Here is a 57,671-nt window from a genome sequence, read left to right as displayed (position 1 = left end):
TTTTTTAAACAACGAACTGAATACGACTCCAATAAGTGCTCCGACAATCGCGGGTACAAGCCAACCAATCTGCTGTTCATAAAGCGGGAGATAGGCGAGAATATCATTGACTGGTTTAATATCTATCCCAGCACCTTTCAATCCATCGAAGATACTGACACCAGCGGTTGCGATTAACGCTAATATATAAACAATCGGCTTTCTACCGAATGATTTGTCGACGAATGACATGAGCATAAGAACAATAGCTAACGGGTAAATCATTAGCAAGACTGGAATTGAAATTGAAATCAGCTGTGTCAAGCCGAAGTTTGAGATAATCGTACTGAATCCCGCGAAAATGAAAACATAAGTTTTATAAGAATTACGCGGAAATGCCTGTTCAAAATACTGTGCACATGCTGAAACGAGGCCAATTGATGTTGTTAAACAGGCAAAAATGATTGTCAATGCGAGGACAGTTGTTCCAAAGGATCCGTACAAAATAGTCGATGCGAGAGCAAGAACCGCGCCTCCATTATTCTGTATCCCGACAACACTAACGCTAGTTGCACCGATAAACCCTAGTGAAATATAGACGACTGCAAGTCCGATTGCTGCAACAAGTCCTGCGAAAACCATCGCTTTCATAACGGCCTGTCTTGATGTTACACCTTCAGCTTTAAGTGCATTTATCACAACGATACCAAATACGAGAGCCGCGATGACATCCATCGTCAGATAACCTTCAACAAAGCTGCGGAAAAATGGATGAGATGCGTAATCGCCTTGCGGCTGCTTAATTTCACCCATAGGGGAAACAATACTTTTCACGGCAAGCGCACCAATGACTAAGAAGAGGATAGGCGTTAGCACTTTTCCGATACGATCGACAAGTTTTGCAGGATTCAATGCAAGCGACACAGTGATGGCAAAGAATACAATTGTAAACAAAGCGAGTGGCCACTGTGCATTTGAAATGCTATCGGGCAAAAATGGAACAATCCCGATTTCATAGGACACAGTTGCAGTTCTAGGAATACCGAAAAATGGACCAATCGCCATATAAACAATCATTGTGAAAGTGATTCCAAAGTATGGATGTACCCGGCTTGCAATGGTTTCTAAGCCGCCTCCAGCATTGGCGATTGCAAGAATTGCGATGAGCGGCAATCCGACTCCTGTAATTAGGAAACCAATCATTGCAATGAAAAGTTCATCGCCCGCCATTTGTCCGAGAAGAGGGGGGAAGATTATATTACCGGCGCCCAAAAACAATGCAAAAAGCATCAGGCCGATTACGAAATTCTTTTGTAGAGACAAGTAATTTGCAACTCCTTGATGAAATTATGTACATAGCTGACCGTCTAACATTATAGCTGAGAAATCGGACAATCGTCTATTAAATAGAACATTACACTAAAGTAAGCTATAGCTATATTTGAAAACGAGAGAATAACTATACTTCTAGAATGGATCCCGTAAATTGTCATGATACATGTTAAAAAACAGCCTTGATATTCTGGACATAACCAGATATCAAAGCTGTTTTTATATTAGCCTCTGCCGATTGGCCAATCGAATGGCGGTGATCCTGGTGGTGAATGTTTTAGAATATCGATGACTGGAATCGTATAAGCGAAAAGGATGAGTGCGATTGTAATCGCAATCCATAAATACCAGTTTTCAAGAATTTTTGGTGTAGGCTCCGCATTATCTTCTTCTACCGCAATCGGGAATTCTTCTACGCCGCGCGGTGCAAAGAAAGTAAGCTGGATGAAAATGTAGACCATCAAGAGGATACCGATGAAAAGAATCGTTCCGCCGACTGCCTGCGCAATTTGGTAATTAATCCAAGTTGCGACTTGTTCGCCACCTGCATATTCTGAGAAGTTTGAACGGCGAGGTCCGCCAAGTAATCCTTGAATATGCATAGCACCTGACATGATTGTCATACCAATTGTCCAGGTGAATGTTTGGATAATCCCAAGTTTGTTCAATCTAGGTGTAAGTCTTCTACCCGTTAAATGAGGGACAAGCCAATACGTAATTCCGAAAAACGTTAGGATGACTGTTGTCGCAGCAGTTAAATGGAAGTGACCTGTAATCCAAATCGTATTATGGACGAGTGCATTCATTTGGTGAGAAGCGTTAACGATACCGCCGGCTCCTCCTGGTATGAAAGCGGCCATCCCAATGAATGGCGCAAGGAAACGGACATCTTTCCAAGGTAACTTTTTGAACCAGCCGAATAGGCTCTTATGGCCTTTCTTCCTACCTGTAATTTCAAATGTAGCGAATATCGAGAAAGCTGTCATCAGTGATGGGATAACTACCATGTATGTAAGTACAACTTGAATGAATTTCCATGTAGGGTCAATACCTGGCTCTGTCAGCTGGTGATGGAAGCCTACTGGAATTGAAAACATGAGTAATAAGATGAAAGCAAGTCGTGCAAGGGAATCACTGAATAATTTTCCGCCGATAATTTTGGGAATGATGACATACCATGCCATGTAAGCAGGAAGCAACCAGAAATAAACGAGCGGGTGACCGAAATACCAGAACAAAGTACGGCTGAGCAATACGTTGATGGTTTCAGCGTAACCGAGTGACCAAGGTATGAACTGGATGATAACAGATGTTGCCACCCCGATTGTAGCGATGAACCACATAAGCATGTTGATGGTAACCATGAATGCAAGCAATGGTGATTTCTCGCCTTTATGCGCTTTTTTCCAGACATACAATTGACGGAAGTTGACGAATGCTGCAATCCAGCTGCCGATAATGACGAATGCAAGACCGAAATAGAACGCTGGATGGGCTCTGAGTGGTGCATAGAACGTATACAATACAGATGCTTCACCAACTAGAATCGTAATTGCTGTCACAACAGTCCCGATTAGCATTACCCAGAAAGAGAGCCATGCAAATTTCCTCTGCTTTTCCGAAAGTCCGACCGTTTTTCCCATTAGTGAGAATTGGAATCCGATGATGAAAAATGTAGTGAGGACGAGCCCAAGAATGACGCCATGGACGGTAAGGATTGTATAATAATCGATATTGAAAGGTAATTTATATTTACCTGATCGGGCGAGTGTTTGTAGCAATCCCATTAAACCGCCGACAAAAAGGGAAATATACGTCACGTACATGAATGCCATGTATAATCGAGAGTCTTTTTTAGAAAGTAGCAATTGATTGTTAGCCATTATTCATACACCTCCACAGTTCCGAACATCTGGTGGTGACCGATGCCGCAGTATTCGTTACAGACAACCGTGAATTCGCCTGTATTTTTCATAACCGTTTCATACCGGCTTATATGGCCAGGTTCAACCATCATATTGACATTCGTTCCGGCTACTTGGAAGCCATGGACAACGTCTTTTGTGGTAACTTGATAAAGGACCGTGGAACCTTTTGGTACGCGAATCGTTTTAATAGCGTTACCGTCTTTGTCTTTGCCAACATCGTAGTTGAATGCAGACGCAACAATATTAACGATATATTTTCCATCAGCAACTTCGCGAATACCAAGATTTTCAGGTTTGAATGCTTCGTGTGCTTCAACATTTTGTGGATCAATGGTTTCGATATGACTTTGCGGGTGCGTTCCTTTCCAGAATGCAGCAAAGCCGATAATAAGTAAGAATAGAACAAGTGAAGCCATTCCAAAAATGAGCCAAATCTTTTCATATTTATGCAAATGCATATGTAACCCTCCCAAATTAAGTAATTATCTAGACATAAATAGTGCATAAAACCCGAACCAGGCTACCAAAATGAAGATACCCAGCAACATGACTGCGATGAATGTACCTTTTAAACTAGTAGTGGATTGGTGAGTTGAGTTTCTTTTCCCCAATGGTGACACCTCCTTTTTCGGCGAAGTGAATTCGTCTTACCTTTATCATAGTCAAATCTACTAATAGCGGAATTAGGGAAAACCCTATGACTTTCGATATAGTTGCTATTTCACAAAGTCTTCACATTTCATTCATAAATGTGTCGTAATTCTCATATGAATTCATAAGCGGTAATGGCTAGATAAATGGTTTACTAGCTAATGTGTGAGGGTATAGAAAGCAGTCGACTTCATGAATTATTCATGTCATAAAAGTTGACCTAAATGTGTAAGGAAATTACAATTAAGCGTGGACTAAATCATAACGAAAGTTGGATGATCTATATGGAAAATTTAAAACTCATAAAAGTTGATAGTCCGGGACAGGGTGCGGAGCATGTCTTCAAGATTATTAAAGAGGAACTTGACAGTGGACGGTTAGCTGTTCTCGGTCTTGCTACAGGTAGCACGATGGTTCCTGTGTATGATAAATGGACGGAATCAGACCTTGATTTTACAGATGTGGTTTCTTTTAATTTGGATGAGTATATTGGTATCCCGGCATCTAGCCCTAATAGCTATGCTTATTTTATGAATGAACATCTTTTTAGTAAAAAGAAATTCAAAGAAACAAATATACCGAATGGAATGGCGGAGGACTTGGATAAAGAATCTGCAGACTACGAAGCTCTTTTTACAAAGTACCCGCTTGATATTCAATTGCTTGGCGTAGGGGAGAATGGCCATATTGCATTCAATGAACCCGGAACTTCTTCTGATTCGGTCACACATGTGGCACATTTAACTGAATCGACATTAGGCGTGAACAGCCAGTACTTTGAAAATGATGAAAAAATTCCTGAAACAGCATTGACGATGGGCATCAAATCAATTACAGACGCGAAAAAACTGATTTTGCTCGCTTTCGGCGAAAAGAAACGTGCTGCAATTGGCAAGTTGCTTGAAGGTAATAGAACATCTGAGTGGCCGATAACGGAACTTTTGAGTCATGATGATGTAATTGTTATAACTGATCTTGACATATAAGAGGAAAATTAAAAGGTGAGTCCCTACAGATAGTAGGTACTCACCTTTTTGTCTTTTTATTGTGAAAAGATGTTAAGGACGATCATGATCCAATGCGCCGAATGAAGCCCTAATCTCTTCAATTATCTCTGTACGGTTATCTTGTTCAGATAGCAAACGTTCGTCTTCTTCCATCTGGCTATCGTGTGGCTGTAAAGATGAAAACTTTATTCGTTCTTTGGGTATTTGTTCTACATTATCGGTGTGACGGTAACGACTATCATCTTGAAGAGGTTCGTAATCTCCAGCTGCGTGGTCTAAATAGGGATCGCGTATAAAGCTTCTGCCGGAGTTTTTCTTTTCAATATGATCATTATCCAACCAACCGTTTCCATTTTCATGTAAGGGGTGTTTAAGATTATCCGATAAGTCATCTTCATGTTTCATAGCGCTCGCCTCCTAAAGAATAGTGTTACTAATCTAAGTTCCCTCTTTATAAACCTATAAACACTAATAATAGGTTATTATGTTTCAATATTGTCCTATATTGCGATTTATGTAATATTGTTGTCACACAACTGTAATGTAAGCAGTGTTTAAAGCGTGGTAATCTTGTTCTAGAGAGTATTTTCAGATAAATTAATTCATTGGGGGAACATATGAATCTTATAGATACTATGAAAAAGACATTTTCAATCATTGCAATGTCATTACTGTTACTCGTCGCACCTTTCGTTGGACAAGCTGAAGCTTCATCTAAACCAGCTGCAATTTCAAAAACGGCTACAAGTCTTTTAGGAGTTAAGTACAGTTACGGCGGTACAACAACAAGAGGGTTTGACTGTTCGGGCTACGTTTCGTACGTTTTTAAGAAAAACAATATTAAACTTTCGCGTACTGCGGCTAGCATGCACGCATCAGGAACTACTGTTAAAAAAACAAATTTAGCTGCTGGAGACCTAGTGTTTTTTAATACGTCAGGTAAAGGGGTTTCACATGTAGGTATATACATAGGTAATGGTAAATTTTCACATGCTTCCAGTTCAAAAGGGGTACGTGTTGATAAGTTGAACGATCCTCATTACTGGGGAAAACGCTATGTTGGTGCAAAACGTATCAATGGCGTGAATTCAGTTGCTTCAGTTAAATAATATCTAAAAAGACAGCACCAAGCGACCTGAAAAGGGGACGCTTGGTGCTGTCTTTTTTGTTGTGAGTAAGGGGTGCGCATTTGATGCAAGTGAGAATGAATTAGAAATTCTGCTACTACCGCTTCAGCTACCACGAAGTCGCGCCTTCGCTATATGGTCTATATATAAGGAAAGAGCATTTTGTTATAGGGGATGAGATTTGCAATCTATAGTGCGATAAATCGAGTGAATGCATTTAACAACAGTATCAATAAATGGAATGAAACAGAAATCCTGCTAATACCGCTTCTGCGCTTTGTGGATGCCTCCCGCGATAAGCCGGAAAGAAGGGCGCTTTCAGTCTTATCGCTCCGGCTACCACGAAGTCGCGCCTTCGCTAGATGGTCTATTAGAAGGAACATGTCGTTATCGGGGAATAAATATGTAACCAGTAGTGCGTTTATCTTCAATGAAGTTAGTATCACATAGTAATTACATGATAATCTCAGTCTATTCATCTCAAAACTATATTTCTATTGATGATGAACATTCCAGCGAAGGCGCGGCATAGAGGTAGCCGAAGCCATGAGAGTGGATGCGAAGCGTTAATCCAGGCTCAGGGCAAGAGGCATCCCCAAAGCGCCAAGCGATCTACAATGTACACTCTAAATTTAAATCTCCCTCAATAATGCAACTTCAAAGCGCAAAGCGTTCTACAATCTGCACTCTGAAAAAGGAGGTTGAGTAAAAAATGCCAAAGAAAAAGCCGACATTTCGTTTGAAAATGAAATGTCGGCTTTAAAATTTTCTCACTGAATAACATCTAAGTGTCAGGCGCTCGGGGGCTACCTTACGCGTTTTGCTGTGGTACGCGAACTGTCCAGCGCGACAAATCGGGCTCGCCTTTTTGGATTAGTTCTTTTGGATAAATGAACGTCCATGGTTTTGAAGTGTTCGCTTTAACTGAGAGTGGGCCAAGTGCAAATGAACCGCTGGCAATCAAATCGCCAGTTGCATCAATTAATTCTAGTGGTAGTTTCTCAATGTTGATTTGCTTTGAGTGGCCATTACGAATAAATACGGATGCAGCAATACCGCCATCATCCTGTTGCTTCACTTGGAATCCACTAATATTCACTTCGCGTGGTTTCAGTTTTGGAAGCCCTTCAATGACTTTTGTAAGTCCGTCTTTTTGTTCTGCCGTTAAACCGTCTTCCCAAGCTTGTTCCAACTCTAGTTTATGAGGCACCATCGATTGAACATTGAATGCCAGTTTCCAGTTTTCACTAGGTGGAAGTTCTGTAAATGTATTGTCTTTTGTGAAGACAAACACCCATGGTCTTGCACTGCGTGCTGGAATGTCGCCGAGTTCCTTCAAATCGAATTCGTCCGAAGCGAGTGTTTTTCCTTCTTCATCAAGCAGCATTAATTCAACTGATCCGACAGCAATTTGCTGATCCAGGGAAGAACGGAAGAAGGCTTTAACGAGCCAGCTACCGTTAGCAGGTTCGACGTCGATGTCGATTCCTGATAGGGAGATCTGGTTCGGTTTGAGTGGTTCAAGTTCGTTCGATAGAAAACGGAATACGTATTCCTGCTCCTGTGGCACATTCCATTCAGGGTGAAGGGATAGCGTTGTTTCGACTAAATCTGTATTTACTGTTGCATTGACACCGTCAATGATTTCTTCGGATCCAATTGTGCTATCCTTACCCGTTTTTTCAGTTTTCTTGAAAAAAGTGAAAAGCTTCATTGTTGTGCCTCCTGTTCTTTAATGAGTTTCATAAAGCTAATAACTTCAGATGCAATGCTGCGACGTAGTTTCTGATAATGACGTCCGAAAAGCTCAAGACCTTCACGTTGGTAGATACGCATCGGGTCTTCTTGTCCGTATGAGCGAAGTCCGATACCTTCTTTTAAACGTATCATAACTTCCAAGTGTTTAACCCACATTGTGTCAATATGTGAAAGCATTACTTGCGGAATCATCTGATTGATTCGTTCATTATCTTCGAATGAATCGATGAAGCTGAGCAAGTCAGCTAGTGGCACTTCATAATGCTTCAGAATATCTGATGTTTTTTCAAGCTTACGTGGAATCGATACAGATTCCAATAATAGGCTGTCCATCGTACGTTCAATCCGCTCGTAATCCCAGTTGTTCGAAGTTTCTTGGTCTGGGCAACTATCCAAGACAACAAATTCTACAGTTTCTTTAAGCATCGTTTTCAATTGTTCTTGAATGTCTTTCCCTATCAGAACATTATGACGTAAGGTATAAACGACTTCACGTTGGTCATTAATGACATCGTCGAGTTTTAAGTTGTATTCACGCATTGAATAATGTGCGCCTTCCACGATGCGTTGTGTTCGCTCTGTCAATTCATTGACTTCAGAATTCTGTACAAGGCCATCAGCATCCGTTGTTACCTTCTTAGTAAACTTCTCAAGCTCTTCTTTTGCGAATCGCTTAAACATATCGTCTTCAAGAGATAGGAAGAAACGGCTTTCGCCATGGTCTCCTTGTCGCCCGGAACGACCGCGAAGCTGATTGTCGATACGACGGCTTTCATGCTTTTCTGTGCCTAGTACGAAAAGTCCGCCGATTTCTTCGACACCTTCGCCAAGTACGATATCAGTACCGCGACCTGCCATATTTGTCGCGACTGTAATTTGGTTGAGTTGGCCCGCTTTGGAAATGAGATCCACTTCCTGCTCAACACTTTTGGCGTTCAGTAAGTTGTATTTAAGTTTATATTCGTCCAAATATTGGACAACTTTTTCCGATTGTAAAATAGAAGTTGTACCTACGAGAACAGGTTGTCCTTTTTTATTGCGTTCGGATACTTCTTTTGCCATTGCTTTATATTTATGATCAATAGTTTCATATACTTGGTCAGGTGAATCAATACGTGCGCGCGGGCGGTTTGTCGGAATCTGAATGACGTCCATGCCGTACACTTCACGGAATTCTTTTTCTTGTGTTTTCGCTGTACCTGTCATGCCGCAAAGCTCTTTGTACATACGGAAATAGTTTTGAATTGTAATTTGGGCTTGTGCTTTATTTTCCTCAGTAACGGGCAGTCCTTCTTTCGCCTCGATTGCCTGATGAAGACCATCGGAAAGAGTCCGTCCTTCCATAATTCGCCCTGTGAACATATCAACAAGCTCAATTTTTTGATCCCGAACGATATAATCCACATCGCGATTGAAAATCACGCGTGCGCGTAATGCTTGAATCATATAATGATAAAGGGTTTGGTGCTCCAATTCGTATAAATTATCAACACCGAACGCTTTTTCAACTTTAGAGATTCCATCTTCAGTTAGGGAACTTGCTTTTGTTTCATCGTCAAAATCGAAGTCTACGCCTTTCTCAAAGCGTTTGGCAAGACGTGCCGCTATGTAATGAAGATCCGCATCAGCCTGCATTTTACCCGCAACAATAAGCGGTGTTTTGGCTTCATCGACAAGGATGCTGTCCACTTCGTCAATAATGGCGAAATGATATGGACGTTGAACTTGCTGTGCTACTTGCTGCGCCATATTATCACGTAGGTAATCAAAACCGAATTCAGTTCCGACACCATACGTGATGTCTGCGTTATAAGCTGCCTGTTTTGCAGGGCCTTGCATCATCGGGACATTGAGACCGACAGAAAGTCCTAGAAACCTATGAATTTGACCAATTTGATCGTAGTCACGTTTTGCAAGGTAATCATTCACTGTAATAACGTGAACGCCTTTTCCTTCAAGTGCGCGAACATACGATGGTAGGGAAGCGACAAGTGTTTTACCTTCGCCCGTTGGCATTTCTGCGATATTACCTTCAGTGAGTACAAGTCCTCCGATAAGCTGTACGTCGAAATGACGCATACCAAGAACCCGTTTCGATGCTTCACGGACAACAGCAAATGCATCCGGTATGATAGTAGGGATTTTCTCACCTGATTGGATACGTTCTTTGAATTTATCTGACATAGATGCCAGTTGTTCATCTGACATCGTTTCATATGTAGCTTCTAATTTATTTATTTGCTGGACAATTTTCCTGTATTTGCGAAGTTGTCGATCGTTCGTTTGATTTGAACGTTTAAATATTGATAGCATGAAATGAACGCTCCTTTATCTTGGTCCCTTTATAAGACCCATCCCTATTTTAACAAATAGAAAGGTAAATAACTACCTTAAGCTAAAATCTACATATATAAGGAAGAGAATCTTGGGATAGGCAAGGTTGAAAAGGGTATGATAAGTGAGAAACAGAAAGTGCAGAATGCAAAGAGTTCTCTAGGAAAGTGCTTTACTTATTTAAATATGCTATAATACTCTTGATTTGATAAACTATTGATTTACTTAGGGAGGAAGGACATGTTATTCCTTGCAATGGCTGCTGCTCTTATAGCATCCATCATACTTACTCCGCTCGTCATTAAATTGGCATTCCGTATCGGTGCAGTCGATCGCCCGAACTATCGCAAAGTACACGCATCCGTTATGCCGCGTATCGGCGGACTTGCGATATTTGGTGCCTTCTTAATTGGTTATGCCATATTGCTTCCAAAAGATGAACATGCCACCGGAATTCTTATTGGTGCCCTTATAATTATCGTGGTGGGATTTCTTGACGATATGCTTGAAATTACCGCGAAGGCAAAACTTGCGGGGCAACTGGCTGCGGCCATTGTTGTAGTCGCTTGGGGCGGTCTCCAAATTGAATTTGTCAATTTACCATTCATCGGCCAATTCGATTTTGGCTACTTGAGCATTCCGATTACAATTATATGGATCATAGGTATTACAAATGCCATTAACCTGATAGATGGATTGGACGGACTTGCAGCAGGCGTCTCAACCATTGCACTTATTGCAATTGCGGTTATGGCAATGATAATGGGAAATGTATTTGTTGTTGCAACAGCTGCAATTCTTGCAGCAAGCTCATTAGGTTTCCTATTTTATAATTTCCATCCAGCAAAAATATTTATGGGAGACACCGGATCTTTATTCCTAGGATTTATGATTTCGGTTCTTGCCTTGCTAGGCTTCAAAAACGTAGCTGTTGTTGCGTTGATTATTCCAGTTATTATACTGGGCATTCCAATCTCTGATACATTCTTTGCGATTGTCAGACGGATACGAATGAAACAGTCGATTACAGCCCCGGATAAATCACATTTACATCATTGCCTATTGCGTTCAGGTTTTTCACACAGGCAGACAGTGTTGATTATTTACGCACTAGCGATTCTTTTCGGAGTTGCTGCTGTGTTGTTCTCGCAAGCAACCGTATGGGGAGCAATCATGCTCATCGTCGTTATGCTTATCGCGATTGAATTGTTAGTTGAAATTATCGGACTTGCCGGTTCAAATTACCGTCCATTGTTGAATCTTGTACGGATGATTGGGAAGTAACGACGAAACATCTAGGCAGTTAAAACGAAACAATCAAAAGGTAAATAGGCCATCCCCTTTTTCACTAGGGTAGTATGGTCATCTGTTTATAAATTATGTATAGACATGAGAAAGAGCCGGGCGCATTTGCAGCCCAGCTCTTTTTGTATCTTTGGAACTTGTGAAATTGTGTAAGTGATTTGCGTCTGGATTGCGGTCAATTAGAAAGCGTATCTCCTAATGCTTCATTTTTCTTGCCGGTCAGGGTAGAACTGCCGTCGGTCAGGTTGGAAGAGTCTGGAATGATTCCAAGATGTGATTGTAAGATGCCTTTCACATCTGATAAATCCGTCTCGTCAAGCTTCCAGTAATAGATACCTGTCGACATGTCGTCGTAGCCTGTTAAGCTGAGCGTGTCCACTTGTGGCATACCGCCTTTAACGTATTCCAGGAACGATTTCATTTCATCAAAGGTCATGTCCGTTTTCATATTGTCGCCTACCGCGTCAATCACATCACCGTACTTCGTAACTGATTTGACAGAAGTCGCTTTTTCCATAATGGCTTGTAAAATCATTTGCTGCCGTTTTCCACGTTCGACATCAGAATCGAGTTTACGTGTCCGGGCAAGTGCAAGGGCGTGCTTGCCATCGAGGTGTTGAAGTCCTTTTACAAGTTGAATCGTATTTTTATCGTTTTCATCTTTTTCAATTCGGTTATAGGGAACTTCTGCTTCGATTCCGCCAATCGCATCAACGACATCAATGAATGCATTGAAATTCATTTTCACGTAGTAATCGACAGGTGCTTCGAACAGTTCTTCAACCGATTCAATCGTTGCACGAGTTCCGCCAAATGCATGGGCATGAGTGATTTTATCCCTGTATCCGACTTCTGGGATATAAACGTATGAATCTCGTGGTATACTAACGAGTTTCATAGATTTTTTCTTTGGATTCAACGTAGCGAACAGAAGAGCATCTGAACGGCTGTTGCTGTCGCCTTGGTCGCGAGCTTCACTATCATCGACTCCAATGAATAAAACGGAAACATTGTCGGTTGCTGGTTCAACTTTCGCTTCACGTATATCGGATTTGGGACGGTCAGGAATGACTTCATATGCACGATCCGCAGCGTCAACAGCCTTTTTTTGCAGTGAAACGGCATATGCTGCAACAACTAGGAAAATAGAAAGTGTAAGAAGGAGAGAAACTTTTAAGGCAAGGCTTTTGCGTGACGATTTCTTCTGTTTTTTATAGTCTTTTCTTTTCATTCAAAGTTCCTCCGGCATCGGCTATGTGAAAATATCCTTCGTCATAGCTGATCATTTAAGTGACGAATTGCTGTCAATGGATACAGACGGTACGACAGGATAAAAGAGTTCAGTATATAAATCACTTCAATCCATCCTATTATACTATCTTTTCTGCCAAAGGTATACTATATCAAATGTCGAATTCTACAAAAACGCTAGAGGTCGACACGATTTCTGCCTGTCCGTTCGTCAATTCAGTCATCCAGAAAGTGAATGTCTCCGTTTCCATAGCTGGAACGTGTATGAAGAGATTCACAGATTCATCGTAAGAAACTTCATTTAAGGGATATGTCGATTGCCTTACTTCATGCTCAACTTTACCTAGCCAGGTATAATCGATTGTAACTTTCATGACAGAATGGAGTTTCCTTTCGACCGTACCTGTTGCTGTAATGCCTTCTGTTGTTGCGCGGCCATAAGCGCGTATCAATCCACCTCCACCTAACTTGATACCCCCGAAATAACGCGTCACGACAATAACGGTATCTTGAAGACCTTGCTTTTTCAACACTTCAAGAATGGGTACTCCCGCTGTTCCAGACGGTTCGCCATCGTCATTCGCCTTTTGTATATTATTGTGTTCACCAATCATATACGCTGAACAATTATGGGAGGCATTATGATGTGTACGTTTAATTTCTTGAATGAAGTCTAAGGCCTCATCCTCTGTTTCCACACGTTTCACATAGGTAATAAACTTTGACTTTTGAATCAATAATTCACTCTCTCCGTAGTTTTTAACTGTGTAATAATCTGCTCGCATTTGCGGCACCTCCATCACTTGTAATACAATCTTAATATTCACTGGGTCTTATGATGCTATAATAAGTGAGAGATGTTTGGGAAATATCAATTCTACAACACTCCACTTTAGTATATATGTAATTTTCTAAGCTGAAAGCGGGAGGGAACTTTTTGAAGGAGAATATAATCGATATCAAAACGCTCGAAGCTATTTTTGATAATATGGTGCGTGCAATGGATCACTCAAAGAATGATATCTTCATTATAAGTGAACAAAGCCGTCAGAGCTTTGAAGATATGCAAAGTGAGCTCGCAGCGGTCAAGAGTGATATTTCCCGGGTAATAACTGAAGGTGATTATTTGGAAGGTATGACCCGCCATTCACGCCGGCGTCTTGCTGATGTGTCGAAGGACTTCATGAAGTTTTCAGAAGAGCAGGTGAAGGAATCTTACGAAGTTGCGAATGATTTACTCGTTCGGCTATCGGTCAACCGGATGGAGGAGAAACAGCTGCGTGCTCGTCGGGACGATTTGGATCGACGTCTTCTTGCGCTGCTTGACACCATTGAAAGAGCCGATCATCTTGTCAATCAAGTCGCAACCGTAATTAATTATTTGACATCTGATTTAAAAAACGTAGGCGTAGCGCTGGAAACGGCCAGACACAAACAGGGGTTTGGCATTAGAATTATCCAGGCACAGGAAGAGGAGCGGAAAAGGCTTTCCCGTGATATCCACGATGGACCGGCACAAATGCTAGCAAATGTGTTAATCCGTTCTGGGTTGATTGAGAAGGTATTTGAAGAACAAGGCCCTGTTCCTGCATTTAATGAACTTAAAGATCTTAAAGAGATGGTAAGAAATGCACTTTATGAAGTTCGCCGTATCATTTATAATTTGCGTCCTATGGCACTTGACGATTTGGGCTTAATTCCAACATTGAAAAAGTACTTGTCGACAATAGGAGAGTATGAAAAGGGGACCACCATTCACTTTCAAAATAGTGGAAAAGAGCAACGTTTTAAAACGGATTTTGAAGTATCAGTCTTTCGGCTAGTGCAAGAATCCGTTTCAAATGCCTTAAAACATGCAAAGGCGAAGGACGTTTGGGTGAAAACTGAATGGCATCACGATATAATGAATATTATCATAAAAGATGATGGACAAGGATTCAATCAAAATGAAGTAAGAGATAAGTCATTCGGTTTAATAGGAATGCGTGAACGAATTGATTTGTTAAAAGGGGATATAACAATCACCTCAACGCCTGGAAATGGTACGATAATTTATATCCAGATTCCACTCCAGAGTGAAATAATCGACGACTAGATGTTAGGGGAGGAAATGACTATGACGAAAATATTAATTGTAGATGATCACCAACTATTCCGTGAAGGGGTAAAGAGAATCCTTGATTTTGAAGATTCTTTTGAAGTTGTGGCTGAGGGCGGCGATGGTAGCGAAGTGAATGAGCTTTATCAACAGTGCGAACCGGACGTGGTTCTTATGGACATTAACATGCCTCATATGAATGGTGTCGATGCAACTGAAAACCTCATCAAAGAATATCCCAAAGCGAAAGTAATTATGTTGTCAATTCACGACGATGAATCATATGTATCACATGCACTTAAAACAGGTGCACTCGGTTATATGTTAAAAGAAATGGATGCGGATGCAATCATCCAAGCGATTAAAGTCGTTGCGCTAGGTGGTTCGTACCTTCATCCAAAAGTGACGCATAACCTTGTTACAGAATACCGAAGATTGAGCGAACGTGAGCATAAGGGATCCTTCCAACAAAATGATATCCGTCGCCCGTTCCATTTACTTACTAAACGTGAGTGTGAAGTATTACAACTGTTGACAGATGGACAAAGTAACCGGACAATCGGGGAGACGCTTTTCATCTCCGAGAAGACCGTCAAAAACCACGTGTCAAGTATTCTACAAAAAATGGCAGTAAATGACCGCACACAAGCGGTCGTAACAGCGATTAAAAATGGTTGGGTTGAAGTAAAGTAATTTGATGTATTGAATAAAAGGAAAAGGGCTTTCTGCTTTTGGAGGAGCCCTTTTACCCGTTCAGGAGGGAAAAAATGAAAAAAGTAGTCGTGCTTTTTAGTCTGTCTTTCATTTTACTGCTAGGAGCTTGTAGTGGTGACAAGGAAGAGCCTGTTGAGAATGGTTCCGTCGATGACGGCGAAGCAACGAATGAATATGGCACAATTGATCATGGAGTGGATGAAAGCAAAGTGGGATTTAGCTTGACAGGAGACACTGTAGAAGAAGCTTCTGGCGTTCCAGCAGACGAAAAAGAGCAGATCCTAGACGTATACAACCTAAATTTGGAAACGCTAAATAAACAAGATATCGATGGCTATTTAGATACATTGTCAGCGAAGGATTATGACCTTGAAGAGGAACGTTCTATTACGAAAGATCTTTTTAGTGAGTATGAATTAAATCGTGAAGTTTCGAATGTAACGATTGTGAAGTATTCAGAAGAGGAAGCCCAGGTGTTTTCAAACTTAAAGACATCTTTCAAGCAATTAGAGACGGGTCTTGAAACAAGTCCGAGTGGTAGACAAGTAACTGTCCTTAAAAAAAGTGATGGTGATTGGAAAGTGGCTTCGGTTCATTATATCGGTGATATAGAGACGAAATAAGTATACGATATGCGAGACTTTCAGCGATTATGGCTGGAAGTTTTTTTGTCGGTTAACTAGAGTGTATGGTATTTCGACTTGATTCGCCGTTCGGTATTCTTTGCGGGTAAAGAAATTATGAAGTGTTGTATTATCGATAAACTTCGGCATTCCGTGTGTCTCCAAATATGCTTAAGATTTCCAATGATTTGTAGGTTGATTTTCCGAGGGTATGGGCATACAATAGGTATACGAACGTTTGTTCTTTATTGAGCGGAAGGAGTGATTGTAGTGCCTTTAATACCCCCGGAGGCATTACCTTATTTTGAGAATATGATTTACTTACCGATGCTTCTAATTATCTTGGAGAGAGATCGGGAATCATTCGAAAAAGGTCCTTTCAAATTAAAAGGACCTTACGTTAAACTCGTCGACGAGGCAACGAAAATTGCACGTGCAGAACTAAAGGAAACGACAATTTACTTGCGGCGGCGCAATATGAAGGTGATACGTAACAAAACGGATAGCACATTCACCGAGTATGTATTCATGCACGGAGGCTATGAAGATCATAGACGCTATTTGAATGTCCGCCTGCGTAATCGAACGGAAGAACTATTGGCCAAATACATTGCGATGTCAGAGAGCTGAATCATCGTCGTCATCATCGTCAAAAAAGTTAAAAGTAGAAGGCCTGTTCAGTTGTCTCTGTTTTTTCAAAAAGTTCTTTTCTAAAAGAGTGGCGAACGCATATTGACGATACAATGTAGTAGGGGAAACATTTAACTTGAAGGATCGGCTATTTTCTAGTGTAATTATAGAACCCAAATTGTCTTCTTCTATTTTTTCAATCGCATTATAGGAAATCCAGACATTCTGTTCGGAAGATGGTGACATGGTGGGCAGGAAAATGTATGGTATTCCAAAATCATGAGCCAGGATAATCGGTGTTTTATGGCGTTTACCAAGTACCATTTTTGCTGAATTAGTCGAGTTGTGAAGAGAATTTCCATAATAGTCACAGGAATTCCTGACGATATGGATAGGGCGTCTTGGAACGCTTAAATCACCGTTGCGCTCATTAACATGGGTAAAAACTTTATTGTCTTGAATCATCGGACGTAACATGAATGTGTCAAAGGAAATAATGTATTGCGCATTTCGTTTCTTGTTTTTCAAATTAATGCACTCCTCATAATTCATATTTGTATTATAAGTAGATTATAAATCCAGGAATTCCGAACGCAATTGTGCATAACGCTCGTTTGTTAGAGAGAAACAGGCAGTTTCTCTAGGAGATAACGACGGTTTCTTTAGGGGAGACCGTCGTTATTGGACCAAAAGGAGAAAAGGGAAAAAAGAAAGCGTTATTCCGAATGATGTTAAACGGAAGATTGCTCACTGCATTATTGAGTAGATGGTGATACGGGGTGTGGATTGTAGATAGCTTGGCGCTTTGGGGATGCCACTGAAAAAGTCCGGTTTCCTTCAATCCCGTTGATTTCCGTTCCGAGCGGACGCTTTCCGCGGGCACGGCTTCAGCCTCCTCGTCACTGCGTTCCTGCGGGGTCTTCAGCTCGCGCTGTTCCCGCTGGAGTCGCCGCTCTGCACTACAATCAACTAGTTCTTACTATAAAAAGCACTTTTTCAGTGCCCTCGATGCCTCAAGTCCTTTGCCGAGCCTGCGCAGGGGTGTATATTATCGATAAAGTTTTGATTTTGATATGTATAGACTGAGATTATAATGGGATAACTATTCGATACTAATTTCATTAAAGAAAGACACACTATGGATTGCAAATCTAATCCCCGATAACGAAATACGCCTTCTTACATGGACCATCTAGCGAAGGCGCGACTTCGTGGTAGCCGGAGCGATAAGACTGAAAGTGGTCTTCTTTCCGGCTTATCGCGGGAGGCATCCACAAAGCGCTGAAGCGGTATTAGCGGGATTTCTAAAGTTAACCATAAAACTGGAACTCTTTCATCGCCCTCATAAAAACAGTGAGCCTTCCTCATAAAATTCGAAGGAAGGCTCACTAATTATCAAATCATGAAATATTACTAATGGTTAGAAAGTCTTCCTATTACGAATTTTGATATTCAACAGCAGCGGCTCCAAGTGTCTTCGCCGCAACAAGCATCGCATTTTCATCGATGTCGAATTTGGGATGGTGATGCGGAAATGGATTCTCAGGTTTAGCACCCGTGAAGAAAAATGTACCTGGTACTTTTTCTAGGTAATAAGCAAAATCTTCGCCACCCATTTGCGGCGTAGATTCAACCACTTCCAAGCCCGAAATAGATTCAGCCACAGTTTTCAAAAATTCCGTTTCGGTAGCATGATTCACCACGGCCGGATAGCCTCTTACGAATTCGAAATCGATGGTACAGTTGTTTGCAAGTGCAGTTCCATCGACGACACGTTTCATCTCGAGTTCCATCAAGTCACGAATATCTGGATTGAATGTTCGTACCGTCCCACCCAGTTTTGCGGAATCTGCAATGACATTAAATGCATTTTGCGAAACGAATGAGCCTATGGAGAGTACAGCCGATTCAACCGGATTGACGCGACGGGAGACCAGTTGTTGTAAATTCATGACAAGCTGCGCGCCAATGACGATGGCATCTTTCGTTTGATGGGGAGCTGCACCATGCCCACCGGCTCCTTGAATCGTAATGTCAAAACGATCAGCTGCCGCCATAACAGGACCCGTTAAATATTCGACTGTGCCGAAAGGTGTCAACGACCACAGATGCGTTCCGAAAATAACGTCAACTCCATCAAGGCAACCGTCTTCAATCATCGAAATTGCACCACCTGGAGCAAATTCTTCCGCGTGTTGGTGGATGAAGACATATTCACCAGCAAGGTCTTCTCGTAGTTCATGTATCGCTTTCGCAAGCTGAAGCAGTGTGGCGGTATGTCCATCGTGTCCGCAAGCATGCATGACGCCGGGGACCGTCGATTTGTAGGGTACATCCTTTTCATCCTGAATCGGAAGTGCATCAAAGTCGGCACGTAGTGCAACTGTCTTTCCGGGTCTTGCCCCTTTGACACGTGCAACAACGCCATTGCCGCCTACACCTTTACGCACTTGGACCCCAAGATTAGCATAAAAGTCAGCTATGTACTGCGCGGTTTTTTCTTCCTTAAAGGACAACTCGGGATTCATGTGAAGGTAGCGACGTATAGCGACCATATCTTCATAAGCACAATCAAGTTTTTCTAACAGTTGTTCTTTCAATGGACTACCCCTCCCAAAATTACACTAGTTTGAATGTTACTGTCTCCATTATAGCAAACATTCCATATGAAACTATAAAGGGCGTACACAAAACGCGACCGGAATGAGGTCGCGTGTAATAAATTATTTTTTTGTGGCATACTCCGTAATGTAAGGGGCGCTTGAGAAGATATGAAGTGTTTTATCAGCGCCCGCTTCTGCACGATCTTTCGAATGAGCTTGTGCGAACGAAGATGAGTTTTTCCATCTTGCATAATAAGTATTATCCGTCCATTCCGTCATGACAATGTATGTATCAGAATCAAGTGGACGAAGTAAACGAAAAGCGATGAATCCAAGTTCCGATTCGATTTTACCTGCACGGTCTTTAAATCGAAGTTCGAAAATGGGGCGCCCTTCATCTGTGACCGGAATATTGTTGAATACGAAATAGCCTTTTTCTTGAAGTGTACCGGAAGAACCAATCACTTCGTAACGGCGTGGTGTTTGAAATATTGTTTTTCCTGTCGTTTCATGCAACAACAAAGAGTTGCCTTGCCCATGCATGGCAATCAATCCTTTATCCGCGTGTTTTTCTTTTAAGTCTTCCATGAATTCCGGTGTGCCGGATGTCATAAAGATATTCATTATTAAAAACCTCCTCAAAGTAGTTCCTATACCTCTATTTTCCCCTAATTCCGTACTTAAAACAAACAATGACGAAATGATGGCGAAAAAACATGAAATGACGCACAAATTGATGACAAAAGGGGCTAAACACTATACTTTACAAGGGAAAACATCTATATTGAGACCTATATGAAACAAATAAATGATTCATAAAAGAAAGTGGGATGAAGCCAAATGACTAAATTCAACGATACACTTTTACGTGCTGCAAGAGGCGAAAAGATTGACCACACACCGGCTTGGTACATGAGGCAAGCGGGACGTTCACAACCTGAATATATGAAAATTAAAGAAAAATATTCCCTAGAAGAAATTACACAGCAACCGGAACTATGTGCATACGTTACCAAGCTTCCAGTCGATCAGTACAATGTCGACGGAGCAATCCTTTACAAAGATATCGTTACGCCACTGCCAGGGATTGGTATTGACGTGAAAATCAAACCAGGTGTTGGTCCAGTTATTTCAAATCCGATTCGTACCGTACAAGATGTCCATAATCTTGGCGATTTATCACCGGAGGACGACATTCCTTTCGTTCTTGAAACGATTAAAATATTGACGAAGGAGCAATTGAATGTTCCGCTTATCGGTTTTGCAGGTGCGCCATTTACGCTTGCGAGTTATATGATTGAAGGCGGTCCTTCGAAAAGCTATAACTTGACAAAATCATTCATGGTTTCAGAGCCAGAAGCATGGTTCGCGCTAATGGACAAACTTGCGGATATGACGATTACGTATATTACTGCACAAGTAAATGCAGGTGCGAAAGCAATCCAAATCTTTGATTCGTGGGTGGGCGCATTGAACGTTTCCGATTACCGGATTTTCATTAAGCCTGTTATGACACGGATTTTCACAGAATTGCGTAAATTGAACGTTCCACTAATTACGTTCGGAGTCGGCGCAAGTCACTTAGCGAACGAATGGCATGATTTACCTGTAGATGTTGTTGGTCTTGACTGGCGCCTGTCCATTAAAGAAGCAGGAGAACGTGGTCTGACAAAACCAGTGCAAGGTAATCTTGACCCATCATTGCTGTTGGCGGACTGGTCAATTATAGAAGAACGTGCAAAAGTAATCATCGAGCAAGGTGTAGAACACGGTAATCACATATTTAATCTAGGACATGGTGTTTTCCCAGATGTGAAACCTGCAACATTGAAAAGACTGACAGAATTTGTTCATGAATACAGTACACAGCTACGTAAATAACGTACTAATCCGAACGATGAGGTGAACATAATGACAAAGAAAAAAATGGGATTATTAGTAATGGCGTACGGAACACCGAACAAAGAAGAAGACATTGAATCGTATTACACACATATCCGTCGTGGTCGTCCGCCCGCACCTGAGCAATTGGAGGACCTTCGAAACCGTTACGAGGCAATTGGAGGAATTTCACCACTCGCCAAAATTACGGAAGACCAAGCAAACGCACTTTGCAATCGTCTGAATGAAGTGCAAAACGACATCGAATTCAAGGTTTATATCGGATTAAAACATATTACACCATTCATTGAAGAAGCAGTAGAGAAAATGCATCAAGATGGCATTACAGAAGCTGTCTCAATCGTACTTGCGCCACACTTCTCGACGTTTTCCGTCAAGTCGTATAACGGACGTGCGAAAGAAGAGGCAGACAAGCATGGAATCGCTATTACGTCAGTGGAAAGCTGGTACACACAGCCGAAATTCATTGAATTCTGGACCGATAAAGTACGTGGTACATTTGAAAGTATGAGCGACGAAGAGAGGGCTTCAGCATGTTTGATTGTTTCAGCGCATTCGTTGCCTGAAAAAATCATCGCAAGCGGGGATCCGTATCCAGAACAATTGAAAGAGACTGCAGACTTGATCGCATCAGCTGCAGGCGTAAAAAATTATGAACTGGGTTGGCAAAGTGCAGGGCAAACGCCTGAACCATGGCTCGGCCCTGATGTTCAAGACTTGACGCGCGACTTGCATAACGAAAAAGGCTATAAGACGTTTGTCTATACCCCGGTAGGCTTTGTTTCCGATCATCTAGAAGTGCTGTTTGACAACGATTACGAGTGTAAAGTTGTTTGTGATGACATCGGAGCTTCTTATTACCGTCCGGAAATGCCGAATATTGACCCACTATTCATTGATGCAATGGTGGACGCGGTATTCGAAAAAATGGAAATGGTCTAATACGAATGAAAGAAAGTGATGATGGACATGAGCGAACAAAACAAGAAAGTCGTCATTGTCGGTGGAGGAATTACTGGTCTCTCCGCGGCATTTTATATGCAGAAAGAAGCGCGAGAAAAAGGACTCCCTTTAGATGTCATCTTAGTCGAAGCATCCAATCGGCTGGGTGGAAAAATTCGGACAGTCCGGCGTAACGGTTTTATCATCGAGCGTGGTCCCGATTCATTCTTAATTCGAAAAAAGAGCATGGGTATCCTTGCAGAAGATCTCGGAATTGAAGGGGAACTTGTAAAAAATGCGACAGGACAAGCTTACGTACTCGTAGGCGGTGAATTGCATCCGATTCCGGGGGGCTCTGTCATGGGCGTCCCAACGGAACTCGGTCCATTCATGAAAACAGGTTTGTTTTCTTGGGCTGGAAAACTGCGTGCAGCCGGAGACTTTGTGCTCCCGCGTTCCAGCATTCAAGGGGATCAGTCACTCGGCGCGTTTTTCCGCAGGCGTTTTGGTGGAGAAGTTGTCGAAAACCTCATTGAACCGTTGTTGTCAGGCGTTTACGCAGGCGATATCGATCATATGAGTTTGGAATCGACATTCCCACAATTCTACGCGGTAGAAAAGAAACACAGGAGCCTCATTCTTGGGATGAAAAAGACAACCCCGAAACAAGTTCCGCAGAAAGATGGACACGGCGCGAAAAAAGAGGGCGTCTTCCATACATTTCGCAATGGTCTTGAAACAGTGGTCGAAGCAATTGAGAAGCAGCTAAATCCAGGAACCGTCATGAAAGGCGTCAGGATTGATGCAATTGTAGAGCCGAAAACGGTCGGAGAAAGAACGACTCTTGCACTGAATGACGGCAGAAAAATCGAGGCGGACGCAGTTATCCTTACAACTGGACACGAAATGGCAGGCCGCTTATTCGCTCCTCACGGTTTGCTGCAGGATTTGAGAGAAATTCCGACAACATCCGTTGCAACAATTGCCTTGGCCTTTCCGGAAGAACTTGTCGTTCAAGACAAAGAAGGAACGGGCTTCCTCGTCTCTAGAAGTAGCGATTATTCAATTACAGCATGCACATGGACGCATCGGAAATGGCCGACCACAACGCCTAAAGGTAAAGTATTGATCCGTGCATTTGTAGGCAGAGTAGGCGATGAAGCGATTGTTGACTTGCCTGATGCTGAAATTGAAAAAATTGTTCTTTCCGATCTCGGTAAAATCATGAATATAAAAGGGAAACCAGACTTTACCGTTATTACGCGCTGGAAAGAAGACCGGCCGCAATACCGGGTTGGCCATAAAGAGCGAATTGCGAAAGCGCGTGCTGAACTAAAGTCGACATTCCCGCAAGTCAAACTAGCCGGCGCATCTTATGATGGCGTTGGACTGCCTGACTGTATTGATCAAGGAAAAGCTGCAATGAAAGAAGTACTCGAAGATTTGTTTACATAAAAAAAGTCTGCCCTCGGGTGGACTTTTTTTTGTGGAAAAAGGGTATAGGAATAGGTACATAGAAAACGAGTGAAAGTAGGAAAGAGAATGAAGAAACGTACATGGGGAGTAGGATTAATACTTACTGTGCTGTTGTTGGGTGGTTGTGGAAAAGGGAAAGCAGAAGTGGGTCTGACGTCAAATGGGGATTTCCTCATTATCGCGCATCGCGGGGCCTCGGCTTACGTAGCGGAAAACACACTGGCATCTTATGAGTTGGCGGAGGACCTGGATGCAGACTATATTGAACTTGATATTCATCTGACACAAGACGGCCAGCTAGCTGTTATGCATGACGCAGACGTTACCGGAACGACAGAAGGTAGCGGTGAGGTTGCTGAATTGACGCTTGCAGAGCTAAAAGAGCTGTCTGCGAACTTCCGACGCGATGATAAGAAGATGCGGGCTGTAGATGGTCCATCCGATGAATACGCTGTACCAACACTCGGCGAAGTGTTTGGGCAATTCGGGGAAAACATGGGTTTCATTATTGAATTGAAAGACCCGAAAGACTATCCCGGAATTGAACAAAAGCTAATCGATGTCTTGAAAGAATATGACATGGTTGGGGTTAGGGAAGACGGGCGCACGAAAGTGGCGATTCAGTCATTTAGTGAAAAAGGATTAAAGCAAATTTATGAACTAAATCAGGACATTCCTCTCCTACAACTCATTTCGTTTGATGAAGATGAAGAAGCAAAGTTATCGAAAAAAGAAGTGGAAAAACTGCTGCCCTACGCTTCAGGGATAGGCATTACTTATGAAGCGTTAAGCGCGCCATTCATTAAAGAAATGCATGACGAAGGACTGGCCGTTTACGCATACACCATCATTGATGCTGAAACCGCATTGAAAATGAAAGCAATCGGTGCAAATGGAATTCACACAGATCGTCCTGACATACTCGAAAAATAAAAAAACAGCAATAGAGGTTGAGCTCCACGGCTGTTTTCACGTTTTAAAGGATATTACAATCATTACATTTGTTACCGTAGCATTCATGTTGCTCTTCGATTTCATTTCCGCATGTTGTACAAATCTTAGCAGGCAAGTTTTTAAAAAATTCGATGACATTTTCAAGCATATTCATTCTCTCCTTCCTCTATTGTATTAGTACTAATTTATTTTTTATATTTGTAATAGTACAGGTTGTATAAAAAAATTAAAGGATATTACAAGAATCACATTTGTTGCCGTAGCATTCGTGCTGCTCTTCGATTTCATTTCCGCAAGATGTACAAACTTTAGCAGGTAGGTTTTTAAAAAATTCGATGACATTTTCAAGCATATTGATTCTCTCCTTCCTCTATTGTATTAGTACTAATTTATTTTTTATATTTGTAATAGTACAGGTTGTATAAAAAAATTAAAGGATATTACAAGAATCACATTTGTTGCCGTAGCATTCGTGCTGCTCTTCGATTTCATTTCCGCAAGATGTACAAACTTTAGCAGGTAGGTTCTTGAAAAACTCGATAACATTTTCAATCATAGCTAATTTCCTCCATTTCTAACTGTATTAGTTTTAAATTAATTAATTAAAGTGTGATAGTACAGGTGTTGCAAAAAAAAGTTACAGTATATTGCAATTGTCGCATTTGTTACTGTAGCACTCGTGTTGTTCTTCAATTTCATTCCCGCATGTCGTACAAACTTTAGCAGGTAGATTTTTGAAAAACTCGATTACATTCTGAATCATATTTTCATTCTCCCTTCCAAATTTGTACTAGAACTAAATCTGTTATTAGTAGTGTATTATAACAGTGGTTAGAATGTCAAGGCATTTTTTATTTAATTCTGAAAAGTTCTAGATGAGGTCATCTCGGCGTGAAAATGATAAAATAGATAGGAAGCTATTTATAGGGAGCGATAACTATGCATTTCATTGATAATAAAGGGATTACAGATCCACATATCAACTTGGCAATAGAAGAGTATGTGCTTAAGAATATGGATATTGAAAAAGATTCATTTTTGCTGTTCTATATCAACGAGCCGTCCATCATCGTCGGTAAAAACCAGAATACGGTTGAAGAGATTGACACGGAATACGTGGAGGCAAATGGGATTCATGTTGTTCGCCGTCTATCAGGCGGGGGCGCAGTTTACCATGATTTAGGCAACTTGAATTATAGCTTCCTCACAAAAGACGACGGGGAATCATTCCGCAACTTTAAGAAAGTTACAGAACCAATCGTTCATGCACTAGCAGAAATGGGTGTCAAAGCCGAACTTCTCGGACGCAATGACATTCTAGTGGAGGGGCGTAAAGTTTCCGGTAACGCACAGTTTTCAACGAATGGCCGTATGTTCAGCCATGGAACGTTGATGTTTGATACAGAAATTGAGCGGGTTGTTTCAGCGCTGAAGGTACGAAAAGATAAAATCGAATCAAAAGGCATCAAATCAATTCGCAGCCGTGTCGCAAATATTTCTGAATTCCTCGAGGAACCTATGACGATTGAACAGTTCCGACTGGAAATCCTAAAATCGATTTTCGGCGGCGAAGAAAAAATCCAGTATTTGGAGCTAACGGACGAGGATTGGGACAACATTCGAAAACTTTCTGAGGAACGCTATGCGAACTGGGATTGGAACTACGGTAAATCACCGAAGTTCAACATGCAGCATTCACACCGTTTCCCGGTAGGCGGCATCGATGTCCGCATCCAAGTGAAGAAAGGTATCATGGAAGACATCCACATTTTCGGCGACTTTTTCGGTGTCGGAGAAGTGAAGGTAATCGAAGAAAGCTTGAAAGGCGTCCAGTATGAAAGACAAGCAATCAGCGAAGCACTTGCACCGATTGACATTCCCACATACCTCGGGGGCATAACGAAAGAAGAATTTCTCCAATTAATTTATTGATACATTCACAAGCCTGACACACAGTCAGGCTTTTTTTGTGGGATAAATTCTTGATAACCAGATCTCTCGCGTGCGGCTGCCCGACCTGCGCCGGTGACCGCCCGACTCGTGTCCTTGACCGCTCAATCCGCGCGTGTGACCGCCCGAACCACACCCCCAACCACCGAAAAATATCCAATTCCCATTAGCCTTCCAACCACCATAGCTATTTTTGCGCTATAATATAGGGAACAATGAAAGGGGATGGGTCGATGGAAAAACACCGTATATTCATCGTGGAAGACGATAAGAAAATTTCGCAATTACTAGCAGATACCTTAAGGAAATACCAATACGAAGTAGCAATTGTCGAAGATTTCGACCGAGTCACCGAAGAAAGTCTAGCGTTTGAGCCGCATCTTATTTTACTTGACATTAATCTGCCATCCTATGACGGCTATTATTGGTGTCGCCAACTTCGCCAACAAACTACGTGTCCTATACTATTCATTTCAGCGCGATCTGGTGACATGGATCAGGTATTTGCATTGGAAAATGGCGGGGATGATTTCATCACGAAACCTTTCCATTATGAAATTGTCCTTGCCAAAATACGGAGTCATCTGCGCAGAACGTTTGGCGAATATGCACCGAATCAATCTGAGCGTACCGTGAAAGCGGGATTGCTGACAGTTTATATTGAACGGATGGAATTGCATGTTCGAGAAAATGTCGTTCCGCTACAGAAAAAAGAGTGCGTCATTCTCGAGATGCTGATAGATGCCTCTCCTAAAGTAGTGTCACGGGAAAATTTACTCGAAGAATTATGGGACGACCAGTCTTTTGTCGATGAAAACACATTGAATGTCAATATGACGCGGGTACGGAAAAAACTGGCGGATTATGGTGTTAAATCCTCCATCGAAACGGTACGTGGGGCAGGCTATCGCTTCTTGTTGGATCCTGAAGAATCATGAAGAAACTGAAATTATTCCTGAAAGAACATGTATCGTTCCTTATTTTTCAAGGGATTCTGATGCTGTTCATTATGTTGCTTTATTGGCTTGACGGCTTCCGCAATTTCAACACGGCAGTCTATTCAATCAGCATGAGTATGTTATTGACCGGCGGTTACTTGTTGAGTAAATTCATTATGAGACGTTCCTTTTACGATGCAATCACGCGTAAACCGACAAAAATGGAAGACGCACTAATCCGTCATGCGCATGCACCTGAAAACAGGCAAACAACTGAATTCACGCGTGAATTGTACAAGTTGTATCAAAACGAAGTACAACAGCTATATGCGGCACAACATCGGCAACTTCATTTTATGAACCAATGGGTGCATCAGATGAAAACACCGATATCGGTCATGGGTCTCCTACTAGAGGAGAAGGATAACCTAGACCGAAACAGCATTGCTGAAGAAGTTGAGAAAATTCGGCGTGGACTCGATTCAGTTCTTGTGAATGCACGACTTGAAACATTTGAGCAAGATATGCAAATTGAACGGGTTGGTTTGAAGAAAATAGTGCAGGAAATCGTAACGGAACATAAGCGGTTGTTCATTGCGAACGGTGTATTTCCGGTTATTTCAATAGATGATCAATTTCTGGTTGCCACAGATGTGAAGTGGATGAAAATCGTAATTGGCCAGTTCATTACCAATGCGGTGAAATATACATTTGATGAAGGTAAGAAAGTTCATTTTACCGCAGCATGTACGGGCCATGGGCTGAAATTGACAATTCGGGATGAAGGAATCGGAATCCCTTCTTCAGACTTGAACCGCGTGACGAAGGCTTTCTTCACAGGTGAAAACGGGCGGCTGACGGGTGAATCGACGGGCATGGGGCTTTATATTGCGTTGGAAGTATGCAATCGACTTGGTCATCCGCTGTCCATTGAATCGGAGAAAGGAATCGGGACAACAGTGACGGTGTTATTTGAAAATGGAGAGGCGGGGGAGACGGATGAAGCGGAAGGCAATCGTGGAACTGGCGGAAGTGACGAAAATTTATGAAGGAAAAGTAATGCACCGGGCATTGAACCGTCTCGATTTTGAAGTGGAAGAAGGGGAATTCGTTGCAGTGATGGGCCCTTCTGGAAGTGGGAAAACGACGTTGTTGAACTTAATTTCTACAATTACGTTGCCGACATACGGAAGTCTGATAATCAATGGAATCGAACCAGAGGCTTTAAAGCAAAATGACTTGGCTTTATTCAGAAGGCGCAATCTGGGGTTTGTCTTCCAGGATATCAATCTGCTCCAAACGTTGACGGTGGAAGAAAACCTAGTGTTACCGCTAACGCTCGATGGTTTACCTGTTTCAGAAATGGAGAGACGCATCGCTGGAGTTGCGGAATCGCTCGGTTTGAAAGACATCTTGAACCGCAGACCTGATGAGTTGTCGGGAGGACAGGCACAGCGAACGGCAATTGGCAGAGCGCTTATTCATAAGCCGAAAATCATTCTGGCAGATGAGCCTACGGGGAATTTAGATTCGAAGTCTGCGAAAGATGTGCTCGAATTGCTGAGTCATATCAATAAAATGGAACAGACGACAGTTATTATGGTAACGCATGATCCCATTGCCGCCAGTTTTTGTGATCGAGTGCTATTCATCAAAGACGGCGAATTTTTCAATGAAATCTATAAAGATGAAAGACGTCAAACATTTTTCCAACGAATCTTGAACGTCTTGTCTCTTCTCGGAGGGAATGTCCATGACCTTTCGTCAGTTCGCTTACCGTAATGTCGTTCGGAATAGACGCATTTACGCTGCATTTTTCATGGCAAGTGTATTTTCCGTTATGGTATTTTTCTTGTACTCAATGCTGTTGTTTCATCCATCCATAGAGGACCGATTTGTGCAGGAAATCGCTATCATGGGGATGAGTATAGCTGAAATTGTATTGTATATTTTTACAGTATTTTTCTTGTTTTATTCGATGCGGGCATTTTTACAAGCGAGGTCAAAGGAGTTCGGCATACTGCTCCATTTAGGCATGGCAAAGCGGCAATTGCACCGTCTGATTTTCACTGAAACGATGATCATTGGTGTTGCTTCCATTGTGGCAGGAACCATTCTTGGGTATATGTTTTCGAAATTTTTCTTTATGATTATACGAGAAATCGTTCTCTTGCCAGCTTTGCCTCTTTACTTTTCATGGGAACCATTTGCACTGACGATTGGTGCTTTCTTAAGTCTGTTTGTAATCATTTCTTACGTTGCACCTGTTTTCATTCGAACAGGAGATATTGCGGAACTTATACAGGAAGTTCCAAATTCAGGAAATAAAAGCGTTTACGGCTATTCGAAAACCCGTGGCTATTTGGGGTTGCTGTTTCTAGCGATGTCATATGCAATGGCTGCCTCAACAGCGAATTCTGTCGTAATCGGATTGATTTTTTTCCTGCCGCCACTCGCGACAATTGGAACGTTCTACTTTTTCACGGATTCTTTGCCATTATTGCTACATAAGCTTCGCAATCGAAAAAAACTATATTGGCATCATTACTGGCTATTGTCCATTTCAGAAGGCGTCGTTCGGCTGCGTGAAAATGCGCGCATGTTTTTCATCGTAACAATGGTCTCCACGATAGCGTTCATGTCGGTCGGCGCACTTGCATCGCTCACTTCGTTTGCTTCCCAGTACCGGGAAATGCATCCACTGGGGCTTGTGTATAAGAGTCAGCAAGGGAACGACCTTGAGAGTAAGCATATTGAACAACTTGTCGACGAATTGAATACGAACCAAATCGACTATTCGCTTATCCGGTTTCAAGTTATCCATCAGTTGTCGACGTTCACGGAGAACACCGTTGCGATATTGAAGTTGTCCAATGTCAATATGCTTGCCGCTTCGTTCGGTTATTCGGCGATTGAGTTGGATGAAGGAGAGGCTGTTTTCCTTCCACCCTCCGTTTCATCTTATGATCAGCTGAAAGACCGTAAAGTAGAGACCCTTCTCAAGAATAGTAATGTAGATGTCAGAATTACCGGAGCATATCCACATCAATTGTTTTCCTCTTATTCCATTGCAACGAATGCCATCATATTGAATGACACCGATTATGAATATGTGTCGGATAGTGGATATATGAAGGGGTTAGAGCCATTTTCTTACTACGCTTTTAACGTCCCTGATTGGCAAAATACAAAGGAAATTGGGTTATCAATTAATGCGAAAGTTACGGAATCATTCCTGTTGGGGGATTCGGACTTGTTGTATTCATTTGAAAATCCTGGCTTGAACTATTCGGGGATTCGCACGACATTTTCACTGCTGCTGTTCATCGGATTATTGCTTGCAGCCGTTTTCTTCCTGGCCGCCGGAAGCTTCATTTATTTCAGGCTGTATACTTCACTTGAACGTGATCGTAAACAATTCGACGTGCTGCGGCGCATGGGAATCACAGATCGCGAAATTAAGAAAATCGTCAACCGACAATTAATCCCACAGTTTTTCTTCCCATGGAGTGTCGCGTTGGTCCATAGTTCGTTCGCTTTTCTAACCCTACAGGTGATCTGGGATGCGCTTGCCGAAATTTCCATTGTAAAAGAATTGGTTCTCGTTCTGGTAGGCTTCACACTTATGCAACTGGCTTATTTCTATTTAATTCGCTGGCGCTACTTGGCACATATAAAAGCACAGGGATGAAGTTGAGTTTTTTATTTTTTGATAAATTATTTTGTCTAGCTCCGCCAGCCCGTCTTATGCCTGTCGCATCTTAACGGCTGCTGGAGCTTTTCGAGTGTCTAGCTGCAGCGCCTAGGGGCTCGGGTCATAAGCCAGCTTGGCTGTGCGGGAAGGCACCGCGTCGCCAATCCGTCTTATGCCTGTCGCATCTTAACGGCTGCTGGAGCTTTTCGAGTGTCTAGCTGCAGCGCCTAGGGGCTCGGGTCATAAGCCAGCTTGGCTGTGCGGGAAGGCACCGCGTCGCCAATCCGTCTTATGCCTGTCGCCCCTGAACAGGCGCTTCCGCTTTTTGAGTGTCTAGCTTCAGCGGCCAGATGCTCGGGTCGCTTCGGTCTTGAAGTGAATGGCAAAGAGCGCCATTCTCTTCAAGCCCTCCAGCGCCTGTCGCATCTAAACGGCCGCTTCCGCTTTTCGTGGATTGATTTGTCTGAACTTTTCTTATATAATGATTATGACAGGGGAATGAATGGTCATTCATTTAATTGAAAGGGGATGAAAGTATGAATTTAGTTACACGTGTGCGCGAAACTGCAATGACACAGCCTGAAAAAGCGGCTTATCACTTCATGGGGAAAGATACTTCATATGCAGAATTCGATCAATCCGTGTCCATGTTCGCATCTGCGCTTCAAGGACTTGGCATCGAAAAAGGGGATCATGTTGCATTTCTTCTAGGCAATACACCACATTTCCTAATTTCGCTCTACGCAACAATGCGAATCGGTGCTACGGCGATTCCCGTCAATCCGATTTACACGCCAGACGAAATTTCTTATATCTTACACAATAGTGACGCCAAAGCAGTCATTGCGCTTGACCTTCTGCTGCCACTTGTTGAGCAGGCGGCCGGAGTATTCCCGACTGTTGCGCATTATGTAATCTGTGAAACGGTTTCAGAAACACCAGCGAATATTGCATTATTGCCGGAAGCAGTGAAGTCGAAAGTTCGTTCATTCTCACAGCTCATTGCAACAGGTGCACCAAACCTTGAGCCCGTTTCTGTTGATGAAAATGAAACCGCTATCATCCTTTATACATCAGGTACAACAGGTCACCCGAAAGGCGCGATGCTGACACATGGAAACTTGTACTCGAACGCACGCGACGTTGCGGATTACCTCGATTTCTCGGAAAACGACCGCGTTGTCGCTACGCTTCCGGTATTCCACGTCTTTGCACTGACAGTTGTCGTCAACGCGCCACTTGTGAAGGGAGCTACAATTTTGCTAGTTCCGCGCTTCAATCCAGCGGAAATTTTCAATATCGTGAAGGAACAAAAAGCTACAATCTTTGCGGCTGTACCGACAATGTACAACTTCCTTTATCAGTATCCGGAAGGCAATCCGTCTGATTTCGAGACCGTAAGGACGACAATATCCGGTGGATCCGCGTTGCCGGTTGCATTGCTTCACAATTTTGAAGAGAAATTCAATGTGAGGATTTCAGAAGGATACGGATTATCTGAAGCATCACCCGTAACATGTTTTAACCCGCATGACCGTGAGCGTATTCCAGGCTCAATTGGGACAAATATCGTCAACGTTGAAAACAAAGTCGTCGATGAGCTAGGCAATGAAGTCGCGGATGGCGAAGTCGGCGAATTAATTGTGCGCGGACCAAACGTGATGAAAGGCTATTATAAAATGCCCGAAGAAACGGAGTCCGCTATCCGCGACGGATGGTTGTATACAGGGGATATGGCTAAACGTGATGCCAATGGCTACTTCTACATCGTTGACCGTAAGAAGGACCTCGTTATCGTAGGCGGATACAACGTCTATCCACGTGAAGTCGAAGAAGTATTATTCACTCACCGTGATATCGTAGAGGCAGCGGTGATTGGCTTGCCAAATCCAGATTTCGGCGAAGCGGTTCATGCGTTTGTTGTATTGAAAGAAGGCGTCAAACCTGACCAAGCATCGCTAATTGCATTCTGCGCGGCCCGTCTAGCGAAGTATAAAATACCGAAACAAATCGAATTTTTAGATGAACTGCCGAAAAACACAACCGGTAAAATACTAAGGCGTTCACTGAAAGACCAAGTGAGACTGTAAATGATGGAGCCTTCTCGAAGTTATATGGAAGCCACTTAAAAACGTACATTTACCTAAATTAAAGCGACGACATTGTGTTCGATTTTGAACGAAATGTCGTCGCTTTCTTTCTTGTAGAAGTTTGATAATGCACCTTCTTAAATAGACCACAAAGCGCCGAAGTGCTATTAGCAGGAAATTTAATTCATTTCATGTATCAAGACTTTTTCAGTAGTTGCTTCTGTCATCGCTTCGCTCATTACATGAATTACAGCGATTTCGCCCTGAACGTTTCTGTTCTGAATCCGTGCGGGTGCTGTTCAGACGTTGGCGACCGCAGGCAGGGCGTCGATTATTCAACTTGCGCTGTCTGTCGCGATACGCCTGTTGATACATAGAGTTGTCATCCTCTTCGTGAAAGTGTGACATGAGTAAACCTCCTTCCCGGGTAGTTGAGAAAGGAGGTTTAATCGATTATGGCTTATTGCAAAATCCTTCTCTTACCTTAACGTACGCAGTTGTACCAAAGGGGGAGGAGACAAATGCGTACACTCAAAAAATACTTATGCGTGGAGAGAGTAAACGGATTTGTATTAAATCGGAGTCTTATAAGTAACCAGCTAAGTCTCACTACACTGTTCTTAGTATTTGTTCTTGCTCCTATAATTCCTGCGGTTTCTGGTATCCTTGCTAGAAGTGGTTTGATAGCGTGAATTCCGGCGATATTTGTCTACGTTTCTTTGTTTATCACGAGGATCCTGCGCCATTAAGTTATCTAACCCCACGCGATCTATTTTACGCTTCACTTTTTGTATTTCATCTTCAAAAAATAGTGACATGTCCACCCTCCTTTCATGCTTATTGAGTGAAAGGAGATAGAGGCAATGGTCAATTTACACCTTAAACTTCTTGCGTATTCCTCTCTTCTTACAGTACGTGGTTGTACCAACAAGAGTAGAGACGAATGCGTATACTTTTAAAGTAAATATTATTTTGGAGGAATGTAATTCTAACGTACTCTTAATTCGCAATGAAAATCATTGTCAACTACAATAGAGAAGGGTAAGTATATTGCATTAAAGACGTCGGCCTAAAAGTGGGTTGACTTTTTTTATTGTCTATTAAATGCAGATTCTTGAATTTGTAGCAATAAGTTTGCCCTTTTAAAACCATACTGAATGAAGAGGTGAGAAAGATGTATAAATTGTTATCACATAATGACCTAGATGGCGTCGGATGCGGTATTTTAGCAAAGCTTGCTTTTGGTAAGCAAGTAAAAGTTCGCTACAATTCCGTTTCTGGGCTCGATCGTGAAGTTGAGGGGTTTCTTGAAAACAATGATTTAGAAATGGGTTTGTTCATCACGGATTTATCCGTTAATGAGGAAAATGAAAAAAAGCTAGATGTCTTTTACAAAAATGGCGGGAAAGTACTCCTGTTAGACCACCACAAAACGGCTCTGTCTTTTAACGAGTATGAGTGGGGACGAGTGATTGTTGAGGATGAAGATGGAAAATTAACATCTGCGACATCTTTGTTTTACGATTATCTGGTGACGCAACAACTATTAGATCCCACAAACGCTGTAGCTGAATTTGTTGAGCTCGTTAGGCAGTACGATACGTGGGAATGGGAGAAAAATGAAAACCATCAAGCGCAGCGACTGAATGCTCTTTTCTATCTAATAACGATTGAGGAATTTGAAGAGAAAATGATAGAACGGCTAACAACTAGTGAACAATTCCAGTTTGACGCGTTTGAAATTAAATTACTGGATATGGAAGACAATAAAATTGAACGATACATCCGTCGAAAACGCCGAGAACTCGTTCAGACGCAAACGGATGGCCTTTATGCAGGCATCGTTTACGCGGAATCGTATCACTCTGAGCTTGGCAATGAACTTGGCAAAGAATACCCGCATCTGGATTATATCGCGATATTAAATGTTGGTGGAAAACGAGTAAGTTTCCGAACAATCCATAACCATGTTGACGTGTCTGAGGTAGCAGGCTCTTTTGGAGGCGGCGGACACGCAAAAGCATCCGGCTGCTCTTTAACCAAAGAAGCTTATCAACTTTTTGTAGCAGAAACATTTCACTTGGATAGATTACGTGAGGATTCGAAAGGGAATCGCCATAACCTGAAAAGGTCATCGTACGGCTCACTTTATCAAAACAGGCAGAAAGAACTCTTTCTTCTGTATCCCATCAATGAGACAGAGTGGGCGATTGAAGAGACAACTTTTTCAAGTTTTGAAGAAGGAGAAAATCACTTGAAAAGGAACCAAGAAGCTTGGCTTGTCCAAGATGATGTGTTCGTGAGCTATCTAATGGAACGAGCAAGAAAATAAATTCCAACATAAAACCCTTTCCGCAAATGGAAAGGGTTTTACGTTTTATTCGGTGGAACTCTAAATACCTTAGTTGATAGGTATTTAATACCTGCGATTCCTTAATTGCAGCAATTACGTTTTCTTCTACCAGTAAGTCCTTGATTCCTAGAAGTACGTCTTTGATTCCTAGAAGTACATCGCTTTCTAGAAGTACGTCTTTGGTTCCTAGAAGTACATCTTTGATTCCTAGAAGTACGTCTTTGGTTCCTAGAAGTACATCTTTGATTCCTAGAAGTGCGTCGCTTTCTAGAAGTACGTCGTTTTCTACTAGTAAATCGTTGGTTAAAGAGATTGCCTCTTTGCGCAGCCAAAATCTTTTCATCTGCAAAAGTACGCATGTTTCTGACGGTTCGCCTGCGAGACGTGCACCGTTTTCTGCTAGTACGATTTTGGTTCCTAGTATCGCGCGTGCCTCTGACAGTTCGTCTGCGAGATGTGCACCGTTTTCTGCTAGTACGATTTTGGTTCCTAGTATCGCGCGTGCCTCTGACAGTTCGCCTGCGAGAAGTGCATCGTTTTCTGCTAGTACGGTTTTGGTTCCTAGTATCGCGCGTGCCTCTGACGGTTCGCCTGCGAGACGTGCACCGTTTTCTGCTAGTACGGTTTTGGTTCATTTTATCGCGCGTGCCTCTGACAGTTCGTCTGCGAGACGTGCACCGTTTTCTGCTAGTACGGTTTTGGTTCATTTTATCGCGCGTGCCTCTGACAGTTCGTCTGTGAGATGTGCATCGTTTTCTGCTAGTACGGTTTTGGTTCATTTTATCGCGCGTGCCTCTGACAGTTCGTCTGCGAGATGTGCATCGTTTTCTGCTAGTGCGGTTTTGGTTCATTTTATCGCGCGTGCCTCTGACAGTTCGTCTGCGAGACGTGCATCGTTTTCTGCTAGTACGGTTTTGGTTCCTAGTATCGCGCGTGCCTCTGACAGTTCGCCTGCGAGACGTGCATCGTTTTCTGCTAGTACGGTTTTGGTTCCGTGTATCGCGTGTGCCTCTGACGGTTCGTCTGCGAGACGTGCATCGTTTTCTGCTAGTTCGCCGTTGTTTCCTAGTATCGCGCGTGTCTCTGACAGTTCGATGTTTGTTGCTACGAGGATCTTGATACATGAAATCATCTAACCCCAAGCGATCAGCTTTTTCAACCGCTCTTTCTATTTCATTCGAATAAAATATTGACATATCTATACCTCCCTTCTTCTTTGTTTTGAGAAAGGGAATCGAAATGGCTCTTGATTGAAACATTTCGGATTTGTAGTAATTTCCTTCTCTCCCCTCAAGGTACGTCAGTGAATCGAAAGGGATAGAGTCAAGTGCGTATAAGGTTAAAATAATTATTCTTTACATAGGAAACATCTTTGATATCCCTTCATAGGAATAGGGTAACGATGAAGGGAAAGGATTCGCATGAAGAAGGATATGAAACTACCTGAATACCGGCTTTTTATTCACCCTCTCGAATTAAGTGAAATTCGTAAAGACATTTGGATTGATGATCCAGTTCAAGCAAAGCTCACGATTAACGAGAAAAAGTTAGATATTGATATTGCATACCGTGGATCCCATATTCGTGGATTTCCCAAAAAATCATTTCAAGTCACTTTTTATAAACCGGCGCTGTATCGAAATACAAAGACCATCCATTTAAACGCAGAATATAAGGATCCATCACTGCTAAGAAATAAATTGTCTTTTGATTTTTTCAATGAAATTGGTTGTCTCTCTCCAAAGTCTCAATTTGTGTTTTTGAAGATAAATGGTAAAAACGAAGGGCTCTATCTGGAACTAGAGTCAGTGGATGAACACTTCCTCTCGAATCGGAAATTACCTTTAGGGCCTATTTTTTATGCAGTGAATGGGGATGCCAATTTTTCATTAATGAGTGATCTTGATAAAGAAGTAAAAAAGTCTCTCGCGTTTGGTTATGAATTAAAATGGGGAACAGCGCAGGATGAACAAACAGTACACGATATGATATTGAAGATTAATACGATTCCGAGGGAAGAATTTGAAAGTGAAATAGTTAATTATGTGAATGTTGAGAAGTATCTTTGCTGGTTAGCTGGCGTCGTATTTACCCAAAACTTTGATGGCTTTGTTCATAACTATGCACTTTACCAGAACGGAGAATCGGGGTTATTTGAAGTCATACCTTGGGATTATGATGCAACATGGGGCAGGGATGTTAACGGGGAAGTGATGGAGGAGGATTATTTAAGGATAGAAGGCTTCAATACACTAACCGCGCGAATTCTCGATGTGAAAACATTTCGAGATCGCTATAAGAATAAATTAGAAGAAATTTTGAGCAACCAGTTTACTGTGGAAAATTTGAAGCCGAAAATAGATAGTATGCATGCATTGATTAGGCCGTATCTATTGAAAGATCCATATAAGAAAGACAGTATCGCTATTTTTGATAAGGAGCCTGCTTATATCATCGATTTTATTGAAGCACGGGCGGCCTATATTAAGGGTCAATTGGCGGGATTCAAGTAGGCAGGTAGTGTTTTAAGGTGCGATTTCCTTCAATCCCGTTGATTTCCGTTCCGAGCGGACGCTTTCCGCGGGCACGGCTTCAGCCTCCTCGTCACTGCGTTCCTGCGGGGTCTTCCGCTCGCGCTGTTCCCACTGGAGTCGCCGCTCTCCACTACAATCAACTAGTTCTTACACTTGTTGGCCTCCTGCATTTATCACAAAAGGCGAGTTTCCGTTTAATTTCTAACGGGAACTCGCCTACTCGTCTAGATTTAATCTGCCGAATAAAAGGAAACCTGTTACGGATGTCGAAATAAGTAGTTATAGATTACATAAGGGGGAATTGCAATGGAGAAACGTAGATTACAAGTGGATGATTTGTTCAAATTGTACTCTGTCACGAATCCGCGGATCGCACCGGATGGTAAGGAAGCGGTATTCGTGAAAACGCATATTGACGAAGCGGATAATAAATATATATCGAATTTATTTCACGTCAATCTTACTTCAAATGAAATCACTAAGTGGACGCACGGAAAAGAAAGTGTTTCCTCGCCAGAATGGTCTGCCGATGGAAAACAAATTGCTTTTTTATCGGACCGCGAAGAGAAGAACCAGGTGTTTATTCTGCAGGCACGAGGCGGGGAAGCGCAGAAACTGACGTCTTTTGAAAATGGGGTTTCCAGTTTCCTATGGTCGCCTTGTGGGAAAAAAATATGGGTCAATGCAGCCGTTAAAGAAGGCAAGTCGTTTACGGATAAAGAAGAGAAGGACGAAAAGAAAAAGCCGGAACCGTACCGTGTCACGAAGATGAAATACCAGATGGACGGAGCAGGTCTTCTGCCGCAGGATTCGTTCAATCAAATCGGCGTCGTCGATATCGAGACGCAAGAAGTAACTCAGTTCACGGAAGGCAATCATCAGTATGGCCTTCAAGCCGTATCGCATGACGGCAAGAAACTTGTAATCGGTGTCAATCGAACAGAAAATCAGGATTTTGATTTCAGGCAGCCGCTATTACTTGTCGACGTTGAAACGAAAGAAGAAACGGTTCTGGTGGATGAAGAAGGCTTTTTTGGCGGGGCGGCGTTTTCACACGACGACCGTTATATCGCATTCATAGGCGCGGATAACAAATTCTATAATGCGACCCATGCAGATCTTTTCATTTATGACACGGAAGATGGCACGCGAATGAATTACACGGAGAGTCTCGACGCACCAATCGGAGATGCTGTAGCTGCGGATCATCAGCAAGGCTCGGGCGCTCCAGCGGTAGTTTGGACGCAACATAACCAGTTGTATTTCCAATTATCGACGATGGGCGATGTCCGTTTGTACTTTGCATCGCTTGAAGGGGAATTGTACCCAGCAACAACTGAAAATGAGCATATTTACGGATATGATTTATCGGTAAACGGCGAGTTTGCACTCGTTGCTGTCAGTAATGCTGTCAATCCGGGAGAATTGTACAAGCAAATGATTGTGTCAGGTGAACGGGAAGAACTCACTTCATTTAACAGTGCGTATTTGAAGGAAGTTGAACTTATTGAACCCGAAGCAATCGTCTATAAAAGCGTGACAAACTGGGACGTGCATGGCTGGCTCATGAAACCATCGGGCTACGTCGAAGGTGAAAAATACCCGCTTATCGTAGAAATTCATGGCGGTCCACACGCAATGTATGGAAATACGTTTTTGCATGAGATGCAACTGTTAGCAGCACAAGGATACGGCGTTCTATACGTCAATCCACGTGGTAGTCATGGCTACAGCCAGGAATTTGTGGACGCGGTACGTGGCGATTATGGTGGCGGGGATTACGAAGATATTATGGCTGGACTCGATTATGTCATTGAGGAGAATGACTGGATTGACACAGATCGTCTTGGCGTAACAGGCGGCAGCTACGGCGGCTTCATGACGAACTGGATTGTCGGTCAAACGGATCGATTCAAGGCGGCGGTTACACAACGCTCGATTTCGAACTGGATCAGTTTCTTCGGCGTCTCTGATGTCGGTTACTATTTGTGTGATTGGCAAATTGGCGCAGATATGACTGACGTGGAAAAGTTATGGGAGCATTCGCCGCTGAAATATGCTAAAAACATTGAGACACCATTGTTAATCCTTCATTCTGAAAAAGATTACCGTTGCCCAATCGAACAGGCGGAGCAGCTATACATTACATTGAAAAGCATGGGGAAAGAAACGGAATTCGTCCGTTTCCCAGATGCTGATCATAACTTATCGCGCACCGGCACACCGAACTTGCGCATTGCAAGGTTGGATGAAATCACGGGCTGGTTCGCGAAATATTTATAATGGAGCCGGAGGAATCTGATTGAGTTACACAAAAGATGGAGTTACAATACGACCCATGCAAGAACAAGATTTACAGCGCATGTGGGAACTCAGTTTTAAAGAGGAAAACCCCGAATGGAAAAAGTGGGACGCGCCTTATTACGAACATAAGACTATGACATATGAGGCATTTCTGAAAGGTAGCGACGAAATTGTGGACCAAGATGATTGCTGGGGCATCGAAGTTAATGGCGAATTAATCGGCATGGTTAGCTATTACTGGGAGCATAAACCGTCCCTTTGGCTAGAGATGGGAATCCTCATTTACGAACCAAAATATTGGAGCGGGGGCTATGGCACGACAGTACTAACGCTTTGGATTGAGCATTTATTCCATGAAATGCCGCTGGTTCGTGTCGGATATACAACGTGGTCAGGCAACAAACGAATGATTCAAGTCGGCGCGAAACTCGGCATGATGATGGAAGCACGTATACGAAAAGTCCGTTATTGGAATGGGACGTATTATGATTCCATTCGGATGGGCATTCTCCGTGAAGAATGGGCGGCTAGGCGATTATCGGTGGTTAGAGACAAGTGAAATAATGATTATAGTGTTAAAACAGCCATTCCGTAGATGCGGGGTGGCTGTTTTTGAACGGTTTGGGGGGATTAATGGGCGTTCGTCGTAGTTTATTGGGCGGTTTGAGAGAGTTAATGGGCGTTCGTCGTAGTTTATTGAGCGGTTTGAGAGAGTTAATGGGCGGTCGTTGGAGCTTGTTGAGCGGTTAGGGAGAGTTAACGGTCGGTCGTCGGAGTTTATTGAGCGGTTAGGGCTAGTAAACGGGCGGTCATCCGTGATATACGGGCGCTCGCGTTGGCACCTAAGAAGTAATTAGGCGTTTCCACTTTAGGTCGTTTAGCAGGCGATAAGAAAGCAAAGCAATGGTATGATTGATGGAAAATAGTGGACAAAATTATGTTGGCGAAACATATTAATCTGCTACTGGAGCGTGAAAAAATGGCTTTATATAATGTTATGGAACAAGTCGTACACGATGTGCTGATGCAGTATAAAGACCAACTGCAACTGGTATGTCAGTGCGAACGGTGCTTGGATGATATCATGGCAATCGCGCTTAACGAATTGCCGCCGCGCTATATTGCAAACGGGGATTATGGGCCCTACGTCAGAGCTGAGCATGTTGCAGATCGCCAAGGGGCTACAAATATTATACTCATTGTCACCAAAGCGGCTACACAAGTGTCAAAAGATCCTCGCTGTCCGACGATGAAACCCGTTATTCCACCGACTATCGCTTAATGGGATAGTCTATATTACACATCGTCGATTGGAGGGGAAGGCGAATGGACATTTCACAAATTAGTATTTTAGCAATCATACTTGCTGTCGTAGCAAATATGATAATCGGGGCTTTATGGTATTCACCATTACTCTTTGCAAATATATGGATGAAGACGCTTGGGAAAACGCGTGAGGAATTATCAGCGAGTAACCCAAATATCGGATACGGACTGACCACACTTGCCGGCATTATTACTGCAATCATCCTATCTCTTTTCATCTCGATGCTTGGGACGGTTACAGTTGGCGGAGGAGCTTTAATTGGATTTTTAGCGGGAGCTGGAATCGCAAGTGCGCGGGAATTGTCGCCTACATTTTTTGAAGGAAGAAAATATACACTCTTTCTCATCAGTGCAGGGTATCATAGTGTTTCGTTAACAGTGATGGGCATGATAATCGCATTTTTTATGAAATAAAAAGGAGAAGGCGTGTTTGCCTTCTCCTTTGTTCATTTACCTTTAAATTGAGGCTTGCGTTTCTCCCCAAATGCATTCAGCGCTTCAACCCGATCATCTGTTGGAATCGTAAGTTCATACGCCTTGCGTTCAAGAGCAAGTCCAGTCTGTAAATCCACATTCATGCCGTTCTTCACCGCGAATTTCGCTTGTTGCAACGCAATCGGGCCATTTGCTAGAATTGAATCTGCAAAGTCAGCGGTTTCTTGGACAAGATTTTCCGGTGTTGTAATGCGAGTAAGCATTCCATAACCAAGCGCTTCTTCAGCCGTTAGTCTCCGAGCCGTTAAAATCAGTTCAAGCGCTTTTGATTCGCCTATTAACCTAGGCAGACGCTGCGTTCCACCTGCACCAGGAATAATCGCTAGACTCGTTTCCGTCAGCCCCATAAGCGCAGTATCAGCTGCAATTCGGAAATCACAAGCAAGCGCAAGTTCCATTCCGCCTCCAAATGCAAAGCCGTTCATCATCGCGATGGTAGGTTGCGGCAAGTTTTCAATTGCCGAAAATACCTCGCCAATTTTGTAGAGGTTACGTTTTACATGCAGATCCGGAAGTGTTTTTCTCTCCTTCAAATCAGCCCCCACACTGAAAGAACGGTCGCCCGCACCCGTAAATACAACAACGCGGATGTCCGGATTAATGCGAATCGACTCTGTAACTTGACCAAGTTCAATTAGCATGTCGTAATTAAATGCATTCAACTCGCCTGGACGATCAAGCGTCACAAAAGCAAGATTACCTTTTTGCTCATAACGGATTGCTTCCATATAAATATCTCCTTTGACTTTAACGTTCTATAACTAGAATATACCATTATTCATAGGGGGTTGCGAATGTGAATAAATTCATTAATTTGTAAATAGATTTGTAAGATTATGAAATTTTGCTATACTAGTACAAATGGGGTGGGTAAAATGACAGGCTCGAATGTATTTGTTGGCAGACAACCAATATTGGATCGAAATGGGGATATTTATGCATATGAACTGCTATATCGAAACAGCTATAATAATTTTTATCCTGATGTAGATCCTAAAAAAGCGACAATAGGATTACTCGTCAATACATTCCTGACAATCGGTGTCAAAAAAGTATCGGAGAATAGTTTGTCATTTATCAATTTTACGGGTGAATTACTCGCCCAGGATATTTTTCTATCTTTAAATCCGGACAATGTCGTTATCGAAGTCTTGGAAAACGTAGCAATTACTCCATCACTTTTAACTAGACTTCGATCGTTGAAAGAGGATGGTTTTAAGATTGCCCTGGACGACTTTATATTACAACCTCAATATCGCGTACATCGTGATCTATTCAAGATAGTTGATTTCATCAAAGTGGATTACTTGGCAACAACCCTAATTGAAAGGAAGGAGATAGCCGATTTTATCCAAAAATATCCTGAAATCGTACTGATTGCCGAAAAAATTGAAACCGAAGAACAGTTTGCAACTGCAAAAGCGACAGGCTATGCGCTTTTTCAAGGCTATTTCTTCGCCAAGCCTGAAATTATTACAGGTGTTGAAATCCCGTCAAACGCTACATTGCATTTTCAAATTATGGAGCGCCTTTATCAGCAATCCCCTGACGTGAATGAAATAACTGAACTGATCATGCATGATATTTCACTTTCCTACAAACTGCTAAGGATAATTAATACATACGCATTTGGCGTTCCAAAACAGATTGCTTCTATCAAACAAGCCATTGTTCTGATAGGTCTTCGTGAAACAAACAGATGGATACAAGTTCTTGCTATGCGTGAGATAGGGGAAGGTGAAGGGAATGGCAGAGCAAAAGCACTTGCTGAATACTCACTGACACGGGCTAAAATGGCCGAACTTCTAGCTAAACAAAATGGGCAGAAAAACCCTGAACAGTATTTCCTGACAGGCATGTTTTCCTTAATTGATGTCATTTTGAAACGGAGCTGGGACGCAATCTTCCAACTCATTCCACTGTCCGACAAAGTAGTGTCTACTTTAAGGGGAGAACCAACGGAAATTACACCTTATCTTGAACTAACCATCGCGGTTGAAAAGTTCGACTGGGACACAATTGAATATTTGTCGAAGAAAATGGAGATTTCACAAACGGAATTGAGCAGAATCACTTTAGAGGCACATCGCTGGGTACAGCAAATCGAATGAAAATGGATTGCTCTCTTTAATAAAAAAGGAGAGGGTGTTATTTGTTTCAATAGAAACTAGCTATATATATATCAAATAAATACATTTGAAAACCAATCAATAGCGTTTAACAACAGCTTCCAATTCATAGAATGAATCAGAAATTCCGCTAATGCCGCTTTGGCGCTTTGTGGATGCCTCTCGCGATAAGCTGGAAAGAAGATCAGGGAGGGATAGAACTGCATCCCTCCATCGGTCTTATCGCTTCGGCTACCACGAAGACGCACCTGCGCTAGATGGTTCGTGTTAGAAGGCGCATTTAGCTATCGGGGATTAAACCTGCAACCTATCTAATACACTACTATTTAGGTTGCAATATCGAGTACTGCACATAAACTGAGCTAATGTGTATAACAGCAGTATCAATACATGGAACGAATCAGAAATCCTGCTAACACCGCTCCAGCGCTTTGTGGATGCCTCCCGCGATAAGCCAGAAAGAAGACCGCTTTCAGTCTTATCGCTTCGGCTACCACTAAGTCGCGCCTTCGCTAGAGAATCTATTATAGAAAGCGCATTTCATTATCAGGGTTTAGTTCTCCAACCTATATTGCGTCTTTCTTGAACTAAATCAGTATCAAATAGGAATTACATTATAATCTCAGCCTTTACATCTCCAAATCACTTTCAATAATGTACACTCCAGCGCAGGCGCGGCAAAGGGGTAGCCGAAGCCGTGAGACTGGATGCGAAGCGCCAATCCAGGCTCATGGCCAGAGGCATCCCCAAAGCGCCAAGCGGATTCTAAGGAAATCCTCAATTAATCTAGCTCCCCACACTTACTCATTCCCATTTCACCACAATTTAGGTAGAATAGAAGCAGGAGTTGAGCGGAATTTGAAAACAGCAATTGTTACAGATAGTACGGCATATCTACCTGCAAGTTTAATGAAAGAACTGGACATTCGGATGATACCGCTGACAGTCACACTGGGCGGTACTGTGTTCGATGAAGAAATTGACATCAACTCAACCGATTTTTATGATAAAGTGCGCGGGGATGGGCCGCTGCCAAAGACATCACAGCCGCCCATCGGCAAATTCGTAGAACTGTTCGAATCGCTAAAGAGTACACATGACGCGGTTATTTCCATCCATTTATCCAGCGGGATTAGCGGAACATACGCAGGTGCGGGACAAGCCGGTGACATGGTGGAAGGCATTGAGATATACACATTCGATTCGGAAATTTCGACCCACATGCAAGGGTTTTACGTTATTCGCGCCGCGGAACTTGCGCAAGAAGGTGCATCACCGGAAGACATCATCTCCGAGCTCAATGAAATGAAACAGACAATGCGCGCTTATTTCATGGTGGACGACCTGACACATCTGCAACGCGGCGGCAGATTATCCGCTGCGCAAGCATTGATTGGCGGACTTCTTCAAGTAAAACCACTGCTTCATTTCCAAGAAAAAGTGATCGTTCCATTTGAAAAAATACGCACTCGTAAAAAAGCGATGAAACGAATTGTTGATTTGCTAGCGGAAGACGCAGCAATTTTGCCACTCCAGGCGGCAATCATCCATGCCAATCGTCCAGAAGACGCTGAAGTCTGGCTAGCTGAACTTTCGCAGCGGTTACCGAATGTTGAGTTCACGATTAGTCATTTTGGACCTGTCATCGGCACACATCTAGGGGAAGCATCCATGGGACTCGGATGGGTCAAACGACGAACAAGTTAAGCTTGGTTCAGGCACGTCTAAAAGTGCCGAAGCAAACAGATAGTCCAAAATAAGGGAGGTGTTGCGGATGACAAATACATTCGATCCGTCAGTTAGGGATTTCCTAGCTGGCCGTATTTGGCTCCGTCTGCACACTCCTTTTTCAATTGAATTAATCGACGCACACATCAATTCAGCGCACATTAAAACCATCCAAGGCATCAAAACCACCAAGACATACAAGCGTTTTTCACATCACTTTTGCAATCGATGTGAAAACACCACACAATCACGCTTCACAACATTTGACTGCGCCAAATGCCTTGGTCCGTGCACGTATTGTAGGCACTGTCTGAAAATGGGACGTGTTTCAACATGCACAGAACTCGTTGTCTGGAACGCAGAACCACCGATTTATCCGACAAACCATACGCTCGCATGGCTTGGAACCTTAACACCCGCACAACAGAAAGCCTCCCTAGAACTAACAAAAAGCACAACAGAACGAATCCCGCATCTCATCCATGCCGTCTGCGGATCAGGAAAAACAGAAATTCTGTTTGAACCAATTCACAAACTGCTTATAGAAGGCAAACGAGTATGCATCGCAGCACCGCGCGTCGACGTCATACTCGAGCTCGAACCGCGTCTACGCACAGCCTTTCCGCGTACCGCAATCGAAGCGTTATATGGCGGCGCTGAAGCAAAGACCGATTCCGCACAACTGATCCTTGCGACAACCCATCAGCTATATCGATTCCGTCATGCCTTCGATGCCATTTTCGTCGATGAAGCAGATGCCTTTCCCTACACAGCTGAAGAAACCTTACGACGTGCCGTTCGAAAAGCGGCGAAACCAGATGCACCCGTTCATTTCGTCACAGCGACACCGTCTGATAAATTACTTGCGGACATCAAACGAACCGGGGCTGTTTCAACCATCAACCGTAGATACCACGGACATCCGCTACCCACGCCGCGGTATGACTCTCTGTGGAATTACACAAAACACATTCAAAAAGGGATCTTGCCGAAGAAACTTGCTGTCTGGACGAAAGAGCGACTTCTAAGGAATGAACCCTTTCTCATTTTCTTTCATCACATAGGACTCATGGAAGAAGCGGAGCCTTTATTCAAAATGCTAGATGCACGCATTCATGCGGTCCACGCGTCGCATCCCGATCGGAAAGAACATGTCCAAGCACTGCGCGATAAAAAAGTTCCGGGACTTCTGACAACCACGATTCTTGAACGGGGCATTACCATTCCAAACGTCCAAGTCGCCGTCGTCGGTGCAGAGCAGCTGATTTTCAACAAAGGCGCGCTAATCCAAATCGGTGGTCGCGTCGGACGTTCCGTAAACCATCCATCAGGCGATTTTGTATTATTTCACCACGGCGTTACGTACGCAATGGACGAAGCGAAAAATGAAATTGACTTGCTCAATAAAGGAGGCGTCCGCACGTGAACGATTGCCTTCTCTGTCAAACACCAATTGCGATAGCGCCATCCTGGAAAGCGCTTGTTGGACTGCAAAAACAAATGGATATCTGCCAAAACTGTTCAAAAAAGTTCAAACGTGCCGACATAAAGGAAGTAGACAATTTACTCAGCCAAATCACATCGCTCTATACCTATAACGAAGCGATGCGGGAATACCTGCACCAATACAAATTCCTTCAAGACATTGCATTATCAACCGTCTTTGCGAATGAACTGCGCACCCATTTAAAAGGTGAGGTAGCAATTGTTCCAATTCCGATGCATCCGGAAAAAAAGATTCAACGGACATTCGCTCATGTCGATGAATTGCTAAAAAGCGCACGCATTCCGTTTACGCATCTTTTAGAAAAAACGAATACAGAGGCAATGGGAAAGAAATCGAAAGAACAGCGCCTTGCGATGGACCCTATATTTACATTAATACCTGGAATTACAGTTCCACCGGGTACGTATATTGTAGTGGATGATATTTATACGACCGGCACAACGCTCCGTCATGCGGCAACCGTCTTAAAAGAGGCAGGTGCAACGCGTGTCGAAGCGCTAACACTTATCCGTGCTGAACGATGAATAGATAGGAGATAGACTATATGGCAGAACTACGAGATTGTCCTAAATGTGGCGGCTTTTTCAACTATACGGGCCTGCGTGACGTTTGCGCGAAGTGCGCCGCGAGCGAAGAAAAAATGTATGAGGAAGTATCCCGCTTTTTAAGAAGACGTGAAAACCGGGCGGCGACCATCGAACGCATCGTTGAAGTGACTGGCGTGACGGAAACTTTGCTTCACCAATGGGTAAGAAAAGGCCGACTCCAACCCGCATTATTTCCGAATCTCGGATATCCATGCGATAATTGTGGCAAGCTGACAAGCGCAGGGAAATTATGCGCGAGCTGTACAGCGGACCTTAAAAATGACCTAAGAACGTTTGATGCTGCGCTGGAATTCAGAGAAGCCGTCGACGCAAATGACAAAGCAACGTACCATGTAAACCGTGATCGGAAATAGGTAAAAGTCCGGCAGTTTTGAACTGGCCGGATTTTTCATACGATTCCTAGCTACAACGCCTAAGGGCTCGGGTCATAAGCCCTTAACCAAGGCGCTTTCGCTTTTTTATGATATACCCTAAACGTTCACAAATTTATGCCGAAATAAAGAGAGAAGAGGTCCATACACTATATAAAAACTAAACGAAAGGGACGATAGCCGATGAAAATTCAAAAATTTACACCACCAGTTATTAATCCGTACAAAACAAACCAGCTAAAAGCGGAACAAACCGAGCAGAAAGCGAAGATGAAAACGGATAAACTCGAAATTTCATCAGAAGCAAAACAACTGTCGGAAGTTTCTTCATTCACCATTGGGCGTAATGAACGCGTTCAGGAACTAAAAGCACAAGTTCAAGCGGGCACGTACGAAGTGAAACCCGAGCAGCTTGCGAATAATTTGGTGAAGTACTTCAAACCGTAAAAAACTATGTAAATGAAAGCAGGAACATACATGTCTATCACAATAATTTTGGCGTCACTTGACAGCCTGGAAAAACTTCATAGAAGTCTGCTAAGGCTTGCATACGACAAAACCGGCTATATCAAGAGCGGGGACATGGAAAAACTCGACCAATTGTTGAAAGACGAGCAAGCCCACTTAGCTGCCATTGTTCAAATGGACAATCAGAGGCAACTTAATGTTGTAAAATACTTAACTGATCAAGGACGATCAGTGCCGCTTAATCCGACTGTTGCCGATTTACTCGACGCTGCACCGGAAGCGGACAAGAAAAGCCTTGAGGAGGCGAGGGAACGTCTCCTGCATGCGATTCATGACTTGAAATGGCAAAACGACCTCAATCAGAAGCTGACGTACCAGTCACTTCAGTTCGTGAATCTGTCGCTGGACATGGTCCGGCCGCGCCTAGATGCGGTTAACTACTCAAAACCCGAAATTAACGGAAGAAAAGTATCGAAAGAACAACCAACTTTCGATACAAATGCCTGAGGAGGTAAATGAATGTCTACATTTATGGGACTTGAGACAAGTAAACGCGGCTTGTTCACACAGCAATCCGCACTCTATACAACAGGACATAATATCAGTAATGCCAACACGCTCGGTTACTCACGTCAACGCGTCAACATGGAAGCAACAGGCGGATTCCCAGGCGTCGGTCTAAGCGCAGGAACAATGCCCGGATTCCTTGGAACAGGCGTTCAAGCAGGTTCCATTCAACGGATTCGTGACGGTTTCGTCGACGATCAATTCAGACAGGAATCCAACAAGCTTGGCTATTGGGATACCCAAACAAAAGCGATTGCTCAAATGGAAGACGTCATGAACGAGCCTTCCGCATACGGACTTCAGAAATCACTCAGTGAATTCTGGCAATCGCTGCAAGACCTCGCCGTCAATCCTGAAAACGGCGGTGCACGTGCAGTCGTCGTCCAGCGTGGTGAGGCGGTTGCAGACTCGTTCAACTACATGCACAGATCATTGACGGAAATCCAGACAAACCTAGGAAATGATATCGGTGTGTCAACAGGCCAAGTCAACTCGATCCTTAAACAAATTTCGGAGCTCAATGCGCAAATTAAGCAAGTCGAACCTAACGGCTATTTACCGAATGACCTATACGATGCAAGAGATGCACTGTTGGATGAACTATCTGGCTACTTCCCGATTGAAACGAAATATGAGGAATCAGGTGGTCGGGCTTTGGCGATTGCTGAAGGTTCAGTGACTGTTTCCATGAAAGTAAACGGGATATCTGTTGAGCTTGTTAAAGGTGACAAATTTGCAACTGTAGAAACGAACCCCAAACCACTAATAGAGGATACTACCAAGAGCAATCTACCAATCATTGGAATGAAAATCACGAAGATTGATGGAAATGAAGAGCTTGTTGGACATGCGAAATTACTAAATCTCGGAAAAATGAAATCGTTGATAAATTCATATGGTACGGATGATGGAAAAGGCATGTACCCGGGAATGCTTGCTGAGTTAAACAAAATGGCGGCAGCATTTTTGAAAGAGTTTAATACTACCCATTCTGCAGGCGAGCCACTTCCAACTAACCCACCTCTTGCTGCCAGAATAAAAGAAAATAACTTTTTTACAGGGGATTCCGCATCTACTATTGCTGTCAATGAAAAAATAATTGCCGACCCTGGTTTAATTAATGCCTCAGATAAGGTAAATGAAGAAGGTAACGGAAAAAAAGCACTTGAATTAGGAAACGTGCAGTTCAAGGCGATAATGGAAGATGGCTCAACCATCCAAACCTACTTCCAAGGCGTTATCGGCCAACTAGGCGTTGACGGCCAACAAGCCGAACGAATGACATTCAATACTCAAACGTTACTAGGAGCCGTCGAACACCGTCGTGCTTCCATCAGCTCCGTCTCACTGGACGAAGAAATGACAGACATGATCAGATTCCAACAAGCCTACAACGCATCCGCTCGCATGATCACCGTCGTCGACGAAACGCTCGACAAAATCATCAACGGTATGGGCCGAGTAGGAATGTAAGAAAGGAGCAACAACTAAATGCGTGTAACACAATCGATGCTATCCAATAATATGCTCCGGAATCTCTCCACGAGCTACAATAATATGGGCAAGGTACAGGAACAAATTAATACGGGCAAAAAAGTAAACCGCCCATCAGATGACCCCGTCGTCGCCATGAAAGGCATGGGCTACCGTATGCAAGTCGACAAAGTTGCTCAATTTCAACGTAACTTAGGGGAAGTGCATAATTACCTGGACAGCTCGGACGATGCACTCGATAAAGTCGGGCAAGCCATGCACCGTGCAAGGGAACTTGTTACAAGTGCAGCGAACGGAACAATGACAACAGAAGACAAAGCGAAGGTACAAAGTGAACTTGAACAGCTACAAATGCATATTCAAGACATGGCAAATACAAAAGTCGGGGATAAATATATTTTCAGTGGTACGAAGACTGCTACTCCACTTTATGATAAACAGCCAGGTGGTGGATACCCGACTGACGCAACAGCTTTTGAAAAAAGTGTTGAAGTTGAAGTTTTTGACGGCGTCACTATGAATGTAAATTCAAATGTAGTAACTCTTTTTAAAGAAATAGATGAAATGTTCGAAGGATTTAAAGGAGACCCAGACTTCAGCGCGGCACTTGCAGATGTCGATGCCAACATGGACAAAGTACTAACAACACGCGCCGACATCGGTGCACGCCAAAATCGTGTCGAAATGATGAGCAATCGTCTAGATTCTCAAGAAGCCGCTGCAAAAAAACAGATGAGCGAAAACGAAGACATCGACTACGAAAAAGCAATCACCGAAATGCTAACACTAGAATCAATCCATCGAGCCGCGCTATCTGTCGGCTCTCGTATTATCCAGCCATCACTTGTAGACTTTTTACGATAAAATAGAAAAACGATCTTTCCATGTGGAAGATCGTTTTTTCAAAGGATGAGAAAAATGAACATCCCACAACTGCAAGTAACAACAACAAAAGCACAACTAGGCTTGACCACCCAAAAACCAACACAACAAATTGAACAACCAAAAGCTACCTTGGACATCCAACAACCAAAAGCAGAAATGACAATCAACACAACAAAGTCGAGAATATCCATAGACACAACACAAGCCCGCGCCGACATGGACTTAAAAAGTGCTGCGCGTCGTACAGAAGAAGTCGCTCAGTACGCTCAATCAGAAGTCACTAATGGAATCGCCCGCCGTGCTCAAGACGGAAGTGAGATGATGAGAATTGAAAACGGAGGAAATCCAATTCAGTCATTTGCCGAAAGAGCATTTAGGCAGCCATATAGCAGTTTAAACGTAAAATTCATCCCGTCCTATGGCAGTGTCAAAGTTTCATTTGAACCGGGCAGTGTGGACATTCGAGTGGAACCGCAAAAAGTCATCAATAACAGCACGGCCAATAAACCCATCCATACATACACATCAGGAAAAGTAACAACAGAGTTACTTCAAAAACCATCCATTCAGATTGATTGGAAAGTTTAACTGCTAGCAAATGCCTGACACCCAAAAGGAGAAAAAATCTATGAAAATCCAATCCACCATCCTAGGACAAGTAGAAGCATCCGAATCCGAAATCCTAACATTTGAAAACGGCTTACCAGGCTTCGAAAATGAAAAAAAATTTATACTACTCTCTATAGAAGGAAATGAAGTCTATCAAATCCTACAGTCCATCGATTCCAAAGAAGTAGGTTTTGTAACAGCAAATCCCTACTTATTTACAAATGACTATACGATCGATTTGGATGAATCAACAGTAGAAACCCTAAACATAGAATCTGAAGAAGATATCATCGTCTTAACAATCGTTACAGTAAAAGAACCCTTCAATGCCTCAACCGTAAATTTAAAAGCACCCGTCATCATCAACACAAAATCCAAAAAAGCAAAACAATGTATTCTGGAAAAAGCGGATTATCCAATAAGGTACTCCATTGAAGCCAACATGCAGAAAGAACAGGGGTGACGGAATGCTCGTATTATCTCGAAAAAAAGGCGAATCCATTTGGCTTGGGGATGAAATCGAAATTACCATCAGTGAAATAAAAGGCGACCAAGTCCGAATCGCCATCAACGCTCCAAAAAACGTCACTATTTTACGTGGAGAATTAATAAAAGAAGTGTCAGAGTCCAACACTGAAGCAGTCAAAATAGACAGTTTCATGGACTTTCTCAAAAACGAAAAGAAATAAAAATCACTCAAAAAACCGGGTGCCAGTTACCGACTCAATTCACGATCTTCGAATTGTGGCGGCAACTGGCACCCATTTTAAAAAATAATTAATTTCTATTAAACAATCCAAAAGTCAATCCGATAATAGAATTGTAGCGAGGAAAACGGGGTCCGGCCGGCCCGGTCTCTTCGGTATAAAAAATGTGCTCACAAGGACGTGAGCAACATACATTCAAGGAGGAAATTATAATGAGAATTAATCACAACATCGCAGCACTTAACACACACCGTCAGTTGAACAGTGCTACTAATGCACAGTCTAAATCAATGGAGAAATTATCTTCAGGAATGCGTATAAATAAAGCTGGGGACGATGCAGCTGGACTAGCAATTTCTGAGAAAATGCGTGGGCAGATTCGTGGATTGGATCAAGCGGGTAAAAATGCTCAAGATGGAATTTCAATGATTGCAACTGCTGAGGGTGCATTGAACGAAACACATGATATTCTTCAACGTATGCGCGAACTTTCAGTTCAGGCTTCCAATGATACTAATAATACTGATGACCGTGAAGCAATTGGTGAAGAATTACTGCAATTAAAAGGTGAAATTGACCGTATTTCTAAAACAACAGAATTTAACGGAAAAAAATTGTTGAATGGTGATTTATCTGCGACTCAATTAGGTGGTACAGCAACAGTAGGTACGGCATTAGCAACAGGTGGTGATGCTACAATTTCTAAAATTGATGTTTCGGGTGCTCTTGGTAATGATACGTATACGCTAAGTGACGCCACTGGAGGCAAAGTAACACTGACGCGTACATCAGATTTAGTAGCACAAACTATCACCGCTGAAGCTACTATTGATGCTGATGGAAAAACAACATTAAACTTTAGTGAGCTTGGTATTTCAATTGAAATCGCTGGTGATTCCGCAAAAACTGGCGCTAATATTGCTGATGACTTAAAAACGATGACTATTACAACCGACGCTAATGATTCTGCAAGTTTTGCAATTGGTTCTAATGGTAATAGTAACGAAAAATTAGCAGTTGCATTTTCTCAAATGGATTCAACTACTTTGGGTAGTACAGGTAGCAAAATAGGAGCTGTAGTAACTGGAGATGCAGATTCAGTTGTTAGTACTCAAGCAAAAGCAGATGCTCTAACTGCGGTCCTTGATGACGCTATTAAGCAAGTTTCTAAACAGCGTTCTACTTTTGGTGCAGCTCAAAACCGTCTTGAGCATACAATCAACAACTTGAACACATCTTCTGAAAACCTAACTGCTGCGGAATCACGTATCCGTGACGTTGATTATGCTTTAGCTGCGTAAGCAGTAACAAGCACAGTCGTCCTAGCTGGTAACGGCTAGCGAGTATTATCGGGTGAATTGCTGGAAACCCCTTAGAGCTTTTCTTGCCACAACGTAGTTGGAAACAACAAGCGTGACGGTCCGAAAAAAGAAAAGATTGGGCAATCAGCAGCGAAGCTCCTGTCTCGAAAGAGTGGAGAACGTTCAACGACTAGGATATACCATCTAACGCCATGGCTATGATGATGAAATCCATAGGTGAAACAATGTCCATCAGCATTGCGAATCCGAAGCGCCCGACCCCTACTAATATCTTAGAGGGTGAAGATATAGTCTAGTCATTTATGAAAGTAAATGTTTCGCACGATGGCGAAAGAAATGATGGAACAAACAAAGAACTCAATCCTTTCACAAGCTTCACAAGCAATGTTGGCTCAAGCACAGCAAGTACCACAAGGAGTATTACAACTTCTTCGGTAATGTTGTAACCGGGCGTCTTACCTGGTAACGGATAAGAGCACAACTGGGTGAATTGCTGGAACTTCCTAAAGCCTCATCAACCACAACGTAACTGGAAACGGTAAGCGTGATGGTCTGAAAATGATGATGATGAAACAATGGACAATCAGCAGCCAAGCTCCTGTGGGGAAACCCTGGAGAAGGTTCAACGACTAGGATATACCGTCTAAGGCTTCGGCTATGACGATGAAATCCGTAGGACAAGCAACACCGTCCGAAGCGCCCAGCCCCAAACAGATTATGCTGTGGGTGAAGATATAGTCTATTCTATGATCGAAAGACATAGCGGCAAAGCAAGCCAACCAACTACCACAAGGGGTTCTACAACTTCTTCGTTAATATTAATTTATTTGGAAAGGGTCCTAGCTTTGCTAGGATCTATTTTTTATTCGGGTAAAAATAATTATTAGGAGGTAAGAAAATGAAATATCTTTTAGAAATTAATAAAAGACCTTATCGGAATGAAGACCATTTGGCTTTTATTATTTATAAACAAGAGGAAAAGGATCTGGGTGGATTTTTTTCTAATTATAAAATTATTAAACACTATGAAAAATTAGGGCAATTAGACAGAAATAAAGAAGGTAACCATATAAAATTAATTGATTTTAAGGAAAACGATTCCAAGTTGTACTTTAGTTTTGATGCGGATTTATCTGATCAAATAATGGACTGGGCACGCTCTAATAATGAAATTGGCATACCTTATGAACAACAATTTGAGAATTTTACAGCCTTAATCATCAACTCGGGAGGGTTTGATAGGTTATAAATATTAATGAAATTCAATTTCAGAATTGCTATACCGCCTGTAAACTAAAGTTTTGTGTACCAACACAAGGAGCTATTCAGTAAATTCACTGCAATTGAATAATAATTAAAGTGAAATCAAATATTTACGTAAAAATCTTAGTACTTTGAATACTTATCCAGAGACGTGAATCGTTCGTCATTGTGTCATGCACGCGTGCGGGATTTAGGTGCTATTTCCTCAAAGCAAATTAAGACCCTAAGGCAAGTACAATAGCTTCGAAAATCAAGGCATCGGATTGTAAAATATCCGATGCCTTTTTAACTGTGCAAAATAGTATAATTACCTCCCATATTACCTCCCTATACAAGTTACGGTAGAATACCCTTTCTGAATAACTCTGCAACAGCATGCGTCCGATTAATTTTAGGTACCTATGCGTGAAAGAATTCAGATTATACACTGATGTTTTATAATAATACAATCAAAATCAGATTTATGAGTGTTTGTCTGATTATCTTGCATTTTTATTCAATTATATGAATTATTTTCTTTTTTTTGATGCACGGTGGCACTAAAATTCTATTATCTTAAATAGATAGACGGCAATTGAACTACAAGTGCATAGAGCGAAAGAGTAAGTATCCAAAAAATTTGGTTTCCTTTCTTTTGGCTTTTTATTCGTAGTTTTGTATTGTCGAAAATCCACTTTGAACATGTACCTTTCAAGTTAGGAGGATAATTAAAGGATTCCTTTCGCGTTTGTCGAATTATGGATGAAAGGGGATGGGTATAATGTATAAGGAAAACCAGCAAATTGGAGATAAATTATACTGTCGAAATTGTAAGCGGAAGACAAATCATAAATCTTTAACAGGATATATTGATTCATCAATGTACTTAGAAGACGCTGATTATCATTATACGGACGAATACTATATAACCCAATGTTTAGGTTGTGAAACTATAGCTTTTTTTCGGGAGTACAGTGGAGAGGATATGGTTGATTATTTTGAGGATGGTAGTGCGGTATATTCAACTAATCAGCAGGTTTATCCAGAAGAACCTAAACAAGAGTTTGGTTACTTACCTAAATATGAAAAGAAGAAATTGATGGATTGTCCAAAATTAATTTCAACTCTTTATTCTCAGGTGATAGATGCTTTTAATGCGGAACACTATTTACTTAGTGCAGTAGGATTAAGGATGATGGTGGAAGCGATTTGCAACGAATTAGGTCTAACAGAAGGCCCAAGGTTTGACGATACAGGTGAAGTTATAAAGGATAAGAATGGGAAAGAAGTAGTACTTAAAAACCTCGAAGGCAGGATTAATGCTTTAAGTGTAGAGGGGAAAGTTAGCAAAACACAGATGTATGTTTTACATGAAATTCGCCACTTAGGCAATGTTTCGGCTCACGAACTTAAGGTGCCCGAATACACCATAGTTTATAAAGGTATTGGGATTGTAGAACATTGTTTGGTCGACATTTTTGAACATCCGTCATTAGTATTGGTTGAAAAATAATTATAGATACCTATTATGTAAATTCACTACAACTTTATAATAATAAAAGAAGGGTTAGACGTCTAGGCGGACATCTGACCCTTTTGTATGTTTATTCGTATGTGTGAATTGTTCGTCTTTGTGTCTTACACAGTGGTCGACCCCCTTATAATGGACATAAACGGGTATAGTATTGTACCTGTTATTTTTAATAATTCATGAAAAGGGGATGATACCATGGGTT

59 protein-coding genes and 2 pseudogenes (1 of these 61 running past the window's edge) are annotated in these 57,671 nt (G+C 42.4%); 40 read left to right on the top strand and 21 right to left on the bottom strand.

Features of this window, described 5'->3' with window-relative positions:
• From brnQ to AC1TO6_RS13220, 4 genes are all read right to left on the bottom strand, one after another.
• Window positions 1-1,302, bottom strand: the 5' portion of a protein-coding gene (gene brnQ, locus AC1TO6_RS13235; protein WP_482102085.1) for a branched-chain amino acid transport system II carrier protein. It extends 9 nt beyond the left edge of the window; 1,302 of the gene's 1,311 nt are visible here — the first part of the coding sequence; its start codon is at window positions 1,300-1,302; the stop codon falls past the left edge of the window.
• Between the two features lie 233 nt (window positions 1,303-1,535).
• Window positions 1,536-3,194, bottom strand: coding sequence for a b(o/a)3-type cytochrome-c oxidase subunit 1 (locus tag AC1TO6_RS13230; RefSeq protein ID WP_482102084.1), 1,659 nt, complete (start codon window positions 3,192-3,194; stop codon window positions 1,536-1,538).
• Complete coding sequence (locus AC1TO6_RS13225) at window positions 3,194-3,697, bottom strand: cytochrome c oxidase subunit II (RefSeq protein WP_482102083.1); 504 nt, start codon at window positions 3,695-3,697, stop codon at window positions 3,194-3,196. The genes AC1TO6_RS13230 and AC1TO6_RS13225 overlap by 1 nt, the downstream gene beginning before the upstream one ends.
• Before the next feature lie 24 nt (window positions 3,698-3,721).
• The gene (locus AC1TO6_RS13220; RefSeq protein WP_482102082.1) at window positions 3,722-3,850 is read right to left on the bottom strand and encodes a cytochrome c oxidase subunit 2A; all 129 of its coding nucleotides are present in this window, start codon (window positions 3,848-3,850) and stop codon (window positions 3,722-3,724) included.
• Window positions 3,851-4,174: 324 nt separating this feature from the next.
• On the opposite strand from AC1TO6_RS13220, the gene AC1TO6_RS13215 reads away from it, so the two are divergent.
• Window positions 4,175-4,876, top strand: a complete 702-nt coding sequence (locus tag AC1TO6_RS13215) for a glucosamine-6-phosphate deaminase (RefSeq protein ID WP_482102081.1) — start codon at window positions 4,175-4,177, stop codon at window positions 4,874-4,876.
• Between the two features lie 72 nt (window positions 4,877-4,948).
• On the opposite strand, the gene AC1TO6_RS13210 is transcribed toward AC1TO6_RS13215, so the two are convergent.
• Entirely contained in the window at window positions 4,949-5,302 is a 354-nt protein-coding gene (locus AC1TO6_RS13210) for a hypothetical protein (protein ID WP_482102080.1), read from the bottom strand.
• Between the two features lie 212 nt (window positions 5,303-5,514).
• Here AC1TO6_RS13210 and AC1TO6_RS13205 point away from each other — a divergent pair, with 212 nt between their 5' ends.
• The gene (locus tag AC1TO6_RS13205) at window positions 5,515-6,006 is read left to right on the top strand and encodes a C40 family peptidase (protein ID WP_482102079.1); all 492 of its coding nucleotides are present in this window, start codon (window positions 5,515-5,517) and stop codon (window positions 6,004-6,006) included.
• 829 nt (window positions 6,007-6,835) lie between these two features.
• Here AC1TO6_RS13205 and AC1TO6_RS13200 read toward each other — a convergent pair.
• On the bottom strand, window positions 6,836-7,738 hold the full coding sequence (locus tag AC1TO6_RS13200; protein WP_482102078.1) for an accessory Sec system S-layer assembly protein: 903 nt from the start codon (window positions 7,736-7,738) through the stop codon (window positions 6,836-6,838).
• Entirely contained in the window at window positions 7,735-10,095 is a 2,361-nt protein-coding gene (gene secA2, locus AC1TO6_RS13195; protein WP_482102077.1) for an accessory Sec system translocase SecA2, read from the bottom strand. Before secA2 ends, AC1TO6_RS13200 begins: the two co-directional genes overlap by 4 nt.
• Before the next feature lie 261 nt (window positions 10,096-10,356).
• Between secA2 and AC1TO6_RS13190 the strand changes: the two genes are divergently transcribed.
• Window positions 10,357-11,400 carry a glycosyltransferase family 4 protein gene (locus AC1TO6_RS13190; protein ID WP_482102076.1) on the top strand — a complete coding sequence of 348 codons (1,044 nt, stop codon included), beginning with the start codon at window positions 10,357-10,359 and terminating at the stop codon, window positions 11,398-11,400.
• Window positions 11,401-11,596: 196 nt separating this feature from the next.
• On the opposite strand, the gene AC1TO6_RS13185 is transcribed toward AC1TO6_RS13190, so the two are convergent.
• A complete protein-coding gene (locus tag AC1TO6_RS13185; RefSeq protein ID WP_482102075.1) occupies window positions 11,597-12,652 on the bottom strand; it encodes an LCP family protein in 1,056 nt (351 codons plus the stop codon).
• Between the two features lie 172 nt (window positions 12,653-12,824).
• On the bottom strand, window positions 12,825-13,457 hold the full coding sequence (locus tag AC1TO6_RS13180; RefSeq protein WP_482102074.1) for a YigZ family protein: 633 nt from the start codon (window positions 13,455-13,457) through the stop codon (window positions 12,825-12,827).
• Between the two features lie 152 nt (window positions 13,458-13,609).
• On the opposite strand from AC1TO6_RS13180, the gene AC1TO6_RS13175 reads away from it, so the two are divergent.
• The 3 genes from AC1TO6_RS13175 to AC1TO6_RS13165 all read left to right on the top strand — a co-directional run bounded on the left by AC1TO6_RS13175 (window position 13,610) and on the right by AC1TO6_RS13165 (window position 16,107).
• Window positions 13,610-14,767: a sensor histidine kinase gene (locus tag AC1TO6_RS13175; protein WP_482102073.1), complete on the top strand. Its 1,158-nt coding sequence runs from the start codon at window positions 13,610-13,612 to the stop codon at window positions 14,765-14,767.
• A 21-nt stretch (window positions 14,768-14,788) separates the two neighbouring features.
• Window positions 14,789-15,463: a response regulator gene (locus tag AC1TO6_RS13170; protein ID WP_482102072.1), complete on the top strand. Its 675-nt coding sequence runs from the start codon at window positions 14,789-14,791 to the stop codon at window positions 15,461-15,463.
• A 74-nt stretch (window positions 15,464-15,537) separates the two neighbouring features.
• Complete coding sequence (locus tag AC1TO6_RS13165) at window positions 15,538-16,107, top strand: DUF3225 domain-containing protein (RefSeq protein WP_482102071.1); 570 nt, start codon at window positions 15,538-15,540, stop codon at window positions 16,105-16,107.
• 27 nt (window positions 16,108-16,134) lie between these two features.
• Here the strand turns inward: AC1TO6_RS13165 and AC1TO6_RS13160 are convergent, their stop codons facing one another.
• Window positions 16,135-16,257, bottom strand: a complete 123-nt coding sequence (locus AC1TO6_RS13160) for a hypothetical protein (protein ID WP_482102070.1) — start codon at window positions 16,255-16,257, stop codon at window positions 16,135-16,137.
• Window positions 16,258-16,377: 120 nt separating this feature from the next.
• On the opposite strand from AC1TO6_RS13160, the gene AC1TO6_RS13155 reads away from it, so the two are divergent.
• A complete protein-coding gene (locus tag AC1TO6_RS13155) occupies window positions 16,378-16,737 on the top strand; it encodes a YhjD family protein (RefSeq protein ID WP_482102069.1) in 360 nt (119 codons plus the stop codon).
• Here AC1TO6_RS13155 and AC1TO6_RS13150 read toward each other — a convergent pair.
• The 3 genes from AC1TO6_RS13150 to AC1TO6_RS13140 all read right to left on the bottom strand — a co-directional run bounded on the left by AC1TO6_RS13150 (window position 16,726) and on the right by AC1TO6_RS13140 (window position 19,964).
• Complete coding sequence (locus AC1TO6_RS13150; protein WP_482102068.1) at window positions 16,726-17,265, bottom strand: competence protein ComK; 540 nt, start codon at window positions 17,263-17,265, stop codon at window positions 16,726-16,728. The two genes, AC1TO6_RS13155 and AC1TO6_RS13150, sit on opposite strands and share 12 nt — an antisense overlap.
• Window positions 17,266-18,173: 908 nt before the next feature.
• The gene (locus AC1TO6_RS13145) at window positions 18,174-19,337 is read right to left on the bottom strand and encodes a M20 family metallopeptidase (RefSeq protein ID WP_482102067.1); all 1,164 of its coding nucleotides are present in this window, start codon (window positions 19,335-19,337) and stop codon (window positions 18,174-18,176) included.
• A 123-nt stretch (window positions 19,338-19,460) separates the two neighbouring features.
• The gene (locus tag AC1TO6_RS13140; RefSeq protein WP_482102066.1) at window positions 19,461-19,964 is read right to left on the bottom strand and encodes an antibiotic biosynthesis monooxygenase family protein; all 504 of its coding nucleotides are present in this window, start codon (window positions 19,962-19,964) and stop codon (window positions 19,461-19,463) included.
• 216 nt (window positions 19,965-20,180) lie between these two features.
• On the opposite strand from AC1TO6_RS13140, the gene hemE reads away from it, so the two are divergent.
• The 4 genes from hemE (at window position 20,181) to AC1TO6_RS13120 (ending at window position 24,593) form a co-directional block, all read left to right on the top strand.
• Window positions 20,181-21,221 (top strand): uroporphyrinogen decarboxylase, encoded by a 1,041-nt coding sequence (gene hemE, locus AC1TO6_RS13135; protein WP_482102065.1) that lies wholly within the window; start codon window positions 20,181-20,183, stop codon window positions 21,219-21,221.
• A 30-nt stretch (window positions 21,222-21,251) separates the two neighbouring features.
• Complete coding sequence (gene hemH, locus AC1TO6_RS13130) at window positions 21,252-22,184, top strand: ferrochelatase (RefSeq protein WP_482102064.1); 933 nt, start codon at window positions 21,252-21,254, stop codon at window positions 22,182-22,184.
• A gap of 27 nt (window positions 22,185-22,211) precedes the next feature.
• Complete coding sequence (gene hemY / locus AC1TO6_RS13125; protein ID WP_482102063.1) at window positions 22,212-23,639, top strand: protoporphyrinogen oxidase; 1,428 nt, start codon at window positions 22,212-22,214, stop codon at window positions 23,637-23,639.
• An 87-nt stretch (window positions 23,640-23,726) separates the two neighbouring features.
• Window positions 23,727-24,593, top strand: a complete 867-nt coding sequence (locus tag AC1TO6_RS13120) for a glycerophosphodiester phosphodiesterase (protein WP_482102062.1) — start codon at window positions 23,727-23,729, stop codon at window positions 24,591-24,593.
• A gap of 43 nt (window positions 24,594-24,636) precedes the next feature.
• Here the strand turns inward: AC1TO6_RS13120 and yhfH (AC1TO6_RS13115) are convergent, their stop codons facing one another.
• From yhfH (AC1TO6_RS13115) to yhfH (AC1TO6_RS13100), 4 genes are all read right to left on the bottom strand, one after another.
• Complete coding sequence (gene yhfH / locus AC1TO6_RS13115; RefSeq protein WP_482102191.1) at window positions 24,637-24,762, bottom strand: protein YhfH; 126 nt, start codon at window positions 24,760-24,762, stop codon at window positions 24,637-24,639.
• Window positions 24,763-24,840: 78 nt separating this feature from the next.
• A complete protein-coding gene (gene yhfH / locus AC1TO6_RS13110) occupies window positions 24,841-24,966 on the bottom strand; it encodes a protein YhfH (protein ID WP_482102061.1) in 126 nt (41 codons plus the stop codon).
• A 78-nt stretch (window positions 24,967-25,044) separates the two neighbouring features.
• Entirely contained in the window at window positions 25,045-25,170 is a 126-nt protein-coding gene (gene yhfH / locus AC1TO6_RS13105) for a protein YhfH (RefSeq protein ID WP_482102060.1), read from the bottom strand.
• A gap of 81 nt (window positions 25,171-25,251) precedes the next feature.
• Entirely contained in the window at window positions 25,252-25,377 is a 126-nt protein-coding gene (yhfH, locus tag AC1TO6_RS13100) for a protein YhfH (protein ID WP_482102059.1), read from the bottom strand.
• Between the two features lie 176 nt (window positions 25,378-25,553).
• On the opposite strand from yhfH (AC1TO6_RS13100), the gene lplA reads away from it, so the two are divergent.
• The 6 genes from lplA to AC1TO6_RS13070 all read left to right on the top strand — a co-directional run bounded on the left by lplA (window position 25,554) and on the right by AC1TO6_RS13070 (window position 33,286).
• On the top strand, window positions 25,554-26,546 hold the full coding sequence (gene lplA / locus AC1TO6_RS13095) for a lipoate--protein ligase (protein WP_482102058.1): 993 nt from the start codon (window positions 25,554-25,556) through the stop codon (window positions 26,544-26,546).
• A 251-nt stretch (window positions 26,547-26,797) separates the two neighbouring features.
• Window positions 26,798-27,502, top strand: a complete 705-nt coding sequence (locus AC1TO6_RS13090; protein WP_482102057.1) for a winged helix-turn-helix domain-containing protein — start codon at window positions 26,798-26,800, stop codon at window positions 27,500-27,502.
• Window positions 27,499-28,551, top strand: a complete 1,053-nt coding sequence (locus AC1TO6_RS13085; RefSeq protein ID WP_482102056.1) for a sensor histidine kinase — start codon at window positions 27,499-27,501, stop codon at window positions 28,549-28,551. Before AC1TO6_RS13090 ends, AC1TO6_RS13085 begins: the two co-directional genes overlap by 4 nt.
• A complete protein-coding gene (locus AC1TO6_RS13080) occupies window positions 28,502-29,284 on the top strand; it encodes an ABC transporter ATP-binding protein (protein WP_482102055.1) in 783 nt (260 codons plus the stop codon). The genes AC1TO6_RS13085 and AC1TO6_RS13080 overlap by 50 nt, the downstream gene beginning before the upstream one ends.
• Complete coding sequence (locus AC1TO6_RS13075; protein WP_482102054.1) at window positions 29,256-31,193, top strand: FtsX-like permease family protein; 1,938 nt, start codon at window positions 29,256-29,258, stop codon at window positions 31,191-31,193. Before AC1TO6_RS13080 ends, AC1TO6_RS13075 begins: the two co-directional genes overlap by 29 nt.
• A gap of 539 nt (window positions 31,194-31,732) precedes the next feature.
• Entirely contained in the window at window positions 31,733-33,286 is a 1,554-nt protein-coding gene (locus AC1TO6_RS13070; protein ID WP_482102053.1) for a fatty acid--CoA ligase family protein, read from the top strand.
• A 620-nt stretch (window positions 33,287-33,906) separates the two neighbouring features.
• On the opposite strand, the gene AC1TO6_RS13065 is transcribed toward AC1TO6_RS13070, so the two are convergent.
• Window positions 33,907-34,104 carry a hypothetical protein gene (locus tag AC1TO6_RS13065; protein ID WP_482102052.1) on the bottom strand — a complete coding sequence of 66 codons (198 nt, stop codon included), beginning with the start codon at window positions 34,102-34,104 and terminating at the stop codon, window positions 33,907-33,909.
• Window positions 34,105-34,460: 356 nt separating this feature from the next.
• Here AC1TO6_RS13065 and AC1TO6_RS13060 point away from each other — a divergent pair, with 356 nt between their 5' ends.
• On the top strand, window positions 34,461-35,618 hold the full coding sequence (locus AC1TO6_RS13060) for a DHH family phosphoesterase (RefSeq protein ID WP_482102051.1): 1,158 nt from the start codon (window positions 34,461-34,463) through the stop codon (window positions 35,616-35,618).
• Between the two features lie 868 nt (window positions 35,619-36,486).
• Here AC1TO6_RS13060 and AC1TO6_RS13055 read toward each other — a convergent pair.
• Window positions 36,487-36,771, bottom strand: a complete 285-nt coding sequence (locus AC1TO6_RS13055; RefSeq protein WP_482102203.1) for a hypothetical protein — start codon at window positions 36,769-36,771, stop codon at window positions 36,487-36,489.
• A gap of 7 nt (window positions 36,772-36,778) precedes the next feature.
• Window positions 36,779-36,835: pseudogene (locus AC1TO6_RS13050) on the bottom strand (hypothetical protein); the annotation flags it as partial.
• A gap of 225 nt (window positions 36,836-37,060) precedes the next feature.
• On the opposite strand from AC1TO6_RS13050, the gene AC1TO6_RS13045 reads away from it, so the two are divergent.
• The 6 genes from AC1TO6_RS13045 (at window position 37,061) to AC1TO6_RS13020 (ending at window position 42,217) form a co-directional block, all read left to right on the top strand.
• Window positions 37,061-38,152, top strand: a complete 1,092-nt coding sequence (locus AC1TO6_RS13045; RefSeq protein WP_482102050.1) for a CotH kinase family protein — start codon at window positions 37,061-37,063, stop codon at window positions 38,150-38,152.
• Window positions 38,153-38,479: 327 nt separating this feature from the next.
• The gene (locus tag AC1TO6_RS13040; protein WP_482102049.1) at window positions 38,480-40,456 is read left to right on the top strand and encodes a S9 family peptidase; all 1,977 of its coding nucleotides are present in this window, start codon (window positions 38,480-38,482) and stop codon (window positions 40,454-40,456) included.
• A gap of 19 nt (window positions 40,457-40,475) precedes the next feature.
• Complete coding sequence (locus AC1TO6_RS13035) at window positions 40,476-41,036, top strand: GNAT family N-acetyltransferase (protein ID WP_482102048.1); 561 nt, start codon at window positions 40,476-40,478, stop codon at window positions 41,034-41,036.
• A gap of 53 nt (window positions 41,037-41,089) precedes the next feature.
• Window positions 41,090-41,227 (top strand): hypothetical protein, encoded by a 138-nt coding sequence (locus AC1TO6_RS13030; RefSeq protein WP_482102047.1) that lies wholly within the window; start codon window positions 41,090-41,092, stop codon window positions 41,225-41,227.
• 187 nt (window positions 41,228-41,414) lie between these two features.
• Window positions 41,415-41,759, top strand: coding sequence for a late competence development ComFB family protein (locus tag AC1TO6_RS13025; protein ID WP_482102046.1), 345 nt, complete (start codon window positions 41,415-41,417; stop codon window positions 41,757-41,759).
• A gap of 44 nt (window positions 41,760-41,803) precedes the next feature.
• Window positions 41,804-42,217: a DUF1761 domain-containing protein gene (locus AC1TO6_RS13020; RefSeq protein ID WP_482102045.1), complete on the top strand. Its 414-nt coding sequence runs from the start codon at window positions 41,804-41,806 to the stop codon at window positions 42,215-42,217.
• A 32-nt stretch (window positions 42,218-42,249) separates the two neighbouring features.
• Here the strand turns inward: AC1TO6_RS13020 and AC1TO6_RS13015 are convergent, their stop codons facing one another.
• Complete coding sequence (locus tag AC1TO6_RS13015; RefSeq protein ID WP_482102044.1) at window positions 42,250-43,026, bottom strand: enoyl-CoA hydratase-related protein; 777 nt, start codon at window positions 43,024-43,026, stop codon at window positions 42,250-42,252.
• 147 nt (window positions 43,027-43,173) lie between these two features.
• On the opposite strand from AC1TO6_RS13015, the gene AC1TO6_RS13010 reads away from it, so the two are divergent.
• The 16 genes and pseudogenes from AC1TO6_RS13010 (at window position 43,174) to AC1TO6_RS12935 (ending at window position 57,448) form a co-directional block, all read left to right on the top strand.
• On the top strand, window positions 43,174-44,409 hold the full coding sequence (locus tag AC1TO6_RS13010) for an EAL and HDOD domain-containing protein (protein WP_482102043.1): 1,236 nt from the start codon (window positions 43,174-43,176) through the stop codon (window positions 44,407-44,409).
• 876 nt (window positions 44,410-45,285) lie between these two features.
• On the top strand, window positions 45,286-46,134 hold the full coding sequence (locus AC1TO6_RS13005; RefSeq protein ID WP_482102042.1) for a DegV family protein: 849 nt from the start codon (window positions 45,286-45,288) through the stop codon (window positions 46,132-46,134).
• 67 nt (window positions 46,135-46,201) lie between these two features.
• Window positions 46,202-47,581, top strand: a complete 1,380-nt coding sequence (locus AC1TO6_RS13000) for an ATP-dependent helicase ComFA (RefSeq protein WP_482102041.1) — start codon at window positions 46,202-46,204, stop codon at window positions 47,579-47,581.
• On the top strand, window positions 47,578-48,186 hold the full coding sequence (locus AC1TO6_RS12995) for a ComF family protein (protein WP_482102040.1): 609 nt from the start codon (window positions 47,578-47,580) through the stop codon (window positions 48,184-48,186). Before AC1TO6_RS13000 ends, AC1TO6_RS12995 begins: the two co-directional genes overlap by 4 nt.
• A 20-nt stretch (window positions 48,187-48,206) precedes the next feature.
• Window positions 48,207-48,623: a TIGR03826 family flagellar region protein gene (locus tag AC1TO6_RS12990; protein WP_482102039.1), complete on the top strand. Its 417-nt coding sequence runs from the start codon at window positions 48,207-48,209 to the stop codon at window positions 48,621-48,623.
• A gap of 201 nt (window positions 48,624-48,824) precedes the next feature.
• Window positions 48,825-49,088: a flagellar biosynthesis anti-sigma factor FlgM gene (gene flgM, locus AC1TO6_RS12985; protein WP_482102038.1), complete on the top strand. Its 264-nt coding sequence runs from the start codon at window positions 48,825-48,827 to the stop codon at window positions 49,086-49,088.
• Window positions 49,089-49,118: 30 nt separating this feature from the next.
• The gene (locus AC1TO6_RS12980; RefSeq protein WP_482102037.1) at window positions 49,119-49,616 is read left to right on the top strand and encodes a flagellar protein FlgN; all 498 of its coding nucleotides are present in this window, start codon (window positions 49,119-49,121) and stop codon (window positions 49,614-49,616) included.
• Window positions 49,617-49,628: 12 nt separating this feature from the next.
• On the top strand, window positions 49,629-51,149 hold the full coding sequence (flgK, locus tag AC1TO6_RS12975) for a flagellar hook-associated protein FlgK (RefSeq protein WP_482102036.1): 1,521 nt from the start codon (window positions 49,629-49,631) through the stop codon (window positions 51,147-51,149).
• An 18-nt stretch (window positions 51,150-51,167) separates the two neighbouring features.
• Window positions 51,168-52,034 carry a flagellar hook-associated protein FlgL gene (gene flgL, locus AC1TO6_RS12970; RefSeq protein WP_482102035.1) on the top strand — a complete coding sequence of 289 codons (867 nt, stop codon included), beginning with the start codon at window positions 51,168-51,170 and terminating at the stop codon, window positions 52,032-52,034.
• Window positions 52,035-52,088: 54 nt separating this feature from the next.
• Window positions 52,089-52,643, top strand: coding sequence for a DUF6470 family protein (locus tag AC1TO6_RS12965; RefSeq protein ID WP_482102034.1), 555 nt, complete (start codon window positions 52,089-52,091; stop codon window positions 52,641-52,643).
• Window positions 52,644-52,683: 40 nt separating this feature from the next.
• Entirely contained in the window at window positions 52,684-53,127 is a 444-nt protein-coding gene (fliW, locus tag AC1TO6_RS12960) for a flagellar assembly protein FliW (protein WP_482102033.1), read from the top strand.
• Between the two features lie 4 nt (window positions 53,128-53,131).
• Entirely contained in the window at window positions 53,132-53,353 is a 222-nt protein-coding gene (gene csrA, locus AC1TO6_RS12955) for a carbon storage regulator CsrA (RefSeq protein WP_482102032.1), read from the top strand.
• 230 nt (window positions 53,354-53,583) lie between these two features.
• A complete protein-coding gene (locus AC1TO6_RS12950) occupies window positions 53,584-54,672 on the top strand; it encodes a flagellin N-terminal helical domain-containing protein (protein WP_482102031.1) in 1,089 nt (362 codons plus the stop codon).
• Between the two features lie 345 nt (window positions 54,673-55,017).
• Window positions 55,018-55,131 (top strand): annotated as a pseudogene (locus AC1TO6_RS12945) (flagellin); the annotation flags it as partial.
• Window positions 55,132-55,591: 460 nt separating this feature from the next.
• Entirely contained in the window at window positions 55,592-55,942 is a 351-nt protein-coding gene (locus AC1TO6_RS12940) for a hypothetical protein (protein ID WP_482102030.1), read from the top strand.
• Between the two features lie 774 nt (window positions 55,943-56,716).
• The gene (locus AC1TO6_RS12935; protein ID WP_482102029.1) at window positions 56,717-57,448 is read left to right on the top strand and encodes a DUF4145 domain-containing protein; all 732 of its coding nucleotides are present in this window, start codon (window positions 56,717-56,719) and stop codon (window positions 57,446-57,448) included.
• The last annotated feature ends 223 nt before the right edge of the window (window positions 57,449-57,671 follow it).

Source organism: Sporosarcina sp. Y352 (genome assembly GCF_056786535.1).
The sequence above is the reverse complement of the archived record's forward strand: the minus strand, read 5'-3'. Positions and strand labels throughout refer to the sequence as shown.

What these genes read in the sequence shown, in the direction of transcription:
- AC1TO6_RS13060 (WP_482102051.1), top strand. Translation starts at nt 34,461, where the DNA reads ATGTATAAATTGTTATCACATAATGACCTAGATGGCGTCGGATGCGGT.
- AC1TO6_RS13025 (WP_482102046.1), top strand. Translation starts at nt 41,415, where the DNA reads ATGTTGGCGAAACATATTAATCTGCTACTGGAGCGTGAAAAAATGGCT.
- AC1TO6_RS13070 (WP_482102053.1), top strand. Translation starts at nt 31,733, where the DNA reads ATGAATTTAGTTACACGTGTGCGCGAAACTGCAATGACACAGCCTGAA.
- AC1TO6_RS13180 (WP_482102074.1), bottom strand. Translation starts at nt 13,457, where the DNA reads ATGCGAGCAGATTATTACACAGTTAAAAACTACGGAGAGAGTGAATTA.
- flgK (WP_482102036.1), top strand. Translation starts at nt 49,629, where the DNA reads ATGTCTACATTTATGGGACTTGAGACAAGTAAACGCGGCTTGTTCACA.
- yhfH (WP_482102061.1), bottom strand. Translation starts at nt 24,966, where the DNA reads ATGCTTGAAAATGTCATCGAATTTTTTAAAAACCTACCTGCTAAAGTT.
- lplA (WP_482102058.1), top strand. Translation starts at nt 25,554, where the DNA reads ATGCATTTCATTGATAATAAAGGGATTACAGATCCACATATCAACTTG.
- AC1TO6_RS13075 (WP_482102054.1), top strand. Translation starts at nt 29,256, where the DNA reads ATGACCTTTCGTCAGTTCGCTTACCGTAATGTCGTTCGGAATAGACGC.
- yhfH (WP_482102060.1), bottom strand. Translation starts at nt 25,170, where the DNA reads ATGATTGAAAATGTTATCGAGTTTTTCAAGAACCTACCTGCTAAAGTT.
- AC1TO6_RS13080 (WP_482102055.1), top strand. Translation starts at nt 28,502, where the DNA reads ATGAAGCGGAAGGCAATCGTGGAACTGGCGGAAGTGACGAAAATTTAT.
- AC1TO6_RS13015 (WP_482102044.1), bottom strand. Translation starts at nt 43,026, where the DNA reads ATGGAAGCAATCCGTTATGAGCAAAAAGGTAATCTTGCTTTTGTGACG.
- AC1TO6_RS13165 (WP_482102071.1), top strand. Translation starts at nt 15,538, where the DNA reads ATGAAAAAAGTAGTCGTGCTTTTTAGTCTGTCTTTCATTTTACTGCTA.
- AC1TO6_RS12935 (WP_482102029.1), top strand. Translation starts at nt 56,717, where the DNA reads ATGTATAAGGAAAACCAGCAAATTGGAGATAAATTATACTGTCGAAAT.
- AC1TO6_RS13230 (WP_482102084.1), bottom strand. Translation starts at nt 3,194, where the DNA reads ATGGCTAACAATCAATTGCTACTTTCTAAAAAAGACTCTCGATTATAC.
- AC1TO6_RS13170 (WP_482102072.1), top strand. Translation starts at nt 14,789, where the DNA reads ATGACGAAAATATTAATTGTAGATGATCACCAACTATTCCGTGAAGGG.
- hemE (WP_482102065.1), top strand. Translation starts at nt 20,181, where the DNA reads ATGACTAAATTCAACGATACACTTTTACGTGCTGCAAGAGGCGAAAAG.
- AC1TO6_RS13040 (WP_482102049.1), top strand. Translation starts at nt 38,480, where the DNA reads ATGGAGAAACGTAGATTACAAGTGGATGATTTGTTCAAATTGTACTCT.
- AC1TO6_RS13085 (WP_482102056.1), top strand. Translation starts at nt 27,499, where the DNA reads ATGAAGAAACTGAAATTATTCCTGAAAGAACATGTATCGTTCCTTATT.
- AC1TO6_RS13000 (WP_482102041.1), top strand. Translation starts at nt 46,202, where the DNA reads ATGACAAATACATTCGATCCGTCAGTTAGGGATTTCCTAGCTGGCCGT.
- AC1TO6_RS13090 (WP_482102057.1), top strand. Translation starts at nt 26,798, where the DNA reads ATGGAAAAACACCGTATATTCATCGTGGAAGACGATAAGAAAATTTCG.
- hemY (WP_482102063.1), top strand. Translation starts at nt 22,212, where the DNA reads ATGAGCGAACAAAACAAGAAAGTCGTCATTGTCGGTGGAGGAATTACT.
- AC1TO6_RS13210 (WP_482102080.1), bottom strand. Translation starts at nt 5,302, where the DNA reads ATGAAACATGAAGATGACTTATCGGATAATCTTAAACACCCCTTACAT.
- AC1TO6_RS13020 (WP_482102045.1), top strand. Translation starts at nt 41,804, where the DNA reads ATGGACATTTCACAAATTAGTATTTTAGCAATCATACTTGCTGTCGTA.
- yhfH (WP_482102191.1), bottom strand. Translation starts at nt 24,762, where the DNA reads ATGCTTGAAAATGTCATCGAATTTTTTAAAAACTTGCCTGCTAAGATT.
- AC1TO6_RS13215 (WP_482102081.1), top strand. Translation starts at nt 4,175, where the DNA reads ATGGAAAATTTAAAACTCATAAAAGTTGATAGTCCGGGACAGGGTGCG.
- flgM (WP_482102038.1), top strand. Translation starts at nt 48,825, where the DNA reads ATGAAAATTCAAAAATTTACACCACCAGTTATTAATCCGTACAAAACA.
- AC1TO6_RS12965 (WP_482102034.1), top strand. Translation starts at nt 52,089, where the DNA reads ATGAACATCCCACAACTGCAAGTAACAACAACAAAAGCACAACTAGGC.
- AC1TO6_RS13205 (WP_482102079.1), top strand. Translation starts at nt 5,515, where the DNA reads ATGAATCTTATAGATACTATGAAAAAGACATTTTCAATCATTGCAATG.
- AC1TO6_RS13140 (WP_482102066.1), bottom strand. Translation starts at nt 19,964, where the DNA reads ATGAATATCTTTATGACATCCGGCACACCGGAATTCATGGAAGACTTA.
- AC1TO6_RS13185 (WP_482102075.1), bottom strand. Translation starts at nt 12,652, where the DNA reads ATGAAAAGAAAAGACTATAAAAAACAGAAGAAATCGTCACGCAAAAGC.
- AC1TO6_RS12990 (WP_482102039.1), top strand. Translation starts at nt 48,207, where the DNA reads ATGGCAGAACTACGAGATTGTCCTAAATGTGGCGGCTTTTTCAACTAT.
- AC1TO6_RS12940 (WP_482102030.1), top strand. Translation starts at nt 55,592, where the DNA reads ATGAAATATCTTTTAGAAATTAATAAAAGACCTTATCGGAATGAAGAC.
- AC1TO6_RS13120 (WP_482102062.1), top strand. Translation starts at nt 23,727, where the DNA reads ATGAAGAAACGTACATGGGGAGTAGGATTAATACTTACTGTGCTGTTG.
- csrA (WP_482102032.1), top strand. Translation starts at nt 53,132, where the DNA reads ATGCTCGTATTATCTCGAAAAAAAGGCGAATCCATTTGGCTTGGGGAT.
- AC1TO6_RS12950 (WP_482102031.1), top strand. Translation starts at nt 53,584, where the DNA reads ATGAGAATTAATCACAACATCGCAGCACTTAACACACACCGTCAGTTG.
- AC1TO6_RS13160 (WP_482102070.1), bottom strand. Translation starts at nt 16,257, where the DNA reads ATGCCGAAGTTTATCGATAATACAACACTTCATAATTTCTTTACCCGC.
- secA2 (WP_482102077.1), bottom strand. Translation starts at nt 10,095, where the DNA reads ATGCTATCAATATTTAAACGTTCAAATCAAACGAACGATCGACAACTT.
- AC1TO6_RS13190 (WP_482102076.1), top strand. Translation starts at nt 10,357, where the DNA reads ATGTTATTCCTTGCAATGGCTGCTGCTCTTATAGCATCCATCATACTT.
- AC1TO6_RS13225 (WP_482102083.1), bottom strand. Translation starts at nt 3,697, where the DNA reads ATGCATTTGCATAAATATGAAAAGATTTGGCTCATTTTTGGAATGGCT.
- AC1TO6_RS13010 (WP_482102043.1), top strand. Translation starts at nt 43,174, where the DNA reads ATGACAGGCTCGAATGTATTTGTTGGCAGACAACCAATATTGGATCGA.
- fliW (WP_482102033.1), top strand. Translation starts at nt 52,684, where the DNA reads ATGAAAATCCAATCCACCATCCTAGGACAAGTAGAAGCATCCGAATCC.
- flgL (WP_482102035.1), top strand. Translation starts at nt 51,168, where the DNA reads ATGCGTGTAACACAATCGATGCTATCCAATAATATGCTCCGGAATCTC.
- AC1TO6_RS13065 (WP_482102052.1), bottom strand. Translation starts at nt 34,104, where the DNA reads ATGTCACTATTTTTTGAAGATGAAATACAAAAAGTGAAGCGTAAAATA.
- AC1TO6_RS13200 (WP_482102078.1), bottom strand. Translation starts at nt 7,738, where the DNA reads ATGAAGCTTTTCACTTTTTTCAAGAAAACTGAAAAAACGGGTAAGGAT.
- hemH (WP_482102064.1), top strand. Translation starts at nt 21,252, where the DNA reads ATGACAAAGAAAAAAATGGGATTATTAGTAATGGCGTACGGAACACCG.
- AC1TO6_RS12980 (WP_482102037.1), top strand. Translation starts at nt 49,119, where the DNA reads ATGTCTATCACAATAATTTTGGCGTCACTTGACAGCCTGGAAAAACTT.
- AC1TO6_RS13055 (WP_482102203.1), bottom strand. Translation starts at nt 36,771, where the DNA reads ATGATTTCATGTATCAAGATCCTCGTAGCAACAAACATCGAACTGTCA.
- yhfH (WP_482102059.1), bottom strand. Translation starts at nt 25,377, where the DNA reads ATGATTCAGAATGTAATCGAGTTTTTCAAAAATCTACCTGCTAAAGTT.
- AC1TO6_RS13045 (WP_482102050.1), top strand. Translation starts at nt 37,061, where the DNA reads ATGAAGAAGGATATGAAACTACCTGAATACCGGCTTTTTATTCACCCT.